Below are 53,517 nucleotides of genomic sequence, written 5' to 3' on the forward strand. Positions count from 1 at the left end.
TTTGCTCCCTCGACCACGGGGTAGACGAACATGTTCAACGGCATGTCCTCCTGGAACTCCTTGGAGACCAGGAAGTCGATGAGCGCCTTGCCGCCCTCGGTGTTCTTGGCGTTGCTCAGCAGCCCCGCGAACTCGATCTGCCGGAAGCAGGTGCCGTCCGCGACACCGGTGGGCGCGGTCGTGGGCTTCGGGTCGGCGTAGATCACCTCGACGGGCGGCGAGGAGGCGTACGACACGACGAGCGGCCGGTCGCCCTTGGCCTTCTTGCCGCCGGCGGAACCGGAGAACTCCTCGTTGTAGGCCTGCTCCCAGCCGTCGACCACCTTCACGCCGTTGGCCTTGAGCTTCTTCCAGTAGCCCGGCCAGCCCCCATCGCCGTACTTCGCGGCCGTGCCCAGCAGGAAGCCGAGGCCGGGCGAGGAGGTGGAGGCGTTCTCGGTGACGAGGAGGTTCTTGTAAGCGGGCTTCGTCAGGTCGTCCAGGGAGGCCGGCGGGGTCAGCTTGTGCGCGCTGAACCAGGCCTTGTCGTAGTTGACGCAGATGTCGCCGTAGTCGATCGGCGTGACCCGGTGCTTGCCCTGGTCGAGCTGGTACTCGGTCCCGACCTGGTCCAGGCCCTTGGCCTCGTACGACTGGAACAGCCCGTTGTCGAGGGCCCGGGACAGCAGCGTGTTGTCCACGCCGAAGAAGACGTCGCCCTGCGGGTTGTCCTTGGTGAGGATGGCCTTGTTCACGGCCTGCCCCGCGTCCCCGTCCTCGAGGACCTTGACCTTGTACCCGGACTGCTTCTCGAAGTCCGCGAGCACGCTCTTGGAGACGGCCCACGAGTCGTGGCTGACGAGGGTGACGGTCTTGGAGTTCCCCGACCCCCCGTTCCCCGAGCCCGTGTCGGCGGACGACCCGCAGGCGGACAGCGTGACCAGGCCGAGCCCGATCGCCGCGGCCACGTACGTCTTTCTGTGCACTGATTCCTCCTGGAGGTGACCAGGAAGAGACGCGGCCCTGCCCGGGGCCGTCGGACGGATCCGCCGGTTCCCGGGCAGGGCGAACAGCTTGAGTGATGACCGAACTTCCTACCCAGAATGACCTGGGCGAGGTTCAGAGGGTCTGCGGCCCGGTTGCCGCACTCTCAGCGCTGTGGCGCTCCCCTGTCGGAATATGAAGATGTACCTACGCGGGTCAGACTACCGCTCGGTGGCGGCCAGCTGACCGCACGCCCCGTCGATCTCCTGCCCACGGGTGTCCCGGATGGTGACGGGCACCCCGTGCGCCGCGATGGCCTCGACGAACGCCTTCTCGTCCTCGGGCCGGGAGGCGGTCCACTTCGAGCCCGGCGTCGGGTTCAGCGGGATGAGGTTGACGTGCACGGGCTTGCCCTTGAGGAGCCGTCCGAGCCGGTCGCCGCGCCAGGCCTGGTCGTTGATGTCCCGGATCAGCGCATACTCGATGGACAGCCGGCGGCCGGACTTCTCGACGTACTCGAACCCGGCGTCGAGGACCTCGCGCACCTTCCACCGTGTGTTCACGGGGACGAGGGTGTCGCGCAGTTCGTCGTCGGGTGCGTGCAGCGAGATCGCCAGGCGGCACTTGAAGCCCTCGTCGGCGAACCGGTGGATGGCGGGCACGAGTCCGACCGTCGACACGGTGATGCCGCGCTGCGACAGGCCGAGCCCGTCCGGCGCGGGGTCGGTGAGCGCCCGGACGGCCCCCACGACCCGCTTGTAGTTGGCGAGAGGCTCGCCCATGCCCATGAAGACGATGTTGGACAGCCGCGCCGGACCGCCGGGCACCTCACCGTCCCTGAGGGCCCGCATCCCGTCCACGATCTGGTGCACGATCTCCGCGGTGGACAGGTTCCGGTCCAGCCCGGCCTGCCCGGTGGCGCAGAACGGGCAGTTCATACCGCAGCCGGCCTGCGAGCTGATGCACATGGTCACCCGGTCCGGGTACCGCATGAGCACCGACTCGACGAGCGTCCCGTCGAACAGCCGCCACAGCGTCTTGCGCGTGGTGCCCTCGTCGGTCGACAGATGCCGTACGACCGTCATCAGCTCGGGAAGCAGCGCCTCCTGCAGCCTGCCTCGTGAGCCGGCGGGAATGTCGGTCCACTCCGCCGGGTCGTGCGCGTACCGCGCGAAGTAGTGCTGCGAGAGCTGCTTGGCACGAAACGGCTTCTCACCGATCTCGGCCACGGCGTCCTTGCGCTCCGCGGGCGTGATGTCGGCGAGATGCCGCGGCGGCTTCTTGGCTCCGCGCGGGGCGACGAAAGTGAGTTCTCCGGGTGCAGGCATAACACGTCCAGTGTGGCAGATCATCTGCGGGGCCCCAGGCCAGAGCGGGGTGGGGGTGGTCACCCCTGGGCGGTCTCTGTCAGCTTCTGTCGACCTCGCACGGCCCAGGGACGGCCCAGGAATGATCTTGAAAGGGGCCCCTGACCGGCCACGAACGGGGGCAGGAAAGAGTCAGGGACAGACGCGGGGCATCAACACCCGCGACGCCCCCGCCTCCACCGACGATCAATAATCAACGATTGATCGGAATCTCGTAGACGATCTCGCAGTGAGCGACGGGCACCACGATGTCCGCCGTCTCGACGGGCCGCCCGTCGTCGCTGTAGTACGTCCGCCGGATGTGCGTGACCAGCGCGGCCTTCTGGATGCCGAGCAACGACGCCTCCTCGGCGGTCGCCGTCCGCGGTTCCGGCTGCTCCACCGCATGGCTCACGGTGACCCCGATGACAGCCATCCGGTTCACGACACCCACCCCGGCATGCGGCCCGCCCTCGGGCAGGACGACGAGAGTGCCGGCCGTGAGGTCGTACGGCTCCCAGCTCGTCGACAACTGCACCGGCCTGCCGTCGGCCAGGAACTCGTAAGCCGTCCGGACACACAGCTCGCCCTCGTCGATCCCGAGCCGCGCGGCGATGTCGGCAGGCGCCGGCACCTTGGCATCGGTCCGACTCTCCCAGTCCCCCGCCCTGCCGACGTCCTTCATGTCGGCCCGAAACGGCGACCCGTCGCGTCGCTCCCGCGCCGCCGACCGAACCACCCGCACCCGCTGCCGGGGCTCGGCGACGTACGTACCCGATCCGGCGCGCCCCTCCAGCAGCCCTTGAGAGATCAGCAACTCCTGCGCCCGGCGCACCACGTTCTCGCCCACGCCGCACTCCTGGCCGATCTGGGTGCGAGAGGGCAGCCGGTCACCCGGCTCCCATACGTGCTCCGCGATCCGCCGCCGGAGTTCGTCGGCGATGCGGAGATAGGGCGGCTTCTCAGGCATATGGAAAATCTAGTCCACTAGCCCTAATCTAGTTAACTAGCTTCACTCAAAGTGATCGTCGGTGACGGAGGCTGCCCTGTGCCCGCTTCGGGAGTTAGCGCGACGGCCATCGCCGCCCGGCTGTCCGCTCTCGGGCTTCCCACACAAGTGGAGGAACACGGGAGTCACACGACGGTCGAGGCGGAGATACCGGAATCGCTCTCCGCCGAGTCATGGCGGGAGGTCCTGGACGTGGTGGCCGACGCCGACCGGTTCGGCCTCCTCGCCACCAGCCTGAACGGCCGCACCCTCTGGGCGGCCGTACGCAAAACGGTCCCCACGACGGGCGATGTCGGGGGACCGAGCTATCAGCGATAGGAGCTGAACAGCATGCGCAACCGTATCCGCCGAGCCGTCGCCCTCACCAGGGCGCGGTACTCGCCGCACTCGCCCAAGGGCAGGCACCGCCGCTCCTTAACACCCGCCGGACCGCCGGCCGCTCCCGCTTTCCCCATGTCCGCGGACGCGTTGACGCTCACCCTGGGCCGGGCTTCCACCGACACGAACCACCGAGACTCGCTCGCAGCCGAGGACATCGCCCTCGTCCGCCCGTACGTGCTGGCCTGGGAGAAGCGCGTGCGGTCGCGCTCGACGGTCGCCGTTACCCAGTCGGCTCTCGCGGGAGCCCTCTGATGCCTGTCCGCAAACAGCCGCAGCCGCACGTCACGGACGCCTCGGCCGTCCCCTACCGGTCCACCGCCTGCCGGATCGGCACACACCCCGCCTGCGCGGAGCTCTCCCCGACCACGACGCCGGACGCCGTACCGGTGATCTACGAGACGTGCGGCTGCCCATGCCACTCGACACCCGACCGATCCACGCCCGCCAAGGAGCTCCGGTGAACAGATGGACCCCCACCGGCGCACTGGCCTCCCACATCCAGGTCACCGCGACGACCGTGCAGCGCGGCGACATCATCCAAGTCGGCGGCCGGGCCTGCCGGGTGAGCGACCTCTTCCAACTCCCCCAGGGCGCCAGACAAATCCTCTTCGAGTCGGGCGAGCTGCTGACCATAAACGCGCGTACCCGGCTCGGCGCCGTACGCATGCAGAGAAGGCGGTGATCCGATCCGTGCCCTCTCGCCAACACGACATTGCCGACGACCTCCGCCAGCAGATCACGACCGGTCGCATCAGCCCCGGCGAACGCCTGCCCTCCGAAGCCGACCTGGCCAGCCAGCACAAGGTCAGCACAGTGACGCTGCGGAGGGCCCTGGCAGTGCTCCAAAGTGAAGGCCTCATCGAGAAGGTCCACGGCAGGGGGAACTTCGTCCGCCACCCCGCCCGCAAGATCGTGTACGTCGGCGGCTGGGGGACGCTGGACCCGCGGACCGCGGCTGAACCGGCCCTGCGCGTCACCGTTCGCAGTACAACGGTGCAGGCCCACGGGCATCTGACGACCTTGCTGAAGGTGCCCGCGGGCAGCCCTCTCGCCGAGTTCTCCTGCACCAGCTTCGAAGGAGAGTCACCACACGGGCTGGCCCGCATCTACATCCCGCGCGACCTGGCACCAGCCGGACTGCTCGACAACACACCCGCAGACCGGGACCCCATCACAAGATTCGCTGTCCTCACCCTCGCGTCGGCCGCTGTCCGGGAGACGGTCTGCGCTCGCCCACCGACACCGGAGGAAGCATCGACCCTCCGGATCGCCTCCGCCGCGCCGGTCCTCGCGATCACACGAGTCGCGACCGCCGCCACCGGCCGAGTCGTCGAAGCCGCGCTTCTGGCCTTCCCGGGGGACCGCATCGACGCGGTCTTCACCACCCACCACGTGCTCGACGAGAGGCAGACGCAAGGATGACGCCCCGAAACGAACTGCGCCTCCTCCCATGGTCAGGCCCGGAGGGCAAACCCTGCTACCTGAGCACCGACGACCCGGACGGCTACATGTCGCGCCTGGCAGACAACATCGAGTCGGTTCAACTCGGCTCGGCGGGCGAGCTGCTGGCACACGTCCACGAAACGCTCGACGACCAGGACGCGAACCCGGATGACATGCGACGGCTGGCGCGCGAACTGGCCGGCTCTCTGCGGGATGTCCTGCGCGTTGCGACCAGCCGCGGTGCTCTCCTGGCGGTAGGCGACCCGCACAACATCTGAACGACCGGGCGTGAGCGTTCGCCGCCCGTCACTGCCCTTCCAGTTGGAGAGGGGAACCCAACCACGTGCCTGGGTTCCCCTCTCCGCCGCGTCGTGCGCCCCCTGGCCGACACGTCCGTGTACTGCCCACTGGACAGCTTCACAGGTCAGCCGCGTGGACCTCAGCCGACGAAGCGGTCGACGTTTAGGGGCGGGGGCGGATGGTTCCTGTTCCGTAGGGTGTGCCGCTCACGGGATGCTCGTGGGGCAGCGGGGCACGTACGGAGCGTGTGGAGCGCTCGTCGCATGCACCGATCTCCTGGAAGTTCCGGCGGGCCTCTCGGAGGCTGAGCCCGCGGTTCGGGCCACCCCGGATCTCGGCCGCGTCGTGCTCGTCCTGACCGTCGTCCTCCCAGAAGCAGACATGGCAAATCTCGTACGCTCCGCGCTCAGCCAAGGTGATGAAGCCGCAGCAGGGACAGCGGTACGGTCCGGCTGAGGCTGCTCCCTGAACATTGATCAAGGCCATGGCTGCAATCCTTGTCTACCGTCATCGCATAGGACCACGGCGTTTCAGCGGTGGCCTGATCGACGGAGACCGCGTCGCACTGGTCGCCGGCCAAGCCGATCGTGCGTTGGGGTGCACGCTTTCCAACTGTGTTGGTGGGGCCCGCGGCTGTATGCGGGGGCGTTCACCTGGGTTCATAGGCAGCCGGGCGTCGGCGCTGGGACGGCTTTGGGTCTCGTCGGTACGGCCATGAACGGCGGTGAATGAGACGGAAACTGAGACGGGCGCCGTCCAGCCGGTATCGTCGGGCTACAGGCCGCGCAGTGCCTCGTAGAGGTCGCCGTAGACGCTCCAGCAGGTGACGCTGCCGTCGTCGTTCAGGCTGCCCATATACCAGTCGTCGTCGTTGACGGCCTTCACCAGACAGAGTCCATGGAATCCCAAGACGATCTCGGGGTGGAGCTGCTCGCCTTGCGCCGGCCAGCCCATCACGACGCGATCGCTGCCGAGAGGTGCGGCCTGCCTGTCGCCAGAGACCTCGCGGATCTCCTCCAGCGTCCAACCTGCCGGTAGCTGTCTGCCTGCCATCCAATGATGATGACAGCCACGACAGGCGCCGAGTGGCCACGGCTCCTTAGAGCACCGCTTTAGGAGCGAGGTTGGTCGACTCGGTGGCTGATCTGCGAAATGAGCCCTCCACAGGGCGTGGGCTTCACGGCCTGTGGACGCCTGCTGTTCCCCGTGACTCCCCGCTCGTTCTGGCACGGTTGTGGCACGCGTTCAGTCGCCCTGGAACCACAGGTAGCTGCCGGGGGTGTTGACGCACTGCTGTAGTTGCGTTGCAAGGTCGTCTAGTGCAGCAACCTGGTGCTGATCGCTGCACTGTTGACGCAAACTGCTGATCTCGGTGAGTGCGACGGCGGCCTCCTGCTCGTTCATCAACGTGTCTCCGTACGGATCAACAGCCGTGAGCCGCCCAGGCACCCCCAGCAGTTGCAGGGAGCCGAGCGCATCGGCCAACGCGTCCCCGTGCCCGTACGAGCTACTCAGAAGTGTTGCTCGGGATTTGCGCCAGTTTCGCGTTGGCCGTGCGGAGTGCAGCTCCAGGTCGAGCCCCATGGGCCCAAGTCTCTCGCAGGCTCGGTTGGGGCCGTCAGCATTTGATCCGTAGCTCTGTAGAGATCGGTCATTGGAGGTCATACAGGCTGCGGGGAGGGGTGTGACGGCCGACACTGGATGCTGACGGATGCTGGGGTTGCTGTACTCCGTTGCTGTACCGCGTCACAGATCCACTCGGGTCTCCGGCTCCCGGCTCCCTTGCCGCAGCACGACGTGGGCCAGCCTGAACGGCAGAGCGCGAAGGATCGGCTCCATCATTCGTACCAAAGTCCGGGAAGCGGTCCACGCTCGGTCGTTGCCGGAACGCCGGGTATGGTGCTGCCCCTTTCGAGGTCGCCCCGGATGTGCAGATAGAGGGAGGGTGTCGGCAAGCCGATGGTCTGGATCCAGCCCTTGCCGTGCACGTGGCCAGCTGCTTTCAGTTCCGCGGCTTGGCCCGGTGGGGCGATGCTCTCCACGTAGCTTTGGCAGATCGTCTCGCCGCTGTCGGCGAATGTGTAGCGGGCAGCGTAGGCGTAGCCGTCGTGGAGCCAGACATACAACACGATTGGCTTATCCAGAACCGCGCGGAACCACTCGGCGGCAAGCTCGGCGAGCCGTTCCGTGGAGCCCTTGGCGTCAAGTGCCCAGGCGCTGGGACGGTCCGGGAGTAGATACAGCTGGTTGTGTAGACGGTCCCCCCGGACGCGGTCGCCGACCAGGTGCACACCCAGATCGATCAGGTGTTGGCGGGGCTCAGCCGGGTCGGACAGGCTGACATGAGCGAGGAGCGATTGCCAGGCGTCCGGGCGTCCGACCTCCCCGACAACATCAGCCGGCGCCCAGGCCATGCACCGTCCGCTCAGCGCGGATACGAAGGCTCTCTCTGTGTCGTCGAACTCGAAGTCGTCGTCCGGATCATCGATCTCGAACCAAGCACGCGTCGTCATGGGACTGACCTTATGGCGAGAGCGAGGTGTGCCCGGAACTCGGGAAGCTCACCAAGGTCCCGGACCATGATCGGCCCCGGGGCCTTTCGACTGGTGCCCGACGGGATTCGAACCTGCGACACCCGCTTTAGGAGCGAGGCTGGTCAGCTACTGGGGTGACCTGCCGATTCCCTGCCTTGGGCGCTGGCCGGCGGCGTCGCCCTGACGAACCCTGGTTCCCCGTGAGTCCCCGTACGTTCTGGCACGAGAGCGGCACAGAGCTGTGCATTGGAGATCCTCTCGATGCCTGTTGATCGTGCGACTTGGCATGCCAGACTGCGGTCGTGGAGGAGATCTACCAACTGTGGCTGGCAGCCACCCCTCGCCCCATACCCGAGGACGAGGCTCGGATCTATTGGAATTGCAAGGACGATCCGACCCCAGCTTTGGACGAGGGCTTGCGTTGCGCCTCCTACCTGTACGTCGGTTCCTGGAGTGCCGAGCACGAGCCAGAGAACCTGCATGCGGGTGAAGGGCACTGTCCCGCCAACCGGCTGTCCAGCTGGCTTTTCTACATCGGGACCATAGATCGCTATCAGGTGCCGTTGCTGGACGAAGAGCTGATGGCCCAGTTGGTCGAGCTCTACCGTCCGCGCCGCGGTGACCTTCCAGCCGACGCGATCGAGCTCCCACGATTGGAGAGCTTTCTCCATCGGCACTTGAGGCTGCACCTGCTCCCTGAGGAGTCGGGCCCGGAGGTGTATGACCAGATGCAGTACTGAGGTCGGTGGAGCCTGCGCGGTGTCCGTCTACCGAGACCGACGTCACCAATTTTGCGCTCTGGCCTCATCCCTGTCAGGTCGATGACAGGGACCGTCGACGTCGGTCAACCGGGGCCTGCGCCTCGGTCAATCGTCCCCTGAGAGCCAGCGCCGACCGCTGCTGTTCGTGCTTGTTGGTGTCAGCCGCTGGTGTCAGCTGCCGCACGGCGCTTCGCTGACCTACGGCAGGACGTCGCTGCAGCTGCTATGGGGCCTGCAAGCCTGCGGCTAACGCCGCTTGTAGAACGGGTGTGCGAAGTGCGAGCATGCGCCCGTGACAATCTCCTCTAGATCATCCTTTGGCAGTACGGCTCCGCTCTTCCGCTGGGTAGCCGCTATCCGTAAGGCCCCGGTCAGCTCGGCGAAGGACGTTGCCGACTTCCACCAGGGCATTGAACTCCGGCTACGTGCACTGTTCGTCACGCCGGACAGCAGGGTCAAGGCGCAGTGGGGCGAGTTGCGCCTGTCGAACTCCGCGGACGCCGTATGGGAAGCCAGGGTCGGCAAGGATGCGCTGACGATCCCGCTTGCCACCACCACTATCGCCCCTGCGGCCAAGCACAAATTCATGGGCACTGCCGGATTCGATCTCACGCTTGCCGACGGGAGCGTGCAGCGCATGAGGGTCTACACCGGAGACGCAAGTCTGGTCAATGCCGTGTTCGGCAAGACTGTCGAAGTCTCCTAACGCGCGAGTCCATGCGCACTCCCAAGTCAGGTACGCCCGCGAACCGGGCCTCCCGAGTGCGGCACGGGCTCCTCTGCATTCACCCACCATCCCGTCCGCCGTCGACCCACACACCGTGGAGCGGGCGTGGTTCAGGGGCGTCAAGGTGGAGCGCGCCACTGCACGAACGACCTTGACGCCCCTGGGCCGCGTCTGCTCGGCTCTGCCTGGGTCGACGGTGGACGGGATGGGAGCACCCCACGCACGCCACTACGCACCCGCGGTCGGGAACGGCGCCCCCTCCATCCCGGTGCCGGCCGATCCCCCGCCGGAGGCATCGTTCTGACCGCGGCCGACGTTCTGCGGTGATCGACTCATGGCCACCGGCCCTACCCACATGTGGGCGCGCGTCGGCGCAGCGCGGGCGGAGCGGGCCGAAGGCAGGAGCGGCGCCCGCAGTGGAGCCGGGAGCGCGCCCGGCGGAGCGGAGCGCAGCCGGGGCTTGATGAAGTAGGGAAAGTCTTATCCCTCGGGCGACTGGTGTTCTCGTCGGTACTCGTCGAACAGGGCGAAGAAGAGCTCGATTGCCGGTGTGCCAGCCGTTCGGGCCTCGCGTTCGATCTCGGTTGCCCATCCAAGCGGGCTGTGACGGCCGAGCCGCTGCCAGAGCCACTCTGCGAAGGGCCCCTGCGTGCCGGGGCTCCAGAAGTCGAAGCACTCGTCGATGTCGTGCACGGCCATTGCGGCTCGGTAGCCGATCAGCATGGAGCCCAGGTGCTCAAGGGAGTCGCCTGGCAGCCACACGCCGGGGCGAAGGCGTATCTCGTCGAGGAACTCATGGACGCTGGACAGCTCGGCGAGTTGCCTCGGCTGTCGACGGGGGTTGTTCGCCTCCGTCATGAGGCAAGCAGCTGCCTGCCGTCGTGGCTGCGGACGTGGGGGCCATTGCCGTCCAGGGCGTCCAGGAGCCTGACTGCGAAGGCCTCAGACATCCGCTCACTGACTTCGTCGGGGGTGAGCCAGGAGACTGCAGTGGATTCGGCGGAGGTGCGTTCGGTGCCGCTGGCGGGCTTGCAACGGAAGACCAGAGCGACGATTCCTCGGGTCATGTTCTTGTAGACGCCGGTAAGTTCGTCCACCTCAACGTGGATGCCTGTCTCCTCCAGTACCTCGCGGGTGACGCCGGCCTCGGGGGTCTCGTCGAGTTCGAGGATGCCGCCCGGGAGCTCCCAGTTGCCGTTGTCGGCTCGGCGGATCGCCAGGAGGCGGCCGTCCTCTCGCACCACTACTCCGGCAACGGACACGGAGTGCAGCGGGGGCGGTGTCGCTTCCTGTGGTTGACTCATGTAGAGGAGCATAGGAGGCAGGGAAGGACTATGGGAACTGCGGCGGGTGGGGTCGGTTCCGGGCCTCGATACGTACAGATCGCGGACGAGATCGTGCAGCAGATCCGGGCGGGGGTTCTCAAGCCTGGCGACATGGTGCCGAGTGAATCGGAGCTGGTGGAGCGCTATGGCGTCGCCGGCGGAACGATCCGTAAGGCCATGGTCGAGGTGCGGGCGAGTGGGCTGGTCGAGACCCGGCACGGCAAGGGCTCGATCGTGAAGAGTCGGCCCCCGGTGCGGCACCGCTCGTCCGATCGCTTCCGGCGTTCACTCCGGCGCGGAGGGCAGGCGGCCTATCTCGCGGAGTCCACGCAGTCCGGGGCGACCGCCAAAGTCAGCGTCCTCTACATCGGGCCCTTGGAGGCGCCCGAGGATGCCGCCGCACGTCTGGGCGTCTCCGCCGGTACTCAGGTGCTGGCGCGTCGGCGCCTCTACTTCCGCAACGGCACGCCCGTCGAGACCGCCACGTCCTACCTGCCATGGGACGTTGTGAAAGACATCCCCGAGCTGTTCGCCGAGAACCCCGGCGGCGGTGGCATCTACGCCCGGCTCGAAGACCACGGGCACGAGTTCGCCGAGTTCGTCGAGACGGTGCAGGCGCGGCCGGCATCCAAGGCGGAGGCCTCGGAGCTCGCGCTGAGCCCGGGTGCGCCGGTGGTTCACCTGATCCGGGAGGCTCGTACGACCGCGGGTCGCGTGGTCGAGGTGTGTGACACCCTCATGGCCGCTGACCAGTTCGTTTTCGAGTACCGGATCCCCGCCGAGGACTGACGCCCGCTCAACTTTCCGCAGCCCGCCGCGAGTTCTTCTTCGTGGCGGGTTGACTCATGTATAGGAGTGAGGCACTCTTCTCCATGTCACTCATGTACATGAGTGACGGAGTTCGGAACCTATAGAGGAGTGATCTCTGTGCGTCAGATTCCCGTCGACACCTCCGGCGCGGTCGTGATGGTCGCCAAGTCTCCGCAGGTCAAAGTGCGTGACCGCCGTACCGGTGAGATCGCCACCGACACCGAGACCGGGGCGAAGCTGATGACCGTGGACGTGATGTTCGCGGCGAACGAGGAGGTGGAGATCCTGTCCATCACCGTCCCGGAGCCGGGCATCTCCGGTGAGCTGGCCATGGGTACACCGGTCGCGCTCACGGGCCTGATCGCCCGCCCCTGGGAGAACGACTTCAACGGCCAACGGCGGCACGGCATCGCGTTCCGCGCGGTCGCGGTCACCTCGCTCGCCGGCGCTGCCGTCGCCGCAGGGTCCAAGGCGGCCTGATCATGACCGGCTTCTCGGTCGTTCTGGTGCTGGTCGTCGCCGCCGCGGGTCTCCTGCGGTGGCGGCGCCCCGCCTGGTACTGGTTGACCTTCGGGGTCACGCTGGCCGTGTTACGGGTCCTGGCCCGGTACCGGACGGTGATGGACGCGTGCGGGCTGACCGTCCCGCCCGCACGGTGGCGGCTCGCCCTCGCCCGTGCCGCCAACAGGCCGATACCTGAGCCGCGTCCGCCGCGCATCCTGCGGCTGCGACCGACTCGTACCGGCCTGGTCCTGCGGCTCAAGCTCCGCCCCGGCCAGGACGCCTTCGACATCGCCGCCGCCTCGGACCGGCTCCGGCACTCGTTCTCGATGTACGGCGTGACCTCGCGCGAACTGCGCTCCGGCGTCGTCGAGGTGCGGATGACCGGCTACGACGTACTCAAGCGGGTGCAGATGCCCGCCGAGACCGATCCGCGGCCGATGCGGGTGCCAGTCGCCCTCCGGGAAGACGGTTCGGTGCACTACCGCGACTACCGGGCGGTACCCCACGCCCTCACCCTGGGCGCCACGGAGTCCGGCAAGTCCGTCTACCAGCGCAACCTGGTCGCGGGGCTCGCCCCGATGGACGTCGCCCTCGTGGGCATCGACTGCAAGCAGGGGGTCGAACTGTTCCCGCTGGCCCGCCGGTTCTCCGCGCTGGCCGACGATCCCGACACCGCCGCGGAAGTGCTCGATGCGCTCGTGGAAAGGATGGGACGCGTCTATCAACTCATCCGGTCCCAGCAGCGGATCACGTCCGACGTAACGGACGCGGAGATTGCCGCCGACATCTGGGACCTGCCCGACGACCTGCGCCCGGTCCCAGTCGTGGTCCTGGTCGACGAGGTCGCCGAACTCGCCCTGTACGCCAACAAGGAGGAGGAGAAGCGCCGGGACCGGATCATCACTGCTCTGGTCCGCCTCGCCCAACTTGGCCGCGCAGCCGGCATCTACCTCGAAATCTGCGGGCAGCGCTTCGGCTCCGAGCTCGGCAAGGGCATCACGATGCTCCGGGCCCAGCTCACCGGCCGCACCGCCCACCGCGTCAACGACGAGACCTCGGCCAACATGGCCTTCGGCGACATCTCCCCGGACGCCGTCCTCGCTGCCATCCAGATCCCGGCCGAGCTGCGGGGGATCGCCATCACGGGCGACTCCTGCGGCGGATGGCACCGTATCCGCGCCCCGCACACCTCGCTCCGCCAGGCCGTGAACATCTGCAACCGGCACGCCGACCGGACCCCGGACCTGCCCGAGCTGGCCCCGTTCCGGCCTGCCCTCCTCGGCTCCGACCCTGACTCTGCGCCCATGCCGCTGGTCAAGGCCTCCTCGGCCACCGCCTGATCCCTGCCCCGTCCCCACGGCAGACGCGACCGTCTTCGCGCCAAGTCCCTACCCCGCCATGCCCAGAGAAGGGAGATCCCGTCATGTGCCCGGACTGCGAGGACTTCGCCCGGACCGTGCTCCTGCTCGGCCAACTCGCCCTGTACGCCGACACGGTCGGCGCGGACCTCGACTTCGTGGACGCCGTCAGCCCGTCCCTCGCCGTCTCACTGCCCGAACCGCCGCCCGGCCTGTTCCCGGACGACTACGACCCCGGCAGCGGCCCTGCCTACCCCGGTGACTCCTGATGGGCGGCCGTCACGGCCTCCGTGTCGACGCGGTCCTGATTCAGGCCGTCATCGCCGGTGCCCTGTCCTTCGCCCACCTGCACGACCTGGCCGCCGCGGCCGGACAGAACGGCTGGAAGGCCTGGGCCTACCCGGTCAGCGTCGATCTGCTCCTGGTCGCCGCCTGGCGACGCCTGCGCAATGAGGGACCGTCCCGGCTGGCCTGGTGCTGGTTCGTCGTCGCCCTGTTCGCCTCGCTCGGCGCCAACGTCGCCACCGCCGGATTCCTCGACCTGACCGACCCGCCCGCCCTGCTCCGCCTCGGCATCGCCGGGTGGCCGGCGCTCGCCTTCCTCGGGGGAACGCTCCTCGCGCACTCTCCGGCCCCGGCCCCGGCCCCGGAGACGGCTCCGCCGGCACCGGCCACCTCGATGCCAGACACCGAGCACTCGCACGAACTGCCGTTGCCCGACGCCAACAGCGCATCGGTCACGGAAGCCACGCCCGAGCCTGCTGCGGCGCCCGTCCCCGCCGTGGAAGTCGCCACTCCCTCGGCTCCCGTCCCGCCGGTGCCCGCCGTCCTGGTCGAGCACGCCCGCAAGGTCGCCGACGAGTACCGCGCCCGTACCGGCTCCGCGATCGACTCCGACACCCTCCGCTCTCGCCTCGGCGTCCCGCCCCACCTCTCCGATGCCATCGCCGCCCACCTCAGCTGACCGCAAGGGAGAACAGACCATGCCCGCCCGCGACAACTTCCACTCCCTGATGCGGATTGGCCCCGTGCAGATCGGCACCCACCGCGACCGCAACGGCCGCATCACACACGCCGCCGTCTGCACCGCCGACCGCTGCGGCTGGTCCGCCGACTACTCCAGCCAGACCGCCGCCCAGCTCGCCGCCCGCACCCACCGCTGCACCGTCCGCTAGGAGACACCGCCCATGGATGTCCCCCTCTGGTTCGCCCTGCTGGCCGTCGGCTACCTCGGCGTCAAGCTCGTCCGCCCGCCCTGGTGGCTGATCTGCGTGCTCCTCCTCGGCGGCTACCTCCTCGCCGACAGCCTCTTCGCTCCCGTCATCGACACCGCCGTCAAGTAGCCCGCTGCGAAAGGAGAAACGCCCATGTTCCGGCCCAAGCTCCCGACCATGCCCCAGCCCACCGGCCTGACCACCCCGCCCGCCCTCATCCAGCCGACCACCATCACCCCGGCCGCCCCGGCCCCGCAGCCGGCCCCCGTCGCCCCCGCGCCATCCCGCCCGGTCGTCCAGCTCACCCCCGGCACCGCGCTCGCCCTCGTCGGCGGCGGTACGGCCGTCGTCCTGGTCCTCGGCGCCGTCCTGGTCTCGCTGCTCCTGGCGGTCGCCGTCACCGGCGTATCGGTCGCCGTCTGCGCGGTCGTCCTGCGCTCGTTGCTCGCCTCCGACGCCAAACGTCGCTGACCGGCCCCCGGGCGGCCTCGATACCGCCAAGCATCCGCCGCCCGGGAGCCGTCCCCGCCGATCGATCTCGCAACCGGAAGGAACCCCCAGCATGGCCCACCGGGCCTCACCCGCGACACAGAAGACGTCCGCGTCCGCCCCGCCGCTCGAACCGATCACACTCGGAGACATCCTCCGGGTGGCCTCGGCCTCCGACTACACCCGCTGGGAGGACCAGATCCGCCGCACCGGCGGCTGCTCCGACCCGATCCACCTCACCGGCTGGACTCTCCACAAGGACAAGACCACCGGCGAGACCCTGCACCACTACTCCACCGAGAACGAGCCGGGCGGACGCCTGCGCCTCGCCTGCGGCAACCGCCGCGCTTCCCGCTGCCCCTCCTGCGCCTGGACGTACGCGGGCGACACCTACCACCTCATCCGCGCCGGCCTCGCCGGAGACGACCGCCGCGACATCCCCGCCACCGTCCGCGACCACCCCCGCGTTTTCGCCACACTCACCGCGCCCTCGTTCGGCCCGGTCCACAACCGCCCCGACCACGGTGGCGCCTGCCGCTGCGGCACCGCGCACACCGCCGACTCCCCCGAGCTGGGCACCGCCCTCGACCCCGACACCTACGACTACGCGGGCGCCGTCCTCTTCAACAACCACGCCGGACAGCTCTGGCAGCGCTTCACCACCCGCCTACGCCGCGAACTCGCCGCCCGCGCCGGCCTGCCCCGGCGCGAACTCGCCGGGCACCTGCGCGTCTCGTACGGCAAGGTAGCCGAGTTCCAGAAGCGCGGCGCGCTGCACTTCCACGCCGTCGTGCGTCTCGACGGACCGGAGGGGCCCGGGACGCCCCCGCCCGCCTGGGCCACGGTCGACCTCCTCTCGGACGCGGTACACGCCGCCGCAGCGCACTCGTACACATCCGTGTCGGTCCCGGCCGCCGATGACCAACCGACTCGGACCTTCCGATGGGGAAGACAGCTCGACGTCCGCCCGGTCAAGGACTTCGGCGACGGCTCCGACATCACAGAACAGGCCGTCGCCTCGTACGTCGCCAAGTACGCGACCAAAGCCGCTGAGAACACGGGAACCCTCGACCGCCGCATCGGCGAACTCGCCGAACTCGACCGCCATCGCGTCCCCGACCACACTCGCCGACTCATCACCGCCTGCCGTGACTTGGACGCCCTGTACCCGGACCGGCGCCTCTGGGCCTGGGCGCACATGCTCGGCTTCCGCGGGCACTTCTCGTCCAAGTCGCGTAGCTACTCGACGACCCTCGGCGCCCTCCGCCAGGAACGCGCCGACTTCCGCGCGGCACAGGAGGCTTCCGTCCTCGGTCTCGACGGCCGCGAGCCGGACACCGTCCTCGTCCTGACTGACTGGGAGTACGCCGGCCACGGCCACACCCCGGGCGAGGCCGCCCTCGCCTCGACGATCGCCCGTGACCTTCAAGCCAACCGTGAGACCGCTCGCGAAGCCCTGCGAGACCTGGCGGTGGAAGGAGCTGCGGCATGACCGTTCGTACGCTTCCCGAGCGGTACCTGACTCCGGCCGATGTCGCTGAACTCCTGGGTGTTCCGGTCGAGACGCTGTACCAGTGGCGGCGCAAGCGCTCGGGTCCTCCGGCTTTCCGGGTCGGGAGGCATCTTCGGTACGACCCTGTGCGGCTCCGCCAGTGGGTCGACGGTCTGACCGAGGCGGCCGCCTGATGCCGGGTCATGTGCAGGATCGCTGGTACAAGACGGAACCGGGTCCGGACGGCAAGCCGATCAAGGTCAAATCGGACCGCTACGGCAGCGGCCACCGCTACCGGGCCCGGTACGTCGGGCCGGACGGCACCGAGAAGAGCCGCTCCTTTCCCGACCGGCAGAAGCGCAGGGCGGAGGAGTGGCTGGCCGAGACGGCCGCCGACATGTCCCGGGGGCAGTACATCGACCCCAAGGCGGCACAGACGACCTTCCAGCAGTACGCGGAACGCTGGATCACCGGGCAGACGACCGACCTGAACACACGCATCGGAGCGGAGACCCGCCTTCGGCTGCATGCCTTCCCTCGTATCGGGTCGCGCCCGCTCGGGTCCTTCCGACCGCTTCACATCCGCGAGTTCGTGCGGGATCTGGAGAACGACTCGATAAGCAGCACCTACGCCCGCAACATCTACGCCAACGTCCGGGCGGTGCTGTCTGCCGCCGTGGATGACGGCCACCTCCCCCGGAACCCGTGCTCGGCGGCGTCAGTCCGGCCGCCTGCCGTCTCCGCCACACGGGTTGTGCCCTGGCTGCCGTCCCAGGTGCGTGCGGTCCGTGACGCCCTGCCCGAGCGCTACCGAGCCATGGTCGACGTGGGCAGCGGCTGCGGTCTCCGGCAGGGTGAGATCGTCGGCTTGGCCGAGGACACGATTCAGCTCGACAGCGACACGCTTCATGTCACCACTCAGGTCAAGCTGATCCGGGGTGTCGCGGTCTTCGCCCCGCCGAAGGGCAACAAGGAACGGGACGTACCGCTGCCGTCCTCGGTGGCCTCCGCCTTACGGCAGCACATGACGAGTCACCCGCCCGTGGCGATCAAGCTGCCGTGGATCCGGCCGGACGGCCCGCTCACCGAGCGGCGGCTGATCTTCACCAACACGGCCGACGGAATCGTCTGGCGGAGCAACTTCAACGCCCTGGAGTGGAAGCCCGCCCTTGCGGCGGCCGGCCTCATCCCGACGCCCGGGCCCGGGAAGCCGTACGCCTCCGCCCGGCAGCACGGGATGCACGCCCTTCGCCACTTCTACGCCTCGGTCCTCCTGGACGCGGGCGAGAGCATCAAGGCCGTGAGCGAATACCTCGGGCACTCCGACCCGGCGATGACGCTGCGGGTGTACGCCCACCTGATGCCCAGTAGCAGCGAGCGCGCCCGCCGGGCCCTGGACGGGGTCTTCGGCACGGCCCAGGAGCCCTGACGGCCCAGGGACGGCCCGGCGGGTACAGGACGGCCCCCTATTGGCGACATCGTCGCTGGTAGGGGGCTTCTTCGTGCCCGGAGAAGGTCCGTTCTCCGGGTGCAGGCATAACACGTCCAGTGTGGCAGATCATCTGCGGGGCCCCAGGCCAGAGAGGGGTGGGGGTGGTCACCCGTGGGTGCCGACTGTCACCGTCGGTCGACCTCGTACGGCCCAGCGGTCGTCTGCTCAGACGGGCCGGGGCTTACCCCAGGAAGTCACCCAAGGTGCTGATCACGCGGCCCAGCCGCTCGTTCGCTTCCCAGGGCATGGGTGGGATCGGCGCACCGGCAGCGTGGTGCTCCCCTACCAACCACAGCACCTCGTAGAGATCCTCGGCGCTGGCGCGGTCAAGACGCAGAACAACATCGTCAGCCATGGATGCAAGCTAGCCGACGTGGCGCACCGTTCGGCCCGTGCTGAAAATACCTCTGCCCTGCAGCGATACCAGGACAGCTGGGCCCGCCAGGTGCCACTTTGGGCGTCGATTTCCCTTGTTCACCGTCCGTTCTGGCACGGATCTGGCGCGAGAACACGACTCGCGTCGGTCAGTCAGTCACCCTGCGAACCTGGTACGGCTTCGTCCGGAAGGGGCACACCAAGCTCATCCAGTACCTGGACATCCAGCTCGTGCATCCCGGCCGCGTCACTCCGGCGGGGCAGACCGGCCAGACCGTGGGGCGACCGAGAGGTCAGCGGACGTAGTTCTTGAATGCCTCGGTGTCCAGGGTGATGTCCAGGCCGGGGAGGGCAACGGTGTGGCCGAAGGCGACAGTGAGGCTGGTGCGGTACTTGCCGTCCTCGGGCTCGCTGAAGACGGTGACATCGCAGGAGTCCCGGTCGATGAGCAGGTAGACGGGGATGTCGGCCTGGGCGTAGGCGATGGGCTTCTCGACCCGGTCTCGACGGTCGGTGTCCTCGTCGTAGGAGGTGATTTCAACGACCATGAGGACGCCCCTGGGTTCGGCCCACTCGCCCTGTCCGGCGAAGGTGTCGACCGGTGCGAGCGCGCCGTCGGGGCGGGCATGCCCCCTGCGGTACTCCTCCACGCGCAGTCCCTGCTCGGCGTAGAGCCAGAGGTCGGGGCGCTGCTGCATGCAGCGCTGCATGACCCACCGGATGATCTCGGCGTGGTCGCCGTCGGGCACGGGCTTGACTCCGATCCTGCCGTTGATGAATTCAAGGGTGACGTGCTCGGGTGCGTGGGCGGCCAGTTCCTCGAAGTCGCTGCTGTCCATCTGAGGACGGTGCCGGATGCCGGTGGCCATGGGATTCCTCCTCAGCGCGGGATACGCAGACACCGTACGACAAGGGCGCTCCGGGCGGGTGGAAACCCAACCGCGGACGGTGGGGAGTGCGGCCGGATCGAACGCTCCCTGGGAGCGGTAGAAGGCGGCCGCCCTTCAGTGAACCCGCGCCCGTCTCTGCCGCGCCTCGGTTGCGTCACGGAACGCGGCAAGCGCGGTCCGGCGGCGCAGATCCGCGATGTCGGCATCCATTCGCTCCAGGTGCTCGGTCATCGTCCGCAGTACTTCCGGGCAGGGCTCGATTCCCGGTCCGGAGTCGGTGGCGCACGGCAGCATCTCGCGGATGGCGTCGGTGGTCAGCCCGGCCGCCAGCATGCCCCGGATGCGGGCGACGACGCAGGGGGCCTCGGGCGCGTACCCGGCGTCCTGGAACCGCTGGTCACCATGGGCTGGCTGGCAGCCGCGACCACCCGGATTCGGTGTGGCACCTCCGTGCTCGTCCTGCCCATGCGCAACCCGTTCGTGGCGGCCAAGCAGGTCGCCACCCTCCACCGACTGTCCGGCGCACGGATCACCCTTGGCGTGGGGATCGGCTGGGACGCAGACGAGTTCACCGCCGTCGGCGCCGACTTCGGCAGCCGGGCAGCCCGCACGGACGAGGCCATCGCACTGCTTCGGCACCTGTTCACCACCGGCAGAGGCCCCTTCGAGGGCCGCTGGTACGGCTTTGAGACAGGGGTCTTCGAACCGCGCCCCAACGGCCCGGTACCAGTGATGACCGGCGGTGTGACCGACGCCGCCCTGCGCCGGGCGGCCAAGTTCGCCGACATCTGGCAAGGCGTGGGCCTGGACCCGACGGCGTTCGGCGAACGGCTGGCGTACCTGAGGGCCAGTACGAACGGCCGCACCGTGTACCCCGGCACCCGGACCTTCGCCCGGGTGACCCTGCCATCGGCCTGACGACGGCCGGCGGCCGCTCGCCGGACACGTACGGCGTCGATCGGGGCTACACGTTCTGACCGTCCTGCCTCGTGCTCGAAGACCGTGGCAGCCGAATCCCGGCGCGAGCCCCGGCCAGGCCCCCACCCACCACCGCACCCCGGTCAAGCCCTCACCGCCACCGCACCTCAGTCGAGCCCCCACCCCCTGCCTCAGTCAGGGCCCCCACCACCGCATGTCACCGCACCTCAGTGAGCCCCCACCGCCCCGCCTCAGTCAGGCGGCCCCCACCGTCACCCCCGGTCAAGCCCCCGCCGCCATCGTGTCGCGCAGTACCGCGAGCTCCCGCTCCAGCTCCCGGTAGTGATCGCTCACCTTGCGCTCGGGCGTGGGGGTGACGCGGCCCTCGTCGAGTGCGGTCAGGCGGTCGCCGAGGGCGGCGAGGTCCGCCTGCCTGCCGAACCAGCCGGGGGTTCCCTGGGCCGCGGTCAGCTCGTCCCGGGCGGAGCGCAGGGCGGCATGGATCCGCTCGCGGAGCGGGACCAGGTCGTCGCGCAGCCGCTCGGTCGTCCGGCGCAGTTCCAGCACGGACTCGATGGCACCGACGAACGGCTCTCCGGCCTCTGCCATCTCCTGGGCTTGCTCGACGAGCTCCTCGAGCGACGGCATGACCTCGTCGAGGTCGGTGGCGTCCTTGCCGACGAGCAGCGCGCGCGTCTCGGCGTACCGCTCCGACATCCCGTCCACGTCCGCGAGGACGCGTGCCGCCGCATCCGTCTGTTCCCGGATCGCATCGACCGGCAGCCCGTCCCGGTGGCCGAGCAGTACGGCGATCTCCGCCAGCTCCCGCGCCAGCGCCTCCCGCAGTTCCAAGAGCGCCTGGTGGGCCTGGTCGGCCTGCTCAAGGGTCGACCGGAAACTCTCCGCGAGTGCTTCGACCGCCTCCTGCGCCTCCTGCTCGCGCCTGGCCCGCCTACGCCCCCACATAACGCTCCACCCCTCCCACAACACAGATCACAGCCTGGTGATCATAGGTACGGAAGGGGTGGTTGCGAAGGTGCGCGGACGCAGGGGGAGCGACCGTCAGCCGGCCCCCACGAAGATCACGAGCAGCAGCCACACCACGGGAGCCGTCGGCAGCAGTGAGTCCAGCCGGTCCATGATGCCGCCGTGACCGGGAAGCAGCGTGCCCATGTCCTTGATGCCCAGGTCCCGCTTGATCATGGACTCGCCGAGGTCGCCGAGCGTCGCGCTGGCGGCCACCGCGAGGCCCAGGAGCAGCCCCTGCCACCAGGCGCCGTCGTCGATCAGGAACTGCATGCACAGCGCGCCCGCGACCATGGCGAACGACACCGCGCCGAGCAGCCCCTCACGGGTCTTGCCAGGGCTGATGCGCGGCGCCAGCTTGTGCTTGCCGAACCGCCAGCCGACGGCGTACGCGCCCGTGTCGCTGACCACCGTCAGCAGCAGGAACGTCAGGACGCGCCACGCACCGTCCTGCGCGGTCAGCATCATCGCCACGAACGTGGCCAGGAACGGCACGTAGAAGGCGGCGAAGACTCCCGCCGTGACGTCCTTGAGATAGCCCTCCGGCGGCTCCGTCATCCGCCAGACGAGCACGGCCAAGGCGGTGAGCGCCATGGCGACCCACGCGCCGTCCGCTCCGCTGACGTAGCCGGCGACGACCATCGCCGCACCGCCCAGCGCCAGCGGAACGAGGGGCGCCTTGATGCCCTTGCGTTCCTCGAGCCGGCTGGTCAGCTCCCACAGGCCGACGACGACGGCGACCGCTATCACGCCCACGAACACGGCCTTGACGACGAACAGGGCCGCGATGATCACTGCGCCGAGCCCGACACCGACGCCTATGGCCGCGCTCAGGTCACGGCCCGCGCTCTTCTTCTGTGGTGCGGGCGCCGGCTGAGGGGCGTCGGGCATGGGATCCGGATTCTGCGGCACCGCCGCATAGGGCTGGGCCGACGGGGTCTCGTCGCGGAACGTCTCGTCTCGGAACGGGAGGCCGCCCAGCCGAGCGGCCCCCCGGTCGTCATCCTGGTCTCCGCCATACGCGGGTACGCCGGGCACGATGGGCATGGGGCGGGTGTGCTGCGCCTCAGGCGCATCGTACGCGGGACCCGCCGGGGCAGCCCCCTGGACAGGCCCCTGGTCGGACGGCCCCCAGTACCCGGCTTGTGGCGGCGCTCCCCAGGAAGAGTCGTTCATCAGACCTCGAGCAGCTCCGCTTCCTTGTGCTTCAGGAGCTCGTCCACCTGGGCGACGTACTTCGCGGTGGTGTCGTCGAGCTCCTTCTCGGCACGGCGGCCCTCGTCCTCGCCGACCTCGCCGTCCTTGATCAGCTTGTCGATCGCGTCCTTGGCCTTGCGGCGGACGGAACGGATCGAGACCTTGGCGTCCTCGCCCTTGGTCTTGGCGACCTTGATGTAGTCCTTGCGGCGCTCCTCGGTGAGCTCGGGGAACACCACGCGGATGATGTTGCCGTCGTTGCTCGGGTTGACGCCCAGGTCGGAGTCGCGGATCGCCTGCTCGATGTTGCGCAGCGCGCTCTTGTCGAACGGGGTCACGACGGCCATGCGCGGCTCCGGCACGGAGAACGAGGCCAGCTGGTTGATCGGCGTCAACGCGCCGTAGTAGTCGGCCACGATCTTGTTGAACATCGCCGGGTGCGCACGGCCGGTGCGGATCGCGGCGAAGTCCTCCTTGGCGACCACGACGGCCTTCTCCATCTTCTCCTCGGCCTCGAGGAGGGTCTCTTCGATCACCACTTGCTCCTGCGTGTCTTGAGTAGGCCCGGCTGCGGTTCCCTGTCGGGGCCGACCGCCGGCTGCGTCGCGTCTTCTTCCTGCACGGTTCCCGACCGGCAGGACATTGTCCATCCCCCAGCCAGGGTCCGTCCCGTCCGTCCCCCGGACAGGTGCCGTCCCCGTGGACGGGGTGGTGCTCCGGTCAGGCCCGGCTGCCCTGGTCACCCACGAGCGTGCCGATCTTCTCACCCTTGACGGCGCGCGCGATATTGCCCTCCGCCAGAAGCTCGAAGACCAGGATCGGGAGCTTGTTGTCGCGGCACAGCGTGATGGCGGTGGCGTCGGCGACCTTCAGCTCGCGGGTGATGACCTCGCCGTAGCCGAGGGCGTCGAACTTGACCGCGTCCGGGTTTGCCTTCGGGTCGGAGTCGTAGACCCCGTCCACGCCGTTCTTGCCCATCAGCAGGGCCTCGGCGTCGATCTCCAGGGCTCGCTGCGCGGCGGTGGTGTCGGTGGAGAAGTACGGCATGCCCATACCGGCGCCGAAGATGACCACGCGGCCCTTCTCCAGGTGCCGCACGGCGCGCAGCGGGATGTACGGCTCGGCGACCTGGCCCATGGTGATGGCGGTCTGGACCCGGCTGTCGATGCCCTCCTTCTCCAGGAAGTCCTGGAGGGCGAGGCAGTTCATCACGGTGCCGAGCATGCCCATGTAGTCGGAGCGGGCGCGGTCCATGCCGCGCTGCTGCAGTTCGGCGCCGCGGAAGAAGTTGCCGCCGCCGATGACGACCGCGATCTGTGCCCCGTCGCGGACGACCGCCGCGATCTCGCGGGCGATCTTGTGCACCACGTCGGGGTCCACACCCAGGCCCCCGCCACCGGCGAAAGCCTCTCCGGACAGCTTCAGCAGAAACCGGCCGCCTACTTTGCCGTCGTCGCTCGTCTGGGCCTTGGTGGTCATGGAGATCCCGCCTCTTTCACGTGTTGCACATACGAAGAAGGCCATTGCCGGTGGGGTGTCGTTCGCAACCCATGCGCGGCAATGGCCTCCTCGTCAGATCTGCTGTCGTCCGTCACGCGCGTGCGTGACGACGCCGTACGCGGACGACTGATGTCGACCCTAGCGAAAGACCGCCAGGAGTCGCGCGCCGATCGCTGTACGGACTCAGATGCCGACCTTGATGCGCGTGAAGCGCTTCAGGGTGACACCCGCCTCGTCCAGGACCTTCTGGACCGACTTCTTGTTGTCGAGCGCGTACGGCTGGCCGAGCAGCGTGGCGTCCTTGAAGAAGCCGTTGAGGCGACCCTCGACGATCTTGGCGATCGCGGCCTCGGGCTTGCCCTCGGCGCGGGTGGTCTCCTCGGCGATGCGGCGCTCGGACTCGACGACCTCGGCCGGGACGTCCTCCTGGGCGAGGTACTTCGGCGCGAAGGCGGCGATGTGCTGGGCGACACCGCGGGCGACCTCGGCGTTCGGCTTGTCCAGCTCGACGAGGACACCGATCTGCGGGGGCAGGTCGGGCATCGTGCGGTGCATGTACGCCGCCACGTAGCCGTCGGCGAACTGCGCGAAGCGGTCCAGGACGATCTTCTCGCCCAGGTTCGCGTTGGCCTCGTCCACGAACGCCTGGACGGTCTTGCCGGGCTCGATCTCGGAGGCGAGGAGCGCCTCGATGTCGGCCGGGGAGGTCTTGGCGACGTGCTCGGCGATGGCGGCGGCCACGGCCTGGAACTTCTCGCCCTTGGCGACGAAGTCCGTCTCGCACTTCAGCTCGACGAGGACGCCGGAGGAGTTGTCGTCGGCGATGATCGAGACCACGGCGCCGTTCTCGGCGGAGCGGCCCTCGCGCTTGGCGACGCCCTTCTGGCCCTTGATACGGAGCGCCTCGACGGCCTTGTCGACGTTGCCCTCGGCCTCGTCCAGCGCCTTCTTGCAGTCCATCATGCCGGCGCCGGTGAGCTCACGGAGCTTCTTGACGTCGGCGGCGGTGTAGTTCGCCATGATTCCTGGAATCTCTCTCGAGTCTGAAGATCTACGGGCCGAACGGCGGGGGCTTCGTGGGCCCCCGCCGTCCATGACCCGAAGGGGTGTGAGGGGTCAGGCCTGCTCGGCGTCCGCGGCCGGGGTCTCGGCGGCCGGAGCCTCGGCGGGGGCCTCAGCAGCAGGGGCCTCGGCGGCGGGGGCCTCGGCCTCGTCGGCCTTCTTCTCGCCCTCGAGCAGGTCGCGCTCCCACGCGGCGAGCGGCTCGCCCGCGCCCTTCTCGCCCTTGCCCTCCGTGGCCACGCCGGAACGGGCGATGAGGCCCTCGGCGACGGCGTCGGCGATCACACGGGTGAGCAGGGTGACGGAGCGGATCGCGTCGTCGTTGCCCGGGATCTTGTAGTCGACCTCGTCGGGGTCGCAGTTGGTGTCGAGGATGGCGACGACCGGGATGTTGAGCTTCCGGGCCTCACCGACCGCGATGTGCTCCTTCTTGGTGTCCACGATCCAGACGGCGCTGGGCACCTTCTGCATCTCGCGGATACCACCGAGGGTCTTCTCCAGCTTGGCCTTCTCGCGCGAGAGCACGAGAAGCTCCTTCTTGGTCAGACCGGAAGCGGCGACGTCCTCGAAGTCGATCTGCTCGAGCTCCTTGAGGCGCTGCAGACGCTTGTAGACGGTCGAGAAGTTGGTGAGCATGCCGCCCAGCCAGCGCTGGTTGACGAAGGGCATGCCGACGCGGGTGGCCTGCTCGGCGATGGCCTCCTGCGCCTGCTTCTTCGTGCCGACGAACATGACCGTGCCGCCGTGGGCGACGGTCTCCTTGACGAACTCGTAGGCGCGGTCGATGTACGACAGCGACTGGAGCAGGTCGATGATGTAGATGCCGTTGCGCTCGGTGAAGATGAAGCGCTTCATCTTCGGGTTCCAGCGACGGGTCTGGTGACCGAAGTGGACGCCGCTTTCCAGCAGCTCCCGCATCGTGACGACGGCCATGGCCGTTCTCCTTGAGTTTCTCGGTTGTGCCGCGGATGCCGGACGGCATCCACGCCTGACGCCCGCACCGCGCCGTGCCACAAAGGACCGAGGGGCGCTGACAGGGACCGTTGCCGGCCGCCATATCGGGGCGTGCGAAGTCGACCCGGTGACCCGGATCGCCAGAAGAAGTGTACGGGACCGGCGAGGCAGCGGCTGACGCCGCTGTCCACAACCGGCGAGTAGTCCACAGGTCCCGCCCCTGACCGGCCGGTCTGCGGGACGGTTCTCGCATGTCTCGGATGCGAACGAAGCGATGGGCGTTTCTGCCCGCCTTGACGCTTGCCGTCCTGCCCCCGCCGGCCCGCGCGGACGCCCCGCCCCCACCGACGGACCCCGTGCCCGCCGTGGCCCACGCCTGGCCGGTGGGCTCGCCGCCCATGGTCCTACGCGGCTGGGAGCCACCGGCGACGGTCTACGGACCCGGCCACCGCGGCGTCGACCTGGCGGCCCCGGCAGGAACACCCGTACGGGCGGTGGCGGCCGGCCGGGTGACCTTCTCGGGCCGGGTCGCCGGACAGGGTGTCGTCTCGGTGGAACTGGCGGGAACGGGCGATCCACCCCTACGGACGACCTACGAGCCGGTTCGGCCGTCCGTGGGGAAGGGCGACGAGCTGGAGCCGGGAGACGTGGTCGGCACGGTGGAGGCGACGGGCGGGCACTGCACGGCCACGTGCCTGCACTGGGGCCTGCTGAGGAAGGAGACCTACCTCAATCCCCTGTCCCTGTTACCACCGTGGCTGTTGCACCGGGGCCCGTCGAGGCTGCTGCCGGTGCTGGGCGTGCCGCTGCCCCGTTGACCTGCGAGCCTGCGGGCCGGTGCGGCAGGGGCGGACGATGGGCGACCCCCGCTCGAGCGGAGCCGGGAGCGGGGAGGCACCCCGCAAGCTGCGCGCCCCATCCCTCAGCAGACCGACCGGGCTCAGCCGCGAACCCCCCGCAGCGCCATTCCCACCGCCGCATCAGTGATCGCGGACGGATCTTCCGCCGCCCCCAATTCGATCCGCCGCACCGCCGCGTCGACGACCCCCTGAAGCAGCATCGCCGCCAACCGCGGCTCCGCGTGCCCCATCTCCCCCAACGCCTCGACGATCATCGCCACGAGCCCACCGTGCGCGGCCCGGATCTTCTCCCTGGCGCCCGCATCGAGCTCACTCGCGGAAATCGCCACCACGGCCCGGTGCCGCCGATCCCCGACCAGCGCGAGCTGCTGCCGCACATACGCCTCGACCTTGGCCTCGGGCCCGTCGGCCGCGGCCATCGCCGCCGACACCTCCGCCGCCCAGACCGGGAAGTCGACCTCGCACAGCTCCTCGACCACGGCCGCCCGCGACCGGAAGTACTCGTAGACGGACGAGCGCGCGAGCCCCGTCCGCTCGGCGAGGGCGGGAAAGGTCAGAGCCTCCGTCCCGCCCTCGGACAGCAGGGACCGTGCCGCGTCCAGCAGGGCGGCTCGCTGCATCGATCGGTGCTCGGCCACGGAGGCCGCTCGAATCCTTGGCACGTCAACCACTCTACGGACGCGCTACCCCCGGCGGGAACGACTCCCGTCGACGCGCCCTCATCCGGCCAGGTCACCGACCGAAGCCCGCCAGTTTCGCGCGCAGCTGGAGCACGGACTTGGTGTGGATCTGGCTGACCCGGCTCTCGGTCACCCCGAGCACGTTCCCGATCTCGGCGAGCGTGAGGCCCTCGTAGTAGTACAGCGTGACGACGGTCTTCTCCCGGTCGGGCAGGGTGTTGATCGCCCGCGCCAGGAATCGCCGCAGCTCCCGGTCCTCGGCCACTTCCACGGGATTGTCGGCGGCGGTGTCCTCCAGCGTGTCCATGAGGCTCAGCCGGTCGCCGCCCTCGCCGCCGACGTGCAGCAACTCCTCCAGGGCCACCACGTTCGCCAGCGACAACTGACTGAACACCGCGTGGAGTTCGTCCACCGCGATCCCCAGCTCGCCGGCCACCTCACCCTCCGTCGGTGTCCGCCGCAGCCTGGCCTCCAGCGTCGCGTAGGCCCGCTCCACGTTCCGCGCCTTCTGCCGGACCGACCGCGGAATCCAGTCCAGTGCCCGCAGCTCGTCGATCATCGCGCCCCGGATCCGCGTGATCGCGTACGTCTCGAACTTGATCTCCCGGTCGACATCGAACTTCTCGATCGCGTCGATCAGCCCGAACACTCCCGACGACACGAAGTCCGCCTGCTCCACGTTGGGCGGCAGCCCGACGCTCACCCGCCCCGCCACGTACTTGACCAGCGGCGAGTAGTGCAGGATCAGCTGCTCCCGCAGCCGCTCGTCCCCCGTCGCCTTGTAGGACCGCCACAGCTCGTCGAGCGTCGAGGGAGCGGGCGGCCGCACGCTGCCACCGTCGCGGGCGGCTGGGGTAATCGCCGCCCGGTCGGACCCGGAGGTGTGCTGGGGCATTCGTCGCCTTGTGCCGTTCTGCCGTGAAGTACGTGAACCAGGAGTGACGTGACTGGGTGAGCTGTGAGGTTTCGCGTGTCGGGTCTCGTGCCAAGTTGGTGGTCCGTGTCGGGAACCTTGTGAGCGTAGCGTGACTGGAGCGTCGCGGTGCGCGAAGAGCGGGGCTCGAGCCGTGCGGAGATACGTTCCTCTGAACGCTCCGTCGAAGCACGGCGATCGCCCTGCGTGACTGCCGAAGGGGGGTCAACTGCGGGAATTCGCAAGGGCTTCGAGGTTCCCCCGGACGGCCGAACACGCTCGATCAGCACGGGCTGCGGCCACCCCGGACGGCGATCATCGACTCGCGTGTCAACTTCCAGCCGTCGCCGTGTCGTTCGACGTAGCCAAGTGCCCGCAGTTCGTACAGTCTCGCGATCGCGTCGTCCTCGGTCGTCTGCGCGCCGCGGGCGACCTCGTCCGCGGCCGCGGCCCGGCGTGCGGGCAGCGCGGCCAGCACCTGCCGGGCGCCGGGTTCCAGCAGGTCGCGTGGGAGCACCGGGCCGCGCCGGTCCGGCGCGAGCTCCCCCATGTCGCCGATCAGCTCGACGATTTCCGCGGCGTCCGTGACCAGTACCGCGTCGCCGCGCAGGAGCTCGTGCGCGCCCGCGGAGAGCCCGCTGGTGGCCGGTCCCGGTACCGCCATGGTGTGCCGGCCCAGCCGTTGCGCCGCCCGCGCCGTGACCAGCGAGCCGCTGCGATACGCCGCCTCGACGACCACGGTTCCCCTGGTCAGCGCGGCGATCACCCGGTTCCGCAGGACGAACCGGCTCGGCGTCGGATGATCACCGGGCGGCAGTTCCCCGATCACCAGTCCCTGTTCCGCGATCCTGGTGATCAACCCGGTGTGTCCGCGCGGGTAGGGCTGGTCGACTCCGCAGGCGAGGACGGCGACGGTGGCCCCACCGGCGCCGAGGGCGCCCCGGTGGGCGGCCCCGTCGATGCCGTAGGCACCGCCGGAGACCACCACCCAGCCGCGCTCTGCGAGTCCTGCGGCGAGCGCGGCCGCCATGTGGGCGCCGTACTGGGTGCAGGCCCGTGCGCCCACCAGGGCGACCGAGCGCAGCGCCCACACCCGCAGGCTGGGCCGTCCTCTCACCCACAGTCCGAGGGGCCGGGCATCGCCCAGGTCGTCGAGCTGGCCCGGCCACTCGGCCTCCCCGGGTCCCACGAACCGCACACCGGCCTCCCGTGCGACGGCCAGGTCCCGCGCGGGCTCGGCCCGCCCGGCCCGCGCCCGCAGCCCGGCCCACCGTTGCGCGCTCGCCCCGGGCAGCGCGGGCCCGCCGTCCCGCAGCCGCCGCGCCACCTCCCGCGCCCCGAGCTCCCGCACCCACCGCCCGCCGATCTCGTCCCCGGGCTCGATGACCCGGGTGAGGAAGACGCGGGCAAGCAGGTCGCCGTCGGGAGCCTCGCCGCCGCTCACGTCAGGGCTCCGATGGCCATCGGCACACCGCGCGGGACACCGGTGCGCAGTTGCAGCGCGAGCGCGACGTCCGTCGCGTCGGGCCGGTCGTGGCCGACGAGGTCCGCGACGGTCCAGGCGACGCGCAGGACACGGTCGAGTCCGCGGGCGGTGAGCACACCTCGCTCCAGGTTCCGCTCGGCCTCGTCCATCGCACCGCTCACCGCATGCCAGCGGTTGCGCAGTTCGCGCCCGGGCACTTCGCTGTTGGTCCGCCAGGGCGTTCCCGCGAACCTCGCCGCCGCCCGCTCGCGTGCCGCCCGCACCCGCTCGGCGACCGTCGCCGTGGACTCGCCCGCCGCTCCGCGCCGCGTGAGCTCGGCCCGGCTGACCGGATCGACCTCGACCCGGAGATCGACCCGGTCCAGCAGCGGACCCGAGATCCGGGCCTGGTAGCGCCGAATGGCCGAGGGCGGGCAATCGCACAGCGCGTCCCGCTGCGAGAAGCGTCCGCAGGGACACGGATTGGCCGCGAGCACCATCAGGAACCTCGCCGGGAACCGCACCACACCCGCGCTGCGGGCGATGACGACATGCCCCGCCTCCAGTGGCTGGCGCAGGGCGTCGAGAACCTGGCTGCTGAACTCGGGGGTCTCGTCGAGAAAGAGCACTCCACGATGGGCCAGCGAGACGGCGCCGGGCCGCGCGACGCCCGGGCCGCCGCCGACGAGTGCCTGCATGGTGGCCGAGTGGTGCGGCGCGCAGTAGGGCGCCGTGTCGATCAGGGGCTTGCCCGGTGGCAGCAGTCCGGCCACCGAGTGCACCGCCGTGACCTCCAGCGACTCCTCCCGCACCAGCCGGGGCAGGACGGCCGGCAGCCGCTCCGCGAGCATGGTCTTGCCGGCGCCGGGCGGCCCTTCCAGGAACAGGTGGTGTCCGCCCGCGCCGGCCACCTCCACGGCGGTGCGCGCCGAGATCTGGCCCACGACGTCGGCGAGATCGTGTCCCTGGTCGTGCTGGGCGGCGCCGAGGCTGTGCATGCCCGTGGCCGCGCCCGTCCCGGGCACGCGCAGTCCGGCCAGGAGCGGGTCCGGGCGCCCCAGCGCGTCGGGCTCCTCGTCAGGCACCGGTTCGTCGGTCAGGAAGGCGATCAGCTGCCGCAGGCTGCGGACACCGAGCACCGACACGCCGGGGACGAGCGAAGCCTCGGCTGCGGCGCACTCCGGCACGACCACCTGCTCGTATCCGGCGTCCGCCGCGGCCAGCACCGCAGGCAGGATGCCCCGTACGGGCCGCACCCGTCCGTCGAGGCCCAGCTCGCCGATCATCACGATGTCGGTGAGCACGCGGGGGTCGATGCGCTCGGCGGCACCCAGCACCGCACAGGCGACGGCAAGATCGAAACCAGAGCCGGCCTTGGGCACGGACGCCGGGCTCAGTCCGACCGTCAGCTTCTTCTGCGGCCACTCGCCACCCGAGTTCACCACCGCCGCGCGCACCCGGTCACGGCTCTCCGTCAGGCTCTTGTCCGGCAGCCCCACCAGCGTGAACGCCGCGACCCCCGGTTCGAGATCCGCCTGAACCTCCACCACCACGCCCTCGACGCCCACCAGCGCCACGGAGCACGTACGCGCGAACCCCATCTCAGGCCACCCCCCGCACGTGCTCGACCGCGGGTGCGCCGCGGCGCGGCAGCAGCACGGCGACCACGTCGATGCGGACACCGCCGGGCGGTGCTCCCCCGTGCTCCTGCGTCCACCGTTCCGCCAGGCCGCGCAGGCGCTGCGCCTTGGCCGGCGTGACCGCCTCCAGAGGATGCTGGAAGGGGCCTGCCCTGCGGGTCTTGACCTCGCAGACCACGAGGACGTCGCCGTCCCGGGCCACGATGTCGATCTCACCGGTCCTGCCACAGCGCCAGTTGCGCTCCAGGACCGTCATTCCGGCCTCGGCCAGCCGCCGGGCGGCCAGTCCCTCGCCGTACCTGCCGAGTGCGCTGCGTGCCTGCTGCGTGTTCATGTCGGCACCACCTCCGGCGCCAACCGTCACGCATCCGACCCAGCGAAGTGGATCTTGGTTGATTACTCAGCGGTTGTGGATATCTCCGTCACCCCGACGGGGGACCGTCATCCGCCCGGCAGCTCGAGGTCGCTCTTGTTCAGCTCCTCGATGTTCACGTCCTTGAACGTCAGGACGCGGACCTGCTTCACGAAGCGCGCCGGCCGGTACATGTCCCAGACCCAGGCGTCCGCCATGGACACCTCGAAGAACACCTCACCCTGGACCGAGTGCACCTGCATCTCGTAGTCGTTGGTCAGGTAGAAGCGGCGCTCGGTCTCGATCACGTATTTGAACAGACCGACGACATCGCGGTACTCCCGGTAGAGCTTCAGCTCCATCTCGGTCTCGTACTTCTCGAGGTCCTCGGCGCTCATGGCATGTTCCCCTTCAGCCGTGCGATCCCACCATTGTGCGCCAGTCCCGGGAGCACCTAGACGATTTCCGTGTCAAGGATCTCGGGCCTGGCCGGGGGACCCTCGTCGAGCACCCTGCGCAGCAGCTCGGCGAGTCTGGTCGGATACACCGTCTCATGTGCCTGGCTCAGTTCCCGACACGTCCACCAGCGCGCTCCGGCGACACTGCGCCGCTCCAGCTCGGTGAGCCCCGCGGCCTCGATCGCCGTCTGGGTCGTACGGGCCAGGAAGTACCACTCGTCCTGGTCCCAGCGGCGGCCCGCGAACGGGAAGGAGCACATCCGCCGCCACAGCACCGGGCCGAGCTCGACCTCGGTGATGCCCGTCTCCTCGGCGAGTTCCCGCAGAGCGGCCTGTTCACGGGTCTCGTCGCCCTCCAGGCCGCCGCCGGGCGTGAACCACCAGTCGTCGGCCGGATCGTCCGGCTCATGGCCGTGCAACAGCAGGATGCGGTCCTCCGGGTCGAGCAGAACCACCCGGGCGACCTTGCGCAACCCGCCTTGATACGAGTCAGCACCAGAATCCACGGCTGGATCCCCGCACGACTGCTCGCCCGCGTCCCTCGTCTCAGCGGGCACCCGCGGGCTCCGTCCGGGCGCGGCCGCGGCCGCCCAGTAGCTTGGCCACGGGGCCGTACGCACCGCCGGCGAGGACGAGCGCGCCGCCGACGACGATCAGGACGCCGATCGTACGGAACGGTCCCGGCTCGGAGAGGCTGCCGAGCGTCTCGAAGCCCGTGGGGCGCTTCAGCATGCCCTCCATGGGCCAGATGACGGCATCGACACGGGCGGTCACGGCGTCCCTCGAGACGGTGCCCCTGGCGGCGTCCGTGAGATGGGCGGTGGAGTCCAGGGAGCCCTGGCGCTCGTCACCGAGCAGGAAGAGGCGCCCCTTCGGGACCGTCACGGTCGGGAAGTCCGTGTTCTCGGCCAGGCTGCCCTTGGGCAGATACGGTTCCTCGATCTGCTTGCCGTTGACGGTCAGCTTGCCGTTCGTGCAGCAGGAGACCTTGTCTCCGCCGACCGCGACCACACGCTTGACCACGGGGGCGTTGTCGACCCAGGTGCTGTCACGGAAGACGACGACATCGCCCCGTCGTACCTCATCACCGTCGACGTTCTGCGCCAGCACCCGGTCACCGGCGTCGATGGTCGGGGTCATCGAAGTGGTGGGCACGGTGTACGGCCGGTAGATCACCGCTGCCCAGCCGAATCCCGCCAGGAACAGCACGAGGCCCAGCGCGACGGCCAGGCCGGACAACCGCTGTCCGGTCCGGCTGCCCACCGGGCCCCTGTTGATGCCACCGCTGCGCGGGGCCGTACGCGTAGTGCTCTCGCCACCCATGGACCCGCACCCTACCCGGCGGTACCGAGCCGGGGCAGCCCTTCCTCCGCGACCAAGGTCACAAGCTCCACAGCGGCTTCACCGGGCGGGCGGGACGCCAGTGCCTCAGCGGCTGTCGGACGCGGCCCGCGCGGCCCGCCTGCGGCGCCACACCGCGAGCGGCACCACACCGACGAGGGCGATTCCCTGCGGCGCGACCGTCAGGGACGTGGCGCCCGAGGACCGGTCGTTGATGCCCGTCTGGTCGAAGGTGTCCGGGACGGGCAGCGTGCCCCAGCGGTTGATCGGCCAGGCCTTGACGATGGCACGGCCGACGACCTGGTCCACGGGGACCATGCCGTGGTTCTTGTCGTTCTGGTTGTAGCGCGAGTCGCGCGAGTTCTGCCGGTGGTCGCCCATGACCCAGATGTAGCCCTTGGGCACCTTCACCTTGAACTGGCCGCCCTGGTCGTCGACCGTGCACGGTGTGTTGCCGGCGTACACGAACGACTTGTCGTCCAGGGCCTTGCCGTTGACCTTCAGCGGGCCCGTGCCGTTGCACTCCACGGTGTCGCCGCCCACGCCGATGACGCGCTTGATGAGGTCCTTCTCCTCCGCGGACGGCATCAGGCCGATCCAGCTCAGGAAGGTCTGCAGGGCGTTCGGGTTGGCCGTGGGCTCACCGGCCAGCCAGTTGTCGGGGTCGTGGAAGACGACCACCTCACCACGCTCGGGCTCCGAGCCGAACCAGGGGGTGAACTTGTCCACCAGGACGCGGTCACCCTGCTGGAGGGTGTTCTGCATCGAGTCGGAGGGAATCGAGAACGCCTGCACCAGGAACGTCTTGATCAGCAGCGCGAGCACCAACGCGATGCCGATCAGGATCGGCAGCTCCTTCCAGAAGGAGCGTGGCTTGCGCGGCCCGGACGCGGAGCCGCCCGATCCGTGGTCCTCGGTCCGGTTCTGCTCGTCCGTCGCCTTGCCGTCGTCGGTCGCTCCGGCGTCACTCCCGGAGGTCACGGCGCCGTCCGCGGCCGGGACGGCGGCTTCCACGGGGCGTCCGCGGTGCTCCTCGCCGTCGTGTCCGGACCGTGCGCCAACCGCCACATCCCCCACGCCAACTCCTCACTCTGTGCCGCTGCCTGCCCCATAGACGGTGCAGGCCCACCACTCCCATAACGAGCGGGAGTTCCGCAGGGGTCGGGAGTTGGATCGTTCCGTTCGGATCGTCTGGAGCAACCCTATGCGACAGCTGGGGAGCTGCGGCTGTCCCGGAAGCCGAGTCGGACACGGAAGAGAAGGTTTGCGGTTCCTTGAGACTGTTCCAGTGGCCCAGCGGCCATGCGATGACCATGGCGCGGCCCACCACCTCGTCCTCGGAGACGGTGCCGCCGTAGTCGGTGTTCTGGTGCGAGCGGGAGTCCGCGGAGTTGGCCCGGTGGTCGCCCATCACCCAGAGCCGCCCCTCGGGGACGACGATGTCGAACTCCGTGTTCGACGGGGCGTTCCCCGGATACAGATAGTCCGCCTCGCTGAGGGGTACGCCGTTGACGGTCACCCGCCCCTGCGTGTCACAGCACTTGACGTGGTCCCCGCCGACACCGACGACCCGCTTGATGAGGTCCTTCTCGTTGTCGGACGGGAGCAGGCCGATGAAGGTGAGCGCCTCCTTGACCTGCTTGACGACGACGGGATCGTCCTTCTTCGTCGTGGTCGTCTCGTCCTTCAGCCAGCCGCCGGGATCCTTGAACACCACGACGTCCCCGCGCTGCGGCTTGGAGCCGAACCACGGGGTGAACTTGTCGACCAGCACGCGGTCGCCGATGCGGATCGTCTGCTCCATCGAGCCCGACGGGATCACGAACGCCTGCACGAGGAAGGTCTTCAGGACCAGCGCTATGAGGACGGCCACGCCCACGAGGAGAGGTATCTCCTTGACCGCGCCACTCCTGCGGCGCCGCTTGACCTTGCGCTGGAGCTTGCGCCGCTCGGCGCGGCTGCGACCACCGGACGGGCTGGCGGCGCGCCGTGCGCCGGTGGGCAGGAGGTTGTCGGCGGCGCTGCCCGGGACACCGCGTGGCCTGCCGCGGTTACCCATGCGCGCCCGCCGCTTTTTCCGGCTCGTTCGCCTCCGCGGCACTCCAGCCTTCGGCGGCGGCCACGCGCGCGTACGCACCGGGGCGCTGCAGGCGGGTGAGGTGGCCGGCCGGCCAGATGATCCAGTCGGCCCGGCCGATCACGTCGCCCACGGGGATCATGCCGCCGCCGGGCGAACCCAGATGGTCGCGGGAGTCGCTGGAGTCGCTGCGGTGGTCACCCAGGACGAACAGAGTGTCGTCGGGCACGTCCACGTCGAAGGACACCGTGGACGGGCTGTCACCGGGGTACAGGAACGTCGACTCGTCGACCGACCTGCCGTTCACCTGGATCCTCCCCTCCTTGTCGCAGCAGACCACATGGTCTCCCCCCACACCCACAACGCGCTTGATGTAGTCGGCATCCCCGAAGTAGCCGGTGCCGTCGAACACAACGACGTCGCCGCGCTGCGGCCGGGCACCGAAACGGTACGCCAACTTATTTACGAGAACGCGGTCCCCGATCCTCAACCCGTTTTCCATGGATCCGCTGGGAATCTGGAACGGTTGCACCACGAAAGTGTTGAGGATCAGCAAAAACAGCAGACAGACCAGCAGGCTCAAAGAGATCCGTCCGCCGGGCAGCCACTGGGTGATCCGCGACACCAACGAGAAACGCGACCGTCCCTCCGGCCCCTCTGTGTCCGGGATCTCCTGGGATCCGGAAGGGCGGGAGGAGCGGTCGCGCTCCGTCGGCTGTGCTTCGGTGTCCATCGGAGCCAGATGCTATCCGGCTCCGCTTTGGCACCTTCTTACTGGCTCGCTCGCCTACGGCTCACGACCAGCGACACGCGATCAGTTGTCGCGCTTCTCCTTGATCTTCGCCGCCTTGCCGCGCAGGTCGCGCAGGTAGTACAGCTTGGCGCGACGCACGTCACCACGGGTGACGAGCTCGATCTTCTCGACGATCGGGGTGTGCACCGGGAAGGTGCGCTCGACGCCGACGGAGAAGGAGACCTTGCGGACCGTGAAGGTCTCGCGGACACCGGCGCCCTGGCGGCGGATCACAACGCCCTTGAACTGCTGCACACGGGAGCGGTTGCCCTCGATGACGCGCACGTGGACGTTGACGGTGTCACCCGGACGGAAGGCCGGGACGTCGCTGCGCAGCGACGCGGAGTCGACGGAGTCGAGCAGGTGAGACATTTCGTCTGCTTTCTTCGGTGATGCCACAGGTCATCAACGGAAGCTAGGTGTTCTGGATGAGAGTCGTGCGCGTCGGGACGAGCGTCGTGTCCCCCTGTGGCAGGGGCGCAGGCCGGACGACGCACAACAGCGGCCTATTCTTCCACGCCCTGTGGCCTGCGCCAAAATCGGCCGTACGGCTCTCCCGCCGGATCCGGTGACCAGCCCAGGATGGACAGCATCTCGCGGTCCTTCTTGTCGAAGGCCGTGGGGTCGCAGCGTTCGATGAGGTCGGGCCGGTTGGCCGTCGTACGCTTCAGGGCCTCGTCGCGGCGCCAGCGGGCGATCTTCCCGTGGTGCCCGCTGAGCAGCACCTCCGGGATTCCGCGGCCGCGCCACTCGGGCGGCTTGGTGTAGACGGGGCCCTCCAGGAGGTTGGCCATCGCCCCGGGCGCGAAGGAGTCGTCCCGGTGGGACTCGGCATTGCCGAGCACGCCGGGCAGCAGCCGCGCCACGGCTTCCGTGATGACCAGTACGGCCGCCTCGCCGCCGGCCAGGACGTAGTCTCCGATGGACACCTCGTAGACCGGGATCCGGGTGGCGTACTCGTCGATGACACGACGGTCGATGCCCTCGTAGCGGGCCGGCGTGAAGATCAGCCAGGGGCGCTCGGAGAGCTCGACGGCGAGTTCCTGGGTGAAGGGCCGGCCGCTGGGCGTGGGCACGATGAGCGCGGGCGCGTGCGCGCCCGTCTCGTAGCCGTCGGCGAGGGCCGAGTCGAGGGCGTCGCCCCAGGGGTCGGTCTTCATGACCATCCCGGGGCCGCCGCCGTACGGCGTGTCGTCGACCGTGTTGTGGCGGTCGTACGTCCAGCCACGCAGATCATGCACGTGCACATTCAGCTGTCCACGCGCGCGTGCCTTGCCGACGAGCGAGACGTTCAGCGGGTCCAGGTACTCCGGGAAGATCGTGACGACGTCGAGCCTCATGCGCTGTCGTCCCTGGAGGAGGCGATCTCGGCGCGGTCGTCGATCAGACCGGGCGGCGGATCGATGACGGCCCGCTGCTCCTCGAGGTCGATCTCGGTGACGATCTCCTCGACGAAGGGGATGAGGACCTCGCTGCCGTCAGGACGCTCCACGATGAAGAGGTCCTGCGAGGGCAGGTGCGAGATCTCGGTGATCCGTCCGATCTCGGTGCCGTCCACCGTGACCACGTCCAGGTCCATCAGCTGATGGTCGTAGTACTCGTCCTCGTCCTCGGGCGACTCCTCGGGGTCGACCTCGGCGATCAGCAGGATGTTGCGGAGCGCCTCGGCGGCGTTCCGGTCGCGTACGCCTTCGAAGCGCAGCAGCAGACGGCCGCTGTGGACGCGGCCCGTCTCGATGGTCAGCGGGCCGGCCGAGGCCGGGTCGGTGGCCAGGACGGCGCCGGGTGCGAGCCGCAGTTCCGGCTCGTCGGTACGTACCTCGACGGTGACCTCGCCCTTGATGCCGTGGGCGCGGCCGATCCGTGCGACTACCAGCTGCACTGTGCTTGATCTCCTGTCAGACGACTCATACGACGGGCCGGGCGACGTCGGCCGATACGACGTCGGGCCGGGGACGGCCCAGTGGCCCTCCCCGGCCCGAGCCGGTGCTGCGAATGCGTCAGCGGACTTGGTCCACGTCGACGAGGTCGACGCGGACACCGCGACCGCCGATGGCGCCCACGACGGTGCGCAGGGCGCGTGCGGTGCGGCCGTTGCGGCCGATCACCTTGCCGAGGTCGTCCGGGTGGACCCGGACCTCGAGCACACGCCCGCGACGCAGGTTGCGCGAGGCGACCTGCACATCGTCGGGGTTGTCGACGATGCCCTTCACGAGGTGCTCGAGAGCCTCCTCGAGCATGCTCAGGCCTCGGTCGACTCGGACTCGGCCGAAGCCTCGTCCTTCTTCTCAGCCTTCTTCTTCTGGGTGATGGCCTCACCCTTGCCCTCGTCGTCGCCACCGAGGGCGTCGAACGACGGGCGCGCGGCCTTCGGCTCGGCCACGAGCAGCGGAGCCGGGGCGGGCTCGCCCTTGAACTTCTGCCAGTCGCCGGTCTTCTTCAGAATGGCGAGCACGGGCTCGGTCGGCTGGGCGCCGACGCCGAGCCAGTACGCCACACGGTCGGCGTCCACCTCGATGATCGACGGGTGGTAGGTCGGGTGGTACTTGCCGATCTCCTCGATGGCCCGGCCGTCACGGCGGGTGCGGGAGTCGGCGACGACGATGCGGTAGTGAGGCGCACGGATCTTGCCCAGACGCTTCAGCTTGATCTTGACTGCCACGGAAGTGGTGTCTCCTGGTCTTGACGTGGTTGGGCACGGCGAGATGGCCGCGTGGGGTTGCGGTACCCGAGTGCCCGATGGACGCGTCAGCCGGAGGAGAGAGGGGTCCTGTGCGGCTGTCGAGTACAGCTAGCCATTCTGCCACACCCTGGGGGGCGCTTCCGGCCGAGGGGCGCTGGGGCATGCCCGAGGGGCACCCGGCGTCGGCCTGACCCTACGTCGGGTGCACAACCCGCGTCGCCTGGACGCGGCCGCCACGAGCAGCCGCGTCCTCAGCTTGCCGCCGCGCCCACGATCTCGGGAATCCGGAAGGGCTTCCCGCAGCCCCCGCACACGATCGGCGCCTGGGCCAGTACGGACGGGACGACCCGGACGTTGCGGCCGCAGTCGCAGACCGCCTTCACGCGCACCCCACCGCCGGAGGAGCCGTGGCGGGCGGCCGGGCCGCGGAAGGCCTGGGTCGTGTCGGCGGACGTGGCGGCCGTGTGCGCCTTCAGGGCGCGCTGGAGACGCTCCATGGTCGGGCGGTAGCGCCGCTTGGCCTCGGGGCTGAGCGTGACCAGCGAGAAGCCACTGCTGGGGTGCGGCTCCTCGGGGTGATCCAGGCCCAGCTCCTCGGCGATCGCGAGGAATCTGCGGTTGTGGTAGCGGCCCGCACGGGAGGTGTCGCGGACGCCACGAGCGGCAGCGATGCCGTGGACTGCTTCGTGGAGCAGTCGCTCGAAGGAGAGCTCGTGCCCGCACGCGGACGACGACTCCCCGATCAGGGACTCTGGCGCGGCAAGGTCGGGCAGCTCGGGGTGGTGCCGCTGAATGTCGGCCCACGCCTCTGCCAGCTCTGCGGCGAGAACAGGTGGTGTCTGTGTCGTGCTCACGTAATGACAACGAGCCGGAGTGCCCGTGTGTTCCGATTCCGGGCCATCCCAAATAATTTGCACGTACCCGTCAGTTGCCGCTGATGCGTCCTGACGAGGGCGGGTGCGCTGATCTGCGGAGAAGCCTCACAGCTCATGCCAAGGTGGTGCGTAGTCTGACGTACGCCCCGGCGCGTAGACGATGTCCACGCGCCGCAACATGTGTGATCCGCGGATGCGCAAGAGGCGTTTCGGTCGCTCTCGTACCCGGAGGGCGCTGCTTCAGTAAGCGCGCGCGACGATCGCGACGTTACCGGGCGCGTCGCCCTCGTCCGGCACCGACCCGTCCTCGGCGACCAGACACCGTACGGTCACGGCGTGGTCGGCCAGCCTGGTCTCGCCTGCTTCGCCGAGGGTCGCCCACGGGATGCGCGCCCAGCCGCCGGCGGTCGCGACCTCGACGACCTCCTCGACCGTCGACACCTCGGAGGTACGCGACTCACGGCGCTCGCGGGACTGGCGCAGCAGCAGCTCCTGGTCCTCTTCGAGGACCTTGGGGAGGACCTCGACAAGGGTGTCGATCGCCACCGGCTCCTTGCCGCCGGGGATGCGACGGGCGAGCATCGCGGTGCCGTTCTCCAGGTCACGGGGGCCGATCTCGATGCGGACGGGCACGCCCTTGAGTTCCCAGTCGACGGCGCGGCGGCCGAACGGGGTGTCCGTACGGTCGTCGACCCGGACCCGGATCCCGGCCGCCCGCAACTGATCGCCGAGCTCGCGGACCTTGGCCAGAACCGCCTCGTCGCCCTTGATCGCGAGCACGACGGCCTGGATCTGCGCCAGGCGCGGCGGCACCCGAAGGCCGTGGTCGTCGCCGTGCATCATCACCAGGGCCCCGATCATGCGGGTGGTCGAGCCCCAGGAGGTCTGCCAGACCAGCTCCTGCCGGCCGTCCTTCGACAGGTAGCGGGTGTTGAAGGCCTTGGCGAAGTTCTGGCCCAGTTCGTGGCTGGTTGCCATCTGCAGGGCCTTGCCGTCGCCCATCATGCCCTCGAGTGTGAGGGTGTTGACGGCACCCGCGAACCGCTCCTTGACGGTCTTGCGGCCGGGGACGACGTCCATGGCGAGGACGTTCACCATGAAGTCCTCGTAGACCTTGCGGTGGATGTGGGCGGCGAAGTCGCGCGCCTCCTCGTACGTCGCGTGCGCCGTGTGGCCCTCCTGCCACAGGAACTCCGACGTCCGCAGGAAGAGGCGGGGCCTCAGCTCCCAGCGCACCACGTTCGCCCACTGATTGATCAGCAGGGGCAGGTCGCGGTAGCTCTGCACCCACTTCGAGAAGTAGTCGTTGATGATCATCTCGGAGGTGGGGCGGACGACCGCGGGCTCCTCCAGCTCCTTGCCGCCGCCGTGCGTGACCACGGCGAGTTCGGGCGCGAAGCCCTCGACGTGGTCGGCCTCCTTGGTCAGGTACGACTGCGGGATCAGCAGCGGGAAGTACGCGTTCTGGGCGCCCGTCTCCTTGATGCGGGCGTCCATCTCGGCCTGCATCCGCTCCCACAGCCCGTACCCGTACGGTCGGATCACCATGGTGCCGCGCACCGGACCGTTGTCGGCCAGCTCGGCCTTGGCGATCAGATCCTGGTACCAGCGCGGAAAATCGTCCGCCCTGGGCGTCAGTACGGGTGCCTTTGCCATGGCGAGATGGTACGGGTCCAAGTTGCGGGGGCGTGAATTCTCGCCACACGCGTCGGCAACCCCCAAGCCGGGCTCCGCAACCCCTGGACGGCACCGCGAGCCGGGAGTTTCCTGGCATACGGGGGGAGCACGAGCGCACATCACGGGGTCACGGGGTCACGGATTCGGGCACAGCGACAACTCTCGGCGGATTGGGGAGCTTTCTTATGACACCTACGCTCGTGCGGCAGCACCTGCCTCACACGGGACCGGGGCCCCGTGTGGACCTGTGTGCACGCGCGCGTGACTGGTCCGAGATCCAGGAACGGATGCTGGTTCCGCTCTACGAGGCCGCCTACGAGCGGCTGGAAGTGGGCCCGGCCACGCGGCTGCTCGGCCTCGGCTGCGGTTCCGGGCTGGCCCTGCTGATGGCTGCCTCCAGAGGCGCCTCGGTCACCGGTGTCGAACCCTCCTCCCCCGAACGACTGGCCCTCGCGCGGCAGCGGCTGCTGCCGGCGGCCTGGGACACGCGCGCGCGTGCGGACGTCCGGCTCATCGACGGCTCGCCCGAGGACGCGGCCGACGCGGAAACGCCCGCGTACAACCTGGTGACCGCCTTCGAGCCCAACGGGTGCCTCGCGGGCGACGCGGAGGGGCTGGGTGGACTGCTCGCCGCGGCGACGCCGTTCGCCGGGCGGGGGGTGCCCGTGGTGCTGGCCGGCTGGGGTCCGCCGGAACGCTGCGCCACGTCGTCCGTGCTGCGGGTGGCCGCCAAGCTGGCCGATCCACTGCGCGGCACGGGGAGTTGGCGCCCGGCCCTTCGCGACGACCTGGAGGAGGTCGCCCAGCGCGCCGGCCTCGAGCCGGACGGTTCGGGACGCGTGGCGTGCCCCTTCGGGTACGCCGACATGGACAGCGCGGTGCGCGGACTGCTGTCGACGGGGCTCTTCGACGCGGCCATCACCGCCACCGACCAGGCGCAGGTCGACAAGGAGCTGACGGAGGCGCTGCATCCGTACCGGCGCGGGGACGGGACGGTCTGGATGCCGAACGTGTTCCGGTACCTGATCGCCCGCACCCGCTAGGAGTCGCCCTTCCTGCAGCCGCTGGAGTCGTCCTTCTAGGAGTCGTCCTTCGTCAGCCGCGTGATCCCCGCGATCCGGTACGCGTCGGCCTCCTCCAGCGTCTCGTTCTCCAGCAGCGCCTGCGCCAACGCGTCCAGTTGGCCGCGGTGGTCGCGCAGCTTGTGGCAGGCCTCCTCGTAGCACTCGTCGACGATGCGCCGCATCTCGCCGTCGATCACGTCCAGGGTCTGGGGGGCGGCGGCCAGGCCGTACGCCTGCTGGGCGTCGTTCGGCAGGGCCGAGAGGCGGCCCACGCGGTCGCTCATGCCCCAGCGGGCCACCATCCCGCGCGCGATACCGGTGACCTGCTCGAGGTCGTTCTCCGCACCGGTCGTGACCACCCCGTAGACGACCTGCTCCGCCGCCATGCCGCCGAGGGCGCCGATGATCCGGCCGCGCAGGTACTCCTCGGTGTACGCGTACCGGTCCACCTCCGGCGTCGAGAGCGTCACGCCGAGTGCCCGCCCGCGCGGGACGATGGTGACCTTGCGGACGGGGTCGGCACCGGGTTGCAGCATGCCCAGCAGAGCGTGCCCGCTCTCGTGATAGGCCGTCCTGCGCCGTTCCTCCTCGGGCATCACCAGCGGCCGCTCGGCGCCCAGCTGGACCTTTTCCAGGGCCTCGGAGAGGTCCGTCTGCGTCACCCTGTCCTGCTGACGCTTCACCGCCAGCAGCGCCGCCTCGTTGGCGAGGTTGGCCAGTTCGGCGCCGGTCATGCCCGGCGTGGTGCGGGCGACCTGGGCCAGGTCGACGTCGCGCGCGAGCGGGATCTCACGGGTGTGGATCTCGAGAATGGCCTCCCGGCCGCCCCGGTCCGGCGGTGAGACCTGGACCACCCGGTCGAAGCGGCCGGGACGGGTCAGGGCGGGGTCGAGGACGTCGGCGCGGTTCGTCGCCGCTATGACGATGACGCCCTCCGAGCCGGAGAAGCCGTCCATCTCGGTCAGGATCTGGTTGAGCGTCTGCTCGCGCTCGTCGTGGCCGCCCACGCCGGCGCCGCCGCCGCGCGCCCGGCCGATGGTGTCGATCTCGTCGATGAAGATGATCGACGGGGCGACCTTGCGGGCCTCGGCGAACAGCTCGCGCACGCGCGAGGCGCCGACACCCACGATCATCTCGATGAACTCGGAGGCGGACGCCGAGAAGAAGGGCACGCCCGCCTCGCCCGCCACCGCGCGCGCGAGCAGTGTCTTTCCGGTGCCGGGCGGACCGGTGAGCAGCACGCCCCGGGGCATCTTGGCACCCATTCTCCGGTAGGCGTCCGGGTTCTTCAGGAAGTCGACGACGTCGTTGAGTTCGCCCTCGACCTCGTCGATGCCCGCCACGTCGTCGAAGGTCGTGCGCGTCTGCCCCGGCTCCAGCTCGACCGGCTTGGGCGGCGCCTTGCGGCCGAGCATGCCGCCCGCGCCGCCCATCGCTCCGCGCATCCGTCGTGCGATGAAGATCCACAGCACCACCAGGAGCAGCATCGGCGCCAGCGAGATCAGCAGATTGGCCAGAAAGCTACGGTGCTGGACGACCGGCTCCGCCGTGACGGTGACGTCGTGCCTGGTCAGGTTCTGCCAGAGCTGATCGTCCGCGAAGGACGGCCGCTGGGTGTTGAACTTGGTGTACGTGCCGCCGCCTTCGGGATTGTCCTGCTCTTTCTTGAGCTGCCCCTGGATGGCGTCGCCCTTGGCGTAGATCTTGCTGACGTTGCCCGCCTCGACCTGCTTGCTGAACTGCGTGTACGAGATCGTCGGCTCGTTGCCCTCGTTGAAGAAGGACAGCACCAGGTTGGCGATCAGGTACACGACCAGGGCGGTGAGGACCAGGCTCCACCAGCCGCCGCGTATCTTCTTGCCGCCGGGGGGCGGTTTCTGCGGCTCCTCCGGGGTGCCCTCGGTGCGCCAGGGCTGGTCGGGGGACTTGCGCGGCGGCGCAGGGTTGGTCATATCGGGACGTTACGCCACGAAAGCCGTGTACGCATGCGCGTGTACGGCGCCGGAGGGGACCCCCGACGCCGTACCGGCCGTACCGGAAGGGCTGTCAGCCCATGAACTTCTTGAACTCGTCCGGCAGCTCGAAGTCCTTACCGCCCTGCTGCGGCAGCCCGAAGGCGTTGCCGCCCTGGGCCCCTGCCTCGCGGCGCTGGGCCTCCTCCAGTTCCTGCTGCCTGCGCTTCATCGGGTTGCCGGAACGCTGCTTGCCCTTGGCCTTCTTCGGCTGCTTCTTCGTCCGGCCGGGACCACCACCCATGCCCGGCATCCCGGGCATACCGGGCATGCCGCCGCCCTGGGCCATGCGGGACATCATCTTGCGGGCCTCGAAGAACCGCTCGACGAGGTTCTTCACCGCGCTGACCTCGACACCGGAGCCCTTGGCGATACGGGCGCGGCGCGAGCCGTTGATGATCGTCGGCTCCTGGCGCTCGCCCGGGGTCATCGACTTGATGATCGCGGCCGTGCGGTCGACGTCACGCTCGTCGAGGTTGTTGATCTGGTCCTTGATCTGGCCCATGCCCGGAAGCATGCCGAGCAGCTTGCTGATGCTGCCCATCTTCCGGACCTGCTCCATCTGGGCCAGGAAGTCGTCCAGGGTGAAGTCCTGGCCCTTCTTGGACGCCAGCTTGGAGGCCATCTTCTCGGCCTCTTCCTGGCTGAACGTCTTCTCCGCCTGCTCGATCAGGGTGAGCAGGTCACCCATGTCGAGGATGCGGGAGGCCATCCGGTCAGGGTGGAAGGCGTCGAAGTCGTCGAGCTTCTCGCCGTTCGACGCGAACATGATCGGCTTGCCGGTCACCGAGGCGATCGACAGGGCCGCACCACCGCGGGCGTCACCGTCGAGCTTGGACAGCACGACACCGTCGAAGCCGACGCCGTCCCGGAAGGCCTCCGCCGTGTTCACGGCGTCCTGGCCGATCATCGCGTCGACGACGAACATGATCTCGTCCGGCGAGACCGCGTCACGGATGTCCGCGGCCTGCTGCATCATGTCCTGGTCGATGCCCAGGCGGCCCGCGGTGTCCACGATCACGATGTCGTGGACCTTGGCCTTGGCGAAGTCGATGGAGTCCTTGGCGACCTTGACCGGGTCACCCACGCCGTTGCCGGGCTCCGGGGCGTAGACCGCGACACCCGCGCGCTCGGCGACGACGCTCAGCTGGTTCACGGCGTTGGGACGCTGGAGGTCGGCCGCGACCAGCAGCGGCGAGTGGCCCTGGTCCTTCAGCCACTTGCCGAGCTTGCCCGCGAGGGTGGTCTTACCGGCACCCTGCAGACCCGCGAGCATGATCACGGTCGGCGGCTGCTTGGCGAAGCGCAGGCGCCGGGTCTCGCCGCCGAGGATCGTGACGAGCTCGTCGTTCACGATCTTCAGGACCTGCTGGGCCGGGTTCAGCGCCTTGGAGACGTCGGCGCCGAGGGCGCGCTCCTTGACGTTCTTGATGAACGTACGCACGACGGGCAGGGCGACATCGGCTTCGAGGAGTGCGATGCGGATCTCTCGGGCCGTGGCGTCGATGTCCGCCTCACTGAGGCGCCCCTTGCCGCGGAGATTTTTGAAAGTCGCGCTGAGGCGGTCGGAGAGGGTATCGAACACGGTGGCGTCGGTCCTCGGAGTCGGGAATGGTGTGGGCTGCCCTCCAGGGTATCCGGCCGCACAAGGCAATCGTCCCCGCCTGCTGTTTCCAGCGGACGGGGACGGGCCCCCCGTCGGCTGGGAGCAGGTCGGAAACTCTCCCGGACCGGCTTTCTGCGACCGGACCACCCCCGCAGCGCGGGGATCACACGTCCGCTCAACGCACAAGGCGACCGCGAGGTCACGCCCGCAGCGTCTCCTCCAGCTTCCGCGCCACGGACACCGCCTCGTCCCCGGGCAGCGGCAAGCCCTCCGCGCCGGTGACATAGAACGCGTCCACGGCGTTCGCGCCCAGCGTGCTGACATGGGCGCTGCGCATCCACACGCCCGCGTCTTCCAGGGCACGTCCGATCCGGAAGAGCAGCCCCGGCGCGTCCTGGGCGCGCACCTCGATGACCGTGGCCACCCGGGACGCCGCCGAAGCGACCGTCACGCGCGCGGGGGGCGCGACGACACCCCGGCGGCGCGGGTAGGCGGCGTCGCGCTCGGCGAGGCGGGTCGCGATGTCCAGGGAGCCGTCCAGGGCGCGTACGAGGTCGGCGCGCAGCCGGGCGGCCTGGGGCAGGGAGCCGTACTCCGCGGCCACCCGCCAGTCGAGCAGCAGCACGGAGCCCCCGACGCCGTCCGGCAGCGGCAGGGCGCGCAGCTCGGCCGTGCGGACGGTGAGACGGTGCACGGCCAGGACTCCGGCGACCGCCGGCAGCACGCCCGGCTGGTCGGGTACGGCGATGAGCAGCTCCACACCGAGCGGTTCCGGCTCCTGCGAGCCGAACGGTTCCTGTTCGGCCGGCGGCTCGGTCTGCGCGCGCAGCGCCAGCACCGGCCCGCCCGTGCGGTACGCCTCGACCGCGAGCCGCTCCTGCTCGGCGGTGGGCACGACGGCCTCGGGCTCCGCCGGGTCGTCCCCGGCGAGGACCGCCGCGACCCGCTTCACGAGGTCGGCGACGAGAGATCCGCGCCAGGACGACCAGGCGGCCGGGCCGGTGGCCAGCGCGTCCGCCTCGGTCAGCGCGTGCAGCAGCTCCAGGGTGCTCTGTGTGCCGACCGCCTCGGCGACCGAGCGCACGGTGGCGGGGTCCTCCAGGTCGCGCCGGGTCGCGGTCTCGATGAGCAGCAGGTGGTGGCGTACGAGGGTGGCCAGGACGGCCACGTCCGCGCGGTCGAAGCCGATGCGCGCGGCCACGTCCTTGGCGATGATCTCGCCGGCCACGGAGTGGTCGCCGGGCCAGCCCTTGCCGATGTCGTGCAGCAGGGCGGAGACCAGCAGGAGGTCGGGCCGGCTGACGCGGCGGGTGAACTCGGAGGCGCGGACGGCGGTCTCGATCAGGTGCCGGTCGACGGTCCAGATGTGTACGGCGTTGCGCTGGGGGCGACAGCGCACCCGCTCCCAGTCGGGCAGCAGCCGGGTGATCAGGCCCTCGGCCTCCAGTGCCTCCCAGACCTCGATGGTCGGGTTGCCCGAGCCGAGCAGGGTCACCAGCTGCTCGCGCGCCTCGGCGGGCCAGGGCGTGGGCAGGGGGCGCGCGGTGGCCGCCAGGCGCCGTACGGCGTGCAGGGAGAGCGGCAGGCCGGCCTGCGCGGCGGCGGCCGCGGCACGCAGCGGAAGCACGGGGTCGCGTTCGGGGCGCGCGGCACGGGCGAGCACCACCTCGCCGTCCTGCTCCACCACCCCCTCAGCCAGCGGAGAGCGCTCTGCGACCGGCTTGCCGCCGCCGAGCATGGCGCGCAGACGCGGCCGGACGGCGCGCGACCGCAGCACACGCCCCACTTCGCGCCAGGTGACGTCGCTCGCATACGAAATGACGCGTGCCGCCTCGTACACCTGCCTGAGCAGCGTGTCGGCGTCCAGCAGGCCCAGCTCGGCCGCCACCTGGTCCTGCTCCTGGAGCGCGAGCCGGTCGGTCGAGCGGCCCGTGGTCAGGTGGAGGGCGTCACGTACGTCGAGCAGCCGGCGCCGGGCGTCGGCGAGGCCCTCGCGCGGGGCGTCCGCGAGCCAGGAGGCGGCGACGGCGCGCAGGGCGGTGGCGTCACGGAGGCCTCCGCGTGCCTCCTTCAGGTCGGGTTCCAGCAGGTACTGCAGCTCACCCTGGCGCTCGGCGCGCTCGACGCACAGTTCCTGGAGTTCGGGGAGACGTTTCGGCGCCTGGTTGCGCCAGTCGGCCAGTACCGCCGTCCGCAGGCCGGCCGTGAGTCCGAGGTCGCCCGCGATGTGCCGGGCGTCCAGCAGGCCGAGCTGGACCTTGAGGTCCTCGCCGGCCGTCTTGCGGGCCTCGCCAGGCGTACGGACGGAGTGGTCGAGGGCGAGGCCGAGGTCCCAGACCGGGTACCAGAGGCGGTCGGCCAGCGCGGCGACCGCGCCGGAGTCGCCGCCGTCGTGCAGCAGCAGAAGGTCGAGGTCGCTGCGTGGGGACAGCTCGCCGCGGCCGTAGCCGCCGACCGCGATCAGCGACACCCCTCGCAGTTCCGCGGCGCCCGCGTCGAACAGGCCGGTCAGCCAGTCGTCGGTCAGTTCGGCGAGGGCCGCACGGCGCGGCGGCCCGGACTGCGCCCCCTCGGTGAGGAGGCGCAGCCGGGCCGCCGCGTAGCCGCTGGGTCCCGAGTCCTCTGCTTCCTTGCGCACGTCCGTACTCGTCACCCAGCGACTCCTGTCCGTCTTCTGTTTAGAGCGCGTCCGGGCCGCGCTCGCCGGTACGGACCCGTACGGCCGTCTCGACCGGGAGGGACCAGACCTTGCCGTCACCGATCTTGCCGGTCCGGGCCGCCTTGACGATGACGTCTATCAGCTGTTCGGCGTCGTCGTCCTCGGCAAGCACCTCGATACGGATCTTGGGGACCAGGTCGACCGTGTACTCGGCGCCCCGGTAGACCTCGGTGTGTCCCCTCTGACGACCGTAGCCGCTCGCCTCGGTGACCGTCAGTCCGTGGACCCCGAAGGCCTGGAGGGCCTCCTTGATCTCGTCGAGCCGGTGAGGCTTCACGACGGCGGTGATGAGCTTCATGCGTCCACCTTCTTGCTCGCAGTGTCGGCGACCCCGGCCGGGACGGCGGTCCGGGCGGCACCGCCGCCGGCACCGCTGAAGTCGTATGCGGTCTCGGCGTGCTCCGCCTGGTCGATACCGGCCACCTCGTCGTCCTCGGAGACACGCATCCCGATCGTCTTGTCGAGGAGGAAGGCGAGGATCGCGGAGACGACCAGCGAGTAGGCGAGGACCGCGAAGACACCGGCGCACTGCTTCCAGAGCTGGTCGAACGAGTGGTCGCCGTAGAAGACGCCCGTCGCGGTCGACTGGCCCTTGCCGGTGGCGAAGAAGCCGATGAGCAGGGAGCCGATGACACCGCCGACCAGGTGGACGCCGACGACGTCGAGGGAGTCGTCGTAGCCGAACTTGTACTTCAGGCCGACGGCCATGGCGCACAGCAGGCCGGCGATGGCGCCGACGGCGATCGCGCCGAGCGGGGAGACCGCACCACCCGACGGGGTGATGGCGACGAGGCCCGCGACCGCGCCGGAGGCGGCGCCCAGCGTGGTGAACGCGCCGTGGCGGATCTTCTCGTAGGCGAGCCAGGCCAGCATGGCGGCGGCAGTGGCGACCTGCGTGTTGACGAACATCAGCGCGCCGACGCCGTCGTCGTTGCCGAGCCACGAACCCGCGTTGAATCCGAACCAGCCGAACCACAGCAGACCGGCACCGAGCATGACCAGCGGAAGGCTGTGCGGGCGCATCGGGTCCTTCTTGAAGCCGACGCGCTTGCCGATGACCAGGATCACGCCGAGCGCCGCGGCACCCGCGTTGATGTGCACCGCCGTACCACCGGCGAAGTCGATCACGCCCAGCTCGAAGGCCCAGCCGCCGGCACCCCAGACCCAGTGCGCGACCGGGAAGTAGACGACGGTGGCCCACAGAGCGATGAACAGTGCCCAGGCGCTGAACTTGACGCGGTCCGCGAGGGCACCGCTTATCAGGGCCGGCGTGATGATCGCGAACATCAACTGGAAGACCATGAAGACGAAGATCGGGATGGTGTAACCGTCCCACAGCTCCGTCAGGCCGATGTTGCTGAGGCCGACCCAGTCCGAGTTCCAGCCGATGAAGCTGCCGGAATCGGTGCCGAAGGCGAGGGAAAAGCCGTAGAGCACCCACAGGATGGTGACGATCCCCAGGCTGATGAAGCTCATCATCAGCATGTTCAGGGTGCTTTTGACGCGGACCATGCCTCCGTAGAAGAAGGCCAGACCCGGGGTCATGAGCATCACCAGGGCAGAACAGATGAGCATGAACCCTGTGTTGGCTGCAGACAGCTTTGGCGCTTCTGCGGCAAGGGTGATGGCTGGTGCCATCGGCGTCTCCTCGTCGTTGGTACGGCCCCGTGCGGGCGAAGCCTGAGCGGAATGAGGGGTGGGCCGGTTATGCGCCATGAGATTGGCGCAGCGCGGTTTCGGTCGACGCCCCTCGTTGTTTCGCCGCGGTGACAAGGGCGCCCCGCGTGTTACGCGTCGATGAACCACCGGATTATGGGCGCGAGGATCGTTATCGTGGCGCAACCTTCGATGGTGGGCTACCGCAGTGATCAATTGAGGAACCCCACGGCGCCCGGCCACTTCCGCGGGAGTGGTACGGGCTATGGCGCGCAAAGAGGCAGCAGAAACCGGCCGCGGTCGGCCTTCCGATGACCTGGCTTGGGGGAGCCGAGTCGGGCAGTTCGGGAGGGCCGACCGCGGCCGGGGTTCAGATGACTCAGACCGCCTCTGCGGTCTCCGGCAGCTCGGCCGCGAGCTTCTCGGTCAGGTCGACGATCTCGGCGAGATCCCCGAAATCGCGTACAGCCGTGTCGACGGTCTTTCGAATACGAGTGTTGACGCGCTCGGAACGCACCTTCTTCGCGATCCCCATCGCCTCCTCGGCGAAGGCCGTGCTCTGCTCGGGTTCCCGCCGCAGCAGGTGCACGGTGGCCATGCCGATCAGATTGAGCGCGTACGACCGCTGGTGCTCGGAATCCCGGCGGAACAGTTCGACCGCCCGCTGCATGAGGGGCTCGGCCAGCGAGGCGTAGGCGGGGCTGCGGCCGGCGACATAGGCGAGGTCTCGGTAGGAGTGGGAGTTCTCGCCGTGCAGCTCGGCCTCGGAGAAGAAGCGGATCCAGTCGGGGTCCGGCTCGTCCCACTCGTCGGCGTCGGTGAAGGTGTCCTCGGCCATGCGCACCGCCCGCTTGCACTTGCCGGGCTGGCCCATGTTGGCGTAGGCGCGGGCCTCCATCGCATACAGCATCGACTGGGTGCGCGGGCTCGCGCAGTCGCGGCTGCCGTACTGCGCGAGGTGGATCAGCTCCAGAGCGTCCTCGGGCCGTCCGAGGTGGATCATCTGACGGCTCATGCTGGACAGCACGTACGAGCCGAGCGGCTTGTCGCCCGCTTCCCTGGCCGCGTGCAGCGCGAGGACGAAGTACTTCTGCGCGGTGGGTTGCAGCCCGATGTCGTAGCTCATCCAGCCCGCCAGCTCGGCCAGCTCGGCGGCGACCTTGAACAACGTCCTCGCGGTGGCCTCGGGCTGGGGTTCCTGGAGGAGGTCGGTCACTTCGTGCAGCTGCCCGACGACCGCCTTGCGGCGCAGGCCGCCGCCGCACTGGGCGTCCCACTGCCGGAACATCACCGTGGTGGACTCCAGCAGCTCCAGCTCGGGCCTGGACAGTCGCCCGCGCGCGCGGGCGGCCGGCGCCGACTCGGGCTCGGGCTCGTGCCGCGGGCCGGGGGGCGAGGGCACCAGCCAGCGCTGCATGGGCTCGATGAGGGCCGGGCCCGCGGACAGGGCCAGCGAGGTTCCGAGGAAGCCGCGCCGCGCCAGCATCAGGTCGCTGCGCGAGAACTCGCTGAGCAGGGCCACTGTCTGCGGGCCCGTCCAGGGCAGGTCGACGCCGGACACGGACGGTGACTGCCGTACGGCGCGCAGGCCGAGGTCCTCGACGGAGACGACACAGCCGAACCGCTCGGAGAACAGTTCGGACAGGATTCTGGGGATGGGCTCGCGGGGGTTCTCGCCGTCCAGCCAGCGACGCACCCGCGAGGTGTCCGTCGAGATGTGGTTGGCCCCCAACTGGCGGGCCCGGCGGTTGACCTGGCGCGCGAGCTCGCCCTTGGACCAGCCGCTGCGCACGAACCACGAGCCGAGCAGCTCATTGGGGCGCTTGTCAGCGTTCGTTCCGCTTCCGCCGTTGCCGCCCACTGGAACGCCCCCATCCCTGAGACCACCTGTCGCTGAGTGCGCCAAGCCCTATCAGAATGCCGGTAAATACGGCCTCCCGTCCCCGGGTTCTCACCCTTCGAACGGAAAGCCGAGTTGCCTCCGGCATACCCACGCAGGCATGTGCCTCCAGGCCTCGTGCACTCAAAGTAATCCTACGATCACCCGTCCAGCCACGGCGATCCCCCAAACGCCACCTTTCGCCACCCCTTCGAATGAACTCACGGTGGCCTCCGCGCGATTCACTTGACATAGGACACCCGGGAGTGGCGGAGAAGCGCACACAGGGGCGCGCACCGCCGAGCACACCACCCCGGGAGCTTCAAGGCGCCGCCTGGATCGCGCGGCACCGGGGAGTAGGAATAGACCGAGTCACCCAGAGTGATGACGATCGTCCTTATCGTAACCACCGGTGCGTCGGACCCGTTGGAGGGGGCATGGGCTTCACGATCGGCAGCAGTCGGGGTATCCGCGACATCCGGTCCGCCTCGCGCCGCCGCGGCCGCTCGTCGGAGTGCACCGCCGTGGCCGAGTTCACCGGGCTGTGGGGCTGGGACGTCGTGCCCGGCGCCAGGGCCGCCGGGGGCTCCTGCTCCTGTGGCCGCCCCGACTGCCGGGCCCCGGGCGCGCATCCGCTCGGCTTCGCGTCCGAGGTGCCCGCCGGGGCGACGCTGGACGAGGTGACCGAGGCGTGGGC

The 53,517-nt window shown here is 69.6% G+C and carries 65 protein-coding genes and 1 riboswitch (2 of these 66 running past the window's edge); of the genes, 23 read left to right on the plus strand and 42 right to left on the minus strand.

Annotation, left to right across the window (positions count from 1 at the left end; genetic code table 11):
• The 3 genes from ACFY16_RS28335 to ACFY16_RS28345 form a co-directional block, all read right to left on the minus strand.
• On the minus strand, positions 1-965 hold the 5' portion of the coding sequence (locus ACFY16_RS28335; RefSeq protein ID WP_390650019.1) for a thiamine ABC transporter substrate binding subunit. Its footprint begins 124 nt before the window's first position; 965 of the gene's 1,089 nt are visible here — the first part of the coding sequence; the start codon lies at positions 963-965; the stop codon falls past the left edge of the window.
• A gap of 87 nt (positions 966-1,052) precedes the next feature.
• A riboswitch (TPP riboswitch) is annotated at positions 1,053-1,160 on the minus strand.
• A gap of 24 nt (positions 1,161-1,184) precedes the next feature.
• Positions 1,185-2,291, minus strand: a complete 1,107-nt coding sequence (gene rlmN / locus ACFY16_RS28340) for a 23S rRNA (adenine(2503)-C(2))-methyltransferase RlmN (RefSeq protein ID WP_390650020.1) — start codon at positions 2,289-2,291, stop codon at positions 1,185-1,187.
• Positions 2,292-2,523: 232 nt separating this feature from the next.
• Positions 2,524-3,279 carry a GntR family transcriptional regulator gene (locus ACFY16_RS28345; RefSeq protein WP_390650021.1) on the minus strand — a complete coding sequence of 252 codons (756 nt, stop codon included), beginning with the start codon at positions 3,277-3,279 and terminating at the stop codon, positions 2,524-2,526.
• A gap of 78 nt (positions 3,280-3,357) precedes the next feature.
• On the opposite strand from ACFY16_RS28345, the gene ACFY16_RS28350 reads away from it, so the two are divergent.
• From ACFY16_RS28350 to ACFY16_RS28375, 6 genes are all read left to right on the plus strand, one after another.
• A complete protein-coding gene (locus ACFY16_RS28350) occupies positions 3,358-3,636 on the plus strand; it encodes a hypothetical protein (protein ID WP_390650022.1) in 279 nt (92 codons plus the stop codon).
• A gap of 135 nt (positions 3,637-3,771) precedes the next feature.
• Entirely contained in the window at positions 3,772-3,951 is a 180-nt protein-coding gene (locus ACFY16_RS28355; RefSeq protein ID WP_390650023.1) for a hypothetical protein, read from the plus strand.
• Positions 3,951-4,160 carry a hypothetical protein gene (locus ACFY16_RS28360; protein ID WP_390650024.1) on the plus strand — a complete coding sequence of 70 codons (210 nt, stop codon included), beginning with the start codon at positions 3,951-3,953 and terminating at the stop codon, positions 4,158-4,160. The genes ACFY16_RS28355 and ACFY16_RS28360 overlap by 1 nt, the downstream gene beginning before the upstream one ends.
• Positions 4,157-4,381: a hypothetical protein gene (locus ACFY16_RS28365; protein WP_390650025.1), complete on the plus strand. Its 225-nt coding sequence runs from the start codon at positions 4,157-4,159 to the stop codon at positions 4,379-4,381. The genes ACFY16_RS28360 and ACFY16_RS28365 overlap by 4 nt, the downstream gene beginning before the upstream one ends.
• Positions 4,378-5,121, plus strand: coding sequence for a GntR family transcriptional regulator (locus ACFY16_RS28370; RefSeq protein WP_390650026.1), 744 nt, complete (start codon positions 4,378-4,380; stop codon positions 5,119-5,121). Before ACFY16_RS28365 ends, ACFY16_RS28370 begins: the two co-directional genes overlap by 4 nt.
• Positions 5,118-5,420, plus strand: coding sequence for a hypothetical protein (locus tag ACFY16_RS28375; RefSeq protein ID WP_390650027.1), 303 nt, complete (start codon positions 5,118-5,120; stop codon positions 5,418-5,420). Before ACFY16_RS28370 ends, ACFY16_RS28375 begins: the two co-directional genes overlap by 4 nt.
• A 184-nt stretch (positions 5,421-5,604) precedes the next feature.
• Here ACFY16_RS28375 and ACFY16_RS28380 read toward each other — a convergent pair whose 3' ends face one another.
• The 4 genes from ACFY16_RS28380 to ACFY16_RS28395 form a co-directional block, all read right to left on the minus strand.
• Entirely contained in the window at positions 5,605-5,928 is a 324-nt protein-coding gene (locus ACFY16_RS28380; protein ID WP_390650028.1) for a CPCC family cysteine-rich protein, read from the minus strand.
• Between the two features lie 288 nt (positions 5,929-6,216).
• The gene (locus ACFY16_RS28385) at positions 6,217-6,495 is read right to left on the minus strand and encodes a hypothetical protein (RefSeq protein WP_390650029.1); all 279 of its coding nucleotides are present in this window, start codon (positions 6,493-6,495) and stop codon (positions 6,217-6,219) included.
• Positions 6,496-6,687: 192 nt separating this feature from the next.
• Complete coding sequence (locus tag ACFY16_RS28390; protein ID WP_390650030.1) at positions 6,688-7,026, minus strand: hypothetical protein; 339 nt, start codon at positions 7,024-7,026, stop codon at positions 6,688-6,690.
• 254 nt (positions 7,027-7,280) lie between these two features.
• Positions 7,281-7,955: a hypothetical protein gene (locus ACFY16_RS28395; protein WP_390650031.1), complete on the minus strand. Its 675-nt coding sequence runs from the start codon at positions 7,953-7,955 to the stop codon at positions 7,281-7,283.
• 323 nt (positions 7,956-8,278) lie between these two features.
• Between ACFY16_RS28395 and ACFY16_RS28400 the strand changes: the two genes are divergently transcribed.
• Both ACFY16_RS28400 and ACFY16_RS28405 read left to right on the plus strand, forming a co-directional pair.
• Complete coding sequence (locus ACFY16_RS28400; RefSeq protein WP_390650032.1) at positions 8,279-8,716, plus strand: hypothetical protein; 438 nt, start codon at positions 8,279-8,281, stop codon at positions 8,714-8,716.
• A 313-nt stretch (positions 8,717-9,029) separates the two neighbouring features.
• Positions 9,030-9,443 (plus strand): hypothetical protein, encoded by a 414-nt coding sequence (locus ACFY16_RS28405; RefSeq protein WP_390650033.1) that lies wholly within the window; start codon positions 9,030-9,032, stop codon positions 9,441-9,443.
• A gap of 501 nt (positions 9,444-9,944) precedes the next feature.
• Here ACFY16_RS28405 and ACFY16_RS28410 read toward each other — a convergent pair.
• The gene (locus ACFY16_RS28410) at positions 9,945-10,322 is read right to left on the minus strand and encodes a hypothetical protein (protein ID WP_390650034.1); all 378 of its coding nucleotides are present in this window, start codon (positions 10,320-10,322) and stop codon (positions 9,945-9,947) included.
• Positions 10,319-10,780: an NUDIX hydrolase gene (locus ACFY16_RS28415; RefSeq protein ID WP_390650035.1), complete on the minus strand. Its 462-nt coding sequence runs from the start codon at positions 10,778-10,780 to the stop codon at positions 10,319-10,321. Before ACFY16_RS28415 ends, ACFY16_RS28410 begins: the two co-directional genes overlap by 4 nt.
• An 18-nt stretch (positions 10,781-10,798) precedes the next feature.
• Between ACFY16_RS28415 and ACFY16_RS28420 the strand changes: the two genes are divergently transcribed.
• The 11 genes from ACFY16_RS28420 (at position 10,799) to ACFY16_RS28470 (ending at position 18,085) form a co-directional block, all read left to right on the plus strand.
• Positions 10,799-11,578 (plus strand): GntR family transcriptional regulator, encoded by a 780-nt coding sequence (locus ACFY16_RS28420; protein ID WP_390650036.1) that lies wholly within the window; start codon positions 10,799-10,801, stop codon positions 11,576-11,578.
• A 138-nt stretch (positions 11,579-11,716) separates the two neighbouring features.
• Entirely contained in the window at positions 11,717-12,079 is a 363-nt protein-coding gene (locus ACFY16_RS28425; RefSeq protein WP_375975838.1) for a hypothetical protein, read from the plus strand.
• A gap of 2 nt (positions 12,080-12,081) precedes the next feature.
• Positions 12,082-13,443 carry an FtsK/SpoIIIE domain-containing protein gene (locus ACFY16_RS28430; RefSeq protein WP_390650037.1) on the plus strand — a complete coding sequence of 454 codons (1,362 nt, stop codon included), beginning with the start codon at positions 12,082-12,084 and terminating at the stop codon, positions 13,441-13,443.
• An 83-nt stretch (positions 13,444-13,526) separates the two neighbouring features.
• Positions 13,527-13,730, plus strand: a complete 204-nt coding sequence (locus ACFY16_RS28435; protein WP_390650038.1) for a hypothetical protein — start codon at positions 13,527-13,529, stop codon at positions 13,728-13,730.
• Positions 13,730-14,425, plus strand: a complete 696-nt coding sequence (locus ACFY16_RS28440; RefSeq protein ID WP_390650039.1) for a DUF2637 domain-containing protein — start codon at positions 13,730-13,732, stop codon at positions 14,423-14,425. The genes ACFY16_RS28435 and ACFY16_RS28440 overlap by 1 nt, the downstream gene beginning before the upstream one ends.
• Positions 14,426-14,444: 19 nt before the next feature.
• Entirely contained in the window at positions 14,445-14,636 is a 192-nt protein-coding gene (locus ACFY16_RS28445; protein ID WP_390650040.1) for a mobile element transfer protein, read from the plus strand.
• Between the two features lie 12 nt (positions 14,637-14,648).
• Complete coding sequence (locus tag ACFY16_RS28450; protein WP_202919750.1) at positions 14,649-14,804, plus strand: hypothetical protein; 156 nt, start codon at positions 14,649-14,651, stop codon at positions 14,802-14,804.
• A gap of 24 nt (positions 14,805-14,828) precedes the next feature.
• On the plus strand, positions 14,829-15,146 hold the full coding sequence (locus tag ACFY16_RS28455; protein WP_390650041.1) for a SpdD-like protein: 318 nt from the start codon (positions 14,829-14,831) through the stop codon (positions 15,144-15,146).
• Between the two features lie 91 nt (positions 15,147-15,237).
• Positions 15,238-16,656: a replication initiator protein RepSA gene (gene repSA / locus ACFY16_RS28460; protein ID WP_390650042.1), complete on the plus strand. Its 1,419-nt coding sequence runs from the start codon at positions 15,238-15,240 to the stop codon at positions 16,654-16,656.
• Entirely contained in the window at positions 16,653-16,850 is a 198-nt protein-coding gene (locus tag ACFY16_RS28465; RefSeq protein ID WP_152894571.1) for a helix-turn-helix domain-containing protein, read from the plus strand. The genes repSA and ACFY16_RS28465 overlap by 4 nt, the downstream gene beginning before the upstream one ends.
• On the plus strand, positions 16,850-18,085 hold the full coding sequence (locus ACFY16_RS28470; protein ID WP_390650043.1) for a tyrosine-type recombinase/integrase: 1,236 nt from the start codon (positions 16,850-16,852) through the stop codon (positions 18,083-18,085). Before ACFY16_RS28465 ends, ACFY16_RS28470 begins: the two co-directional genes overlap by 1 nt.
• 244 nt (positions 18,086-18,329) lie before the next feature.
• Here the strand turns inward: ACFY16_RS28470 and ACFY16_RS28475 are convergent, their stop codons facing one another.
• From ACFY16_RS28475 to ACFY16_RS28485, 3 genes are all read right to left on the minus strand, one after another.
• A complete protein-coding gene (locus tag ACFY16_RS28475) occupies positions 18,330-18,503 on the minus strand; it encodes a hypothetical protein (protein WP_390650044.1) in 174 nt (57 codons plus the stop codon).
• Positions 18,504-18,816: 313 nt separating this feature from the next.
• The gene (locus tag ACFY16_RS28480) at positions 18,817-19,392 is read right to left on the minus strand and encodes a Uma2 family endonuclease (protein ID WP_390650045.1); all 576 of its coding nucleotides are present in this window, start codon (positions 19,390-19,392) and stop codon (positions 18,817-18,819) included.
• 135 nt (positions 19,393-19,527) lie between these two features.
• A complete protein-coding gene (locus tag ACFY16_RS28485) occupies positions 19,528-19,746 on the minus strand; it encodes a hypothetical protein (RefSeq protein WP_390650123.1) in 219 nt (72 codons plus the stop codon).
• A 60-nt stretch (positions 19,747-19,806) separates the two neighbouring features.
• Between ACFY16_RS28485 and ACFY16_RS28490 the strand changes: the two genes are divergently transcribed.
• Complete coding sequence (locus ACFY16_RS28490; protein ID WP_390650120.1) at positions 19,807-20,331, plus strand: LLM class flavin-dependent oxidoreductase; 525 nt, start codon at positions 19,807-19,809, stop codon at positions 20,329-20,331.
• Between the two features lie 282 nt (positions 20,332-20,613).
• Here the strand turns inward: ACFY16_RS28490 and ACFY16_RS28495 are convergent, their stop codons facing one another.
• The 6 genes from ACFY16_RS28495 to rpsB form a co-directional block, all read right to left on the minus strand.
• On the minus strand, positions 20,614-21,297 hold the full coding sequence (locus tag ACFY16_RS28495) for a hypothetical protein (protein ID WP_390650046.1): 684 nt from the start codon (positions 21,295-21,297) through the stop codon (positions 20,614-20,616).
• Positions 21,298-21,393: 96 nt separating this feature from the next.
• Entirely contained in the window at positions 21,394-22,533 is a 1,140-nt protein-coding gene (locus tag ACFY16_RS28500; RefSeq protein ID WP_390650047.1) for a phosphatidate cytidylyltransferase, read from the minus strand.
• Entirely contained in the window at positions 22,533-23,090 is a 558-nt protein-coding gene (frr, locus tag ACFY16_RS28505) for a ribosome recycling factor (protein WP_010984060.1), read from the minus strand. Before frr ends, ACFY16_RS28500 begins: the two co-directional genes overlap by 1 nt.
• Before the next feature lie 184 nt (positions 23,091-23,274).
• Entirely contained in the window at positions 23,275-24,033 is a 759-nt protein-coding gene (gene pyrH, locus ACFY16_RS28510) for a UMP kinase (RefSeq protein WP_390650048.1), read from the minus strand.
• Positions 24,034-24,237: 204 nt separating this feature from the next.
• Positions 24,238-25,074: a translation elongation factor Ts gene (gene tsf, locus ACFY16_RS28515; RefSeq protein WP_390650049.1), complete on the minus strand. Its 837-nt coding sequence runs from the start codon at positions 25,072-25,074 to the stop codon at positions 24,238-24,240.
• Positions 25,075-25,170: 96 nt separating this feature from the next.
• Positions 25,171-26,049, minus strand: coding sequence for a 30S ribosomal protein S2 (rpsB, locus tag ACFY16_RS28520; protein WP_390650050.1), 879 nt, complete (start codon positions 26,047-26,049; stop codon positions 25,171-25,173).
• Between the two features lie 281 nt (positions 26,050-26,330).
• On the opposite strand from rpsB, the gene ACFY16_RS28525 reads away from it, so the two are divergent.
• Positions 26,331-26,888, plus strand: coding sequence for a M23 family metallopeptidase (locus ACFY16_RS28525; RefSeq protein ID WP_390650051.1), 558 nt, complete (start codon positions 26,331-26,333; stop codon positions 26,886-26,888).
• A 122-nt stretch (positions 26,889-27,010) separates the two neighbouring features.
• Here ACFY16_RS28525 and ACFY16_RS28530 read toward each other — a convergent pair whose 3' ends face one another.
• The 18 genes from ACFY16_RS28530 to proS all read right to left on the minus strand — a co-directional run bounded on the left by ACFY16_RS28530 (position 27,011) and on the right by proS (position 41,863).
• Positions 27,011-27,568 carry a TetR/AcrR family transcriptional regulator gene (locus ACFY16_RS28530; protein ID WP_390650121.1) on the minus strand — a complete coding sequence of 186 codons (558 nt, stop codon included), beginning with the start codon at positions 27,566-27,568 and terminating at the stop codon, positions 27,011-27,013.
• A 94-nt stretch (positions 27,569-27,662) separates the two neighbouring features.
• A complete protein-coding gene (whiG, locus tag ACFY16_RS28535) occupies positions 27,663-28,505 on the minus strand; it encodes an RNA polymerase sigma factor WhiG (protein WP_390650052.1) in 843 nt (280 codons plus the stop codon).
• Positions 28,506-28,806: 301 nt separating this feature from the next.
• Complete coding sequence (dprA, locus tag ACFY16_RS28540) at positions 28,807-29,967, minus strand: DNA-processing protein DprA (RefSeq protein ID WP_390650053.1); 1,161 nt, start codon at positions 29,965-29,967, stop codon at positions 28,807-28,809.
• Positions 29,964-31,589: a YifB family Mg chelatase-like AAA ATPase gene (locus tag ACFY16_RS28545; RefSeq protein WP_390650054.1), complete on the minus strand. Its 1,626-nt coding sequence runs from the start codon at positions 31,587-31,589 to the stop codon at positions 29,964-29,966. The genes dprA and ACFY16_RS28545 overlap by 4 nt, the downstream gene beginning before the upstream one ends.
• A gap of 1 nt (position 31,590) precedes the next feature.
• Complete coding sequence (locus ACFY16_RS28550; RefSeq protein WP_390650055.1) at positions 31,591-31,992, minus strand: YraN family protein; 402 nt, start codon at positions 31,990-31,992, stop codon at positions 31,591-31,593.
• Positions 31,993-32,069: 77 nt separating this feature from the next.
• On the minus strand, positions 32,070-32,378 hold the full coding sequence (locus ACFY16_RS28555; RefSeq protein ID WP_003965949.1) for a DUF2469 domain-containing protein: 309 nt from the start codon (positions 32,376-32,378) through the stop codon (positions 32,070-32,072).
• A 56-nt stretch (positions 32,379-32,434) separates the two neighbouring features.
• Positions 32,435-32,944 carry an NUDIX hydrolase gene (locus ACFY16_RS28560; protein WP_390650056.1) on the minus strand — a complete coding sequence of 170 codons (510 nt, stop codon included), beginning with the start codon at positions 32,942-32,944 and terminating at the stop codon, positions 32,435-32,437.
• A 40-nt stretch (positions 32,945-32,984) separates the two neighbouring features.
• A complete protein-coding gene (gene lepB / locus ACFY16_RS28565) occupies positions 32,985-33,761 on the minus strand; it encodes a signal peptidase I (protein WP_390650057.1) in 777 nt (258 codons plus the stop codon).
• Positions 33,762-33,866: 105 nt separating this feature from the next.
• Complete coding sequence (gene lepB, locus ACFY16_RS28570) at positions 33,867-34,856, minus strand: signal peptidase I (protein WP_390650058.1); 990 nt, start codon at positions 34,854-34,856, stop codon at positions 33,867-33,869.
• Positions 34,744-35,838: a signal peptidase I gene (gene lepB, locus ACFY16_RS28575; RefSeq protein ID WP_390650059.1), complete on the minus strand. Its 1,095-nt coding sequence runs from the start codon at positions 35,836-35,838 to the stop codon at positions 34,744-34,746. The genes lepB (ACFY16_RS28570) and lepB (ACFY16_RS28575) overlap by 113 nt, the downstream gene beginning before the upstream one ends.
• Positions 35,831-36,589, minus strand: a complete 759-nt coding sequence (lepB, locus tag ACFY16_RS28580) for a signal peptidase I (protein ID WP_390650060.1) — start codon at positions 36,587-36,589, stop codon at positions 35,831-35,833. Before lepB (ACFY16_RS28580) ends, lepB (ACFY16_RS28575) begins: the two co-directional genes overlap by 8 nt.
• Before the next feature lie 81 nt (positions 36,590-36,670).
• Entirely contained in the window at positions 36,671-37,021 is a 351-nt protein-coding gene (gene rplS, locus ACFY16_RS28585; protein WP_067026952.1) for a 50S ribosomal protein L19, read from the minus strand.
• Positions 37,022-37,155: 134 nt separating this feature from the next.
• Positions 37,156-37,989 (minus strand): tRNA (guanosine(37)-N1)-methyltransferase TrmD, encoded by an 834-nt coding sequence (trmD, locus tag ACFY16_RS28590; protein WP_390650061.1) that lies wholly within the window; start codon positions 37,987-37,989, stop codon positions 37,156-37,158.
• Positions 37,986-38,531, minus strand: coding sequence for a ribosome maturation factor RimM (rimM, locus tag ACFY16_RS28595; protein ID WP_390650062.1), 546 nt, complete (start codon positions 38,529-38,531; stop codon positions 37,986-37,988). The genes trmD and rimM overlap by 4 nt, the downstream gene beginning before the upstream one ends.
• A gap of 118 nt (positions 38,532-38,649) precedes the next feature.
• Positions 38,650-38,889, minus strand: a complete 240-nt coding sequence (locus tag ACFY16_RS28600; protein ID WP_014176063.1) for an RNA-binding protein — start codon at positions 38,887-38,889, stop codon at positions 38,650-38,652.
• A 2-nt stretch (positions 38,890-38,891) separates the two neighbouring features.
• A complete protein-coding gene (rpsP, locus tag ACFY16_RS28605) occupies positions 38,892-39,311 on the minus strand; it encodes a 30S ribosomal protein S16 (RefSeq protein ID WP_390650063.1) in 420 nt (139 codons plus the stop codon).
• 272 nt (positions 39,312-39,583) lie between these two features.
• Positions 39,584-40,186 carry a hypothetical protein gene (locus ACFY16_RS28610; RefSeq protein WP_390650064.1) on the minus strand — a complete coding sequence of 201 codons (603 nt, stop codon included), beginning with the start codon at positions 40,184-40,186 and terminating at the stop codon, positions 39,584-39,586.
• A 261-nt stretch (positions 40,187-40,447) separates the two neighbouring features.
• Positions 40,448-41,863 carry a proline--tRNA ligase gene (proS, locus tag ACFY16_RS28615; protein WP_390650065.1) on the minus strand — a complete coding sequence of 472 codons (1,416 nt, stop codon included), beginning with the start codon at positions 41,861-41,863 and terminating at the stop codon, positions 40,448-40,450.
• Positions 41,864-42,069: 206 nt separating this feature from the next.
• On the opposite strand from proS, the gene ACFY16_RS28620 reads away from it, so the two are divergent.
• A complete protein-coding gene (locus tag ACFY16_RS28620; protein WP_390650066.1) occupies positions 42,070-42,927 on the plus strand; it encodes an SAM-dependent methyltransferase in 858 nt (285 codons plus the stop codon).
• 35 nt (positions 42,928-42,962) lie between these two features.
• On the opposite strand, the gene ftsH is transcribed toward ACFY16_RS28620, so the two are convergent.
• The 6 genes from ftsH to ACFY16_RS28650 all read right to left on the minus strand — a co-directional run bounded on the left by ftsH (position 42,963) and on the right by ACFY16_RS28650 (position 52,802).
• A complete protein-coding gene (gene ftsH, locus ACFY16_RS28625) occupies positions 42,963-44,900 on the minus strand; it encodes an ATP-dependent zinc metalloprotease FtsH (protein ID WP_390650067.1) in 1,938 nt (645 codons plus the stop codon).
• 94 nt (positions 44,901-44,994) lie between these two features.
• On the minus strand, positions 44,995-46,545 hold the full coding sequence (ffh, locus tag ACFY16_RS28630) for a signal recognition particle protein (RefSeq protein WP_390650068.1): 1,551 nt from the start codon (positions 46,543-46,545) through the stop codon (positions 44,995-44,997).
• A gap of 220 nt (positions 46,546-46,765) precedes the next feature.
• Entirely contained in the window at positions 46,766-49,219 is a 2,454-nt protein-coding gene (locus tag ACFY16_RS28635; RefSeq protein WP_390650069.1) for a [protein-PII] uridylyltransferase, read from the minus strand.
• Between the two features lie 25 nt (positions 49,220-49,244).
• The gene (locus tag ACFY16_RS28640; RefSeq protein ID WP_003997576.1) at positions 49,245-49,583 is read right to left on the minus strand and encodes a P-II family nitrogen regulator; all 339 of its coding nucleotides are present in this window, start codon (positions 49,581-49,583) and stop codon (positions 49,245-49,247) included.
• The gene (locus tag ACFY16_RS28645; RefSeq protein ID WP_390650070.1) at positions 49,580-50,923 is read right to left on the minus strand and encodes an ammonium transporter; all 1,344 of its coding nucleotides are present in this window, start codon (positions 50,921-50,923) and stop codon (positions 49,580-49,582) included. Before ACFY16_RS28645 ends, ACFY16_RS28640 begins: the two co-directional genes overlap by 4 nt.
• A gap of 397 nt (positions 50,924-51,320) precedes the next feature.
• Positions 51,321-52,802 carry a hypothetical protein gene (locus tag ACFY16_RS28650; RefSeq protein ID WP_390650071.1) on the minus strand — a complete coding sequence of 494 codons (1,482 nt, stop codon included), beginning with the start codon at positions 52,800-52,802 and terminating at the stop codon, positions 51,321-51,323.
• Between the two features lie 455 nt (positions 52,803-53,257).
• Here ACFY16_RS28650 and ACFY16_RS28655 point away from each other — a divergent pair, with 455 nt between their 5' ends.
• Positions 53,258-53,517 carry the 5' portion of a bifunctional DNA primase/polymerase gene (locus tag ACFY16_RS28655; protein ID WP_390650072.1) on the plus strand. The gene runs 406 nt beyond the window's last position, so the window shows 260 of its 666 coding nt (coding positions 1-260); it begins with the start codon at positions 53,258-53,260; the stop codon falls past the right edge of the window.

The organism is Streptomyces sp. NPDC001315, assembly GCF_042896175.1.
Taxonomy (GTDB): Bacteria; Actinomycetota; Actinomycetes; order Streptomycetales; family Streptomycetaceae; genus Streptomyces.

What these genes read in the sequence shown, in the direction of transcription:
- whiG (WP_390650052.1), bottom strand. Translation starts at nt 28,505, where the DNA reads ATGCCCCAGCACACCTCCGGGTCCGACCGGGCGGCGATTACCCCAGCC.
- ftsH (WP_390650067.1), bottom strand. Translation starts at nt 44,900, where the DNA reads ATGACCAACCCTGCGCCGCCGCGCAAGTCCCCCGACCAGCCCTGGCGC.
- ACFY16_RS28445 (WP_390650040.1), top strand. Translation starts at nt 14,445, where the DNA reads ATGCCCGCCCGCGACAACTTCCACTCCCTGATGCGGATTGGCCCCGTG.
- ACFY16_RS28480 (WP_390650045.1), bottom strand. Translation starts at nt 19,392, where the DNA reads ATGGCCACCGGCATCCGGCACCGTCCTCAGATGGACAGCAGCGACTTC.
- ACFY16_RS28555 (WP_003965949.1), bottom strand. Translation starts at nt 32,378, where the DNA reads ATGAGCGCCGAGGACCTCGAGAAGTACGAGACCGAGATGGAGCTGAAG.
- ACFY16_RS28455 (WP_390650041.1), top strand. Translation starts at nt 14,829, where the DNA reads ATGTTCCGGCCCAAGCTCCCGACCATGCCCCAGCCCACCGGCCTGACC.
- ACFY16_RS28475 (WP_390650044.1), bottom strand. Translation starts at nt 18,503, where the DNA reads ATGGCTGACGATGTTGTTCTGCGTCTTGACCGCGCCAGCGCCGAGGAT.
- ACFY16_RS28420 (WP_390650036.1), top strand. Translation starts at nt 10,799, where the DNA reads ATGGGAACTGCGGCGGGTGGGGTCGGTTCCGGGCCTCGATACGTACAG.
- ACFY16_RS28450 (WP_202919750.1), top strand. Translation starts at nt 14,649, where the DNA reads ATGGATGTCCCCCTCTGGTTCGCCCTGCTGGCCGTCGGCTACCTCGGC.
- ACFY16_RS28355 (WP_390650023.1), top strand. Translation starts at nt 3,772, where the DNA reads ATGTCCGCGGACGCGTTGACGCTCACCCTGGGCCGGGCTTCCACCGAC.
- ACFY16_RS28600 (WP_014176063.1), bottom strand. Translation starts at nt 38,889, where the DNA reads ATGCTCGAGGAGGCTCTCGAGCACCTCGTGAAGGGCATCGTCGACAAC.
- ACFY16_RS28410 (WP_390650034.1), bottom strand. Translation starts at nt 10,322, where the DNA reads ATGACGGAGGCGAACAACCCCCGTCGACAGCCGAGGCAACTCGCCGAG.
- ACFY16_RS28470 (WP_390650043.1), top strand. Translation starts at nt 16,850, where the DNA reads ATGCCGGGTCATGTGCAGGATCGCTGGTACAAGACGGAACCGGGTCCG.
- rpsB (WP_390650050.1), bottom strand. Translation starts at nt 26,049, where the DNA reads ATGGCCGTCGTCACGATGCGGGAGCTGCTGGAAAGCGGCGTCCACTTC.
- ACFY16_RS28390 (WP_390650030.1), bottom strand. Translation starts at nt 7,026, where the DNA reads ATGGGGCTCGACCTGGAGCTGCACTCCGCACGGCCAACGCGAAACTGG.
- ACFY16_RS28345 (WP_390650021.1), bottom strand. Translation starts at nt 3,279, where the DNA reads ATGCCTGAGAAGCCGCCCTATCTCCGCATCGCCGACGAACTCCGGCGG.
- lepB (WP_390650060.1), bottom strand. Translation starts at nt 36,589, where the DNA reads ATGGACACCGAAGCACAGCCGACGGAGCGCGACCGCTCCTCCCGCCCT.
- ACFY16_RS28495 (WP_390650046.1), bottom strand. Translation starts at nt 21,297, where the DNA reads ATGTGGGGGCGTAGGCGGGCCAGGCGCGAGCAGGAGGCGCAGGAGGCG.
- ACFY16_RS28620 (WP_390650066.1), top strand. Translation starts at nt 42,070, where the DNA reads ATGACACCTACGCTCGTGCGGCAGCACCTGCCTCACACGGGACCGGGG.
- ACFY16_RS28435 (WP_390650038.1), top strand. Translation starts at nt 13,527, where the DNA reads ATGTGCCCGGACTGCGAGGACTTCGCCCGGACCGTGCTCCTGCTCGGC.
- repSA (WP_390650042.1), top strand. Translation starts at nt 15,238, where the DNA reads ATGGCCCACCGGGCCTCACCCGCGACACAGAAGACGTCCGCGTCCGCC.
- ACFY16_RS28465 (WP_152894571.1), top strand. Translation starts at nt 16,653, where the DNA reads ATGACCGTTCGTACGCTTCCCGAGCGGTACCTGACTCCGGCCGATGTC.
- tsf (WP_390650049.1), bottom strand. Translation starts at nt 25,074, where the DNA reads ATGGCGAACTACACCGCCGCCGACGTCAAGAAGCTCCGTGAGCTCACC.
- pyrH (WP_390650048.1), bottom strand. Translation starts at nt 24,033, where the DNA reads ATGACCACCAAGGCCCAGACGAGCGACGACGGCAAAGTAGGCGGCCGG.
- lepB (WP_390650059.1), bottom strand. Translation starts at nt 35,838, where the DNA reads ATGGGTAACCGCGGCAGGCCACGCGGTGTCCCGGGCAGCGCCGCCGAC.
- proS (WP_390650065.1), bottom strand. Translation starts at nt 41,863, where the DNA reads ATGGCAAAGGCACCCGTACTGACGCCCAGGGCGGACGATTTTCCGCGC.
- lepB (WP_390650057.1), bottom strand. Translation starts at nt 33,761, where the DNA reads ATGGGTGGCGAGAGCACTACGCGTACGGCCCCGCGCAGCGGTGGCATC.
- ACFY16_RS28430 (WP_390650037.1), top strand. Translation starts at nt 12,082, where the DNA reads ATGACCGGCTTCTCGGTCGTTCTGGTGCTGGTCGTCGCCGCCGCGGGT.
- rplS (WP_067026952.1), bottom strand. Translation starts at nt 37,021, where the DNA reads ATGTCTCACCTGCTCGACTCCGTCGACTCCGCGTCGCTGCGCAGCGAC.
- ACFY16_RS28525 (WP_390650051.1), top strand. Translation starts at nt 26,331, where the DNA reads ATGCGAACGAAGCGATGGGCGTTTCTGCCCGCCTTGACGCTTGCCGTC.
- ACFY16_RS28375 (WP_390650027.1), top strand. Translation starts at nt 5,118, where the DNA reads ATGACGCCCCGAAACGAACTGCGCCTCCTCCCATGGTCAGGCCCGGAG.
- rlmN (WP_390650020.1), bottom strand. Translation starts at nt 2,291, where the DNA reads ATGCCTGCACCCGGAGAACTCACTTTCGTCGCCCCGCGCGGAGCCAAG.
- ACFY16_RS28395 (WP_390650031.1), bottom strand. Translation starts at nt 7,955, where the DNA reads ATGACGACGCGTGCTTGGTTCGAGATCGATGATCCGGACGACGACTTC.
- ACFY16_RS28645 (WP_390650070.1), bottom strand. Translation starts at nt 50,923, where the DNA reads ATGGCACCAGCCATCACCCTTGCCGCAGAAGCGCCAAAGCTGTCTGCA.
- trmD (WP_390650061.1), bottom strand. Translation starts at nt 37,989, where the DNA reads ATGAGGCTCGACGTCGTCACGATCTTCCCGGAGTACCTGGACCCGCTG.
- ACFY16_RS28500 (WP_390650047.1), bottom strand. Translation starts at nt 22,533, where the DNA reads ATGAACGACTCTTCCTGGGGAGCGCCGCCACAAGCCGGGTACTGGGGG.
- ACFY16_RS28385 (WP_390650029.1), bottom strand. Translation starts at nt 6,495, where the DNA reads ATGGCAGGCAGACAGCTACCGGCAGGTTGGACGCTGGAGGAGATCCGC.
- ACFY16_RS28440 (WP_390650039.1), top strand. Translation starts at nt 13,730, where the DNA reads ATGGGCGGCCGTCACGGCCTCCGTGTCGACGCGGTCCTGATTCAGGCC.
- ACFY16_RS28380 (WP_390650028.1), bottom strand. Translation starts at nt 5,928, where the DNA reads ATGGCCTTGATCAATGTTCAGGGAGCAGCCTCAGCCGGACCGTACCGC.
- ACFY16_RS28545 (WP_390650054.1), bottom strand. Translation starts at nt 31,589, where the DNA reads ATGGGGTTCGCGCGTACGTGCTCCGTGGCGCTGGTGGGCGTCGAGGGC.
- ACFY16_RS28360 (WP_390650024.1), top strand. Translation starts at nt 3,951, where the DNA reads ATGCCTGTCCGCAAACAGCCGCAGCCGCACGTCACGGACGCCTCGGCC.
- ACFY16_RS28415 (WP_390650035.1), bottom strand. Translation starts at nt 10,780, where the DNA reads ATGCTCCTCTACATGAGTCAACCACAGGAAGCGACACCGCCCCCGCTG.
- ACFY16_RS28485 (WP_390650123.1), bottom strand. Translation starts at nt 19,746, where the DNA reads ATGCTGGCGGCCGGGCTGACCACCGACGCCATCCGCGAGATGCTGCCG.
- ACFY16_RS28640 (WP_003997576.1), bottom strand. Translation starts at nt 49,583, where the DNA reads ATGAAGCTCATCACCGCCGTCGTGAAGCCTCACCGGCTCGACGAGATC.